The organism is Desulfobacter vibrioformis DSM 8776, assembly GCF_000745975.1.
GTDB classification, from domain to species: domain Bacteria; phylum Desulfobacterota; class Desulfobacteria; order Desulfobacterales; family Desulfobacteraceae; genus Desulfobacter; species Desulfobacter vibrioformis.
The window spans coordinates 1-57,671 of sequence record NZ_KN050796.1; the positions used below are offsets into that span (position 1 = coordinate 1).

Annotated in this window: 48 protein-coding genes, 2 tRNA genes and 1 riboswitch (1 of these 51 running past the window's edge); of the genes, 19 read left to right on the top strand and 31 right to left on the bottom strand. The window is 49.4% G+C overall.

From position 1 onward, the window contains the following. Positions 1–73 precede the first annotated feature (73 nt). The 22 genes from Q366_RS19210 to Q366_RS22110 all read right to left on the bottom strand — a co-directional run bounded on the left by Q366_RS19210 (position 74) and on the right by Q366_RS22110 (position 21,750). On the bottom strand, positions 74–544 hold the full coding sequence (locus Q366_RS19210; RefSeq protein ID WP_245620033.1) for a helix-turn-helix domain-containing protein: 471 nt from the start codon (positions 542–544) through the stop codon (positions 74–76). Between the two features lie 422 nt (positions 545–966). Continuing rightward, a tRNA-Cys gene (locus Q366_RS19215) sits at positions 967–1,041 on the bottom strand. 4 nt (positions 1,042–1,045) lie between these two features. Further along, positions 1,046–1,120: transfer RNA gene (locus Q366_RS19220), tRNA-Gly, on the bottom strand. Between the two features lie 97 nt (positions 1,121–1,217). Beyond that, positions 1,218–1,862, bottom strand: coding sequence for a fructose-6-phosphate aldolase (gene fsa / locus Q366_RS19225; RefSeq protein ID WP_035242462.1), 645 nt, complete (start codon positions 1,860–1,862; stop codon positions 1,218–1,220). Beyond that, complete coding sequence (gene folK / locus Q366_RS19230) at positions 1,846–2,391, bottom strand: 2-amino-4-hydroxy-6-hydroxymethyldihydropteridine diphosphokinase (protein WP_035242464.1); 546 nt, start codon at positions 2,389–2,391, stop codon at positions 1,846–1,848. The genes fsa and folK overlap by 17 nt, the downstream gene beginning before the upstream one ends. Then, a complete protein-coding gene (locus tag Q366_RS19235) occupies positions 2,378–2,821 on the bottom strand; it encodes a hypothetical protein (protein WP_035242466.1) in 444 nt (147 codons plus the stop codon). The genes folK and Q366_RS19235 overlap by 14 nt, the downstream gene beginning before the upstream one ends. Further along, positions 2,818–4,197 (bottom strand): argininosuccinate lyase, encoded by a 1,380-nt coding sequence (gene argH, locus Q366_RS19240; RefSeq protein ID WP_035242468.1) that lies wholly within the window; start codon positions 4,195–4,197, stop codon positions 2,818–2,820. The genes Q366_RS19235 and argH overlap by 4 nt, the downstream gene beginning before the upstream one ends. A 33-nt stretch (positions 4,198–4,230) precedes the next feature. Beyond that, positions 4,231–5,151, bottom strand: coding sequence for an ornithine carbamoyltransferase (argF, locus tag Q366_RS19245; RefSeq protein WP_035242470.1), 921 nt, complete (start codon positions 5,149–5,151; stop codon positions 4,231–4,233). After that, on the bottom strand, positions 5,148–6,344 hold the full coding sequence (locus Q366_RS19250; RefSeq protein WP_035242472.1) for an aspartate aminotransferase family protein: 1,197 nt from the start codon (positions 6,342–6,344) through the stop codon (positions 5,148–5,150). The genes argF and Q366_RS19250 overlap by 4 nt, the downstream gene beginning before the upstream one ends. 14 nt (positions 6,345–6,358) lie before the next feature. Next, positions 6,359–7,246 (bottom strand): acetylglutamate kinase, encoded by an 888-nt coding sequence (gene argB / locus Q366_RS19255; RefSeq protein ID WP_035242474.1) that lies wholly within the window; start codon positions 7,244–7,246, stop codon positions 6,359–6,361. Then, positions 7,243–8,607, bottom strand: coding sequence for an ATP-dependent protease ATPase subunit HslU (hslU, locus tag Q366_RS19260; protein ID WP_035242475.1), 1,365 nt, complete (start codon positions 8,605–8,607; stop codon positions 7,243–7,245). Before hslU ends, argB begins: the two co-directional genes overlap by 4 nt. Next, positions 8,608–9,156: an ATP-dependent protease subunit HslV gene (gene hslV, locus Q366_RS19265; protein WP_035242477.1), complete on the bottom strand. Its 549-nt coding sequence runs from the start codon at positions 9,154–9,156 to the stop codon at positions 8,608–8,610. It abuts the gene before it with no gap. 74 nt (positions 9,157–9,230) lie between these two features. Continuing rightward, positions 9,231–10,127, bottom strand: coding sequence for a site-specific tyrosine recombinase/integron integrase (xerA, locus tag Q366_RS19270; protein WP_035242479.1), 897 nt, complete (start codon positions 10,125–10,127; stop codon positions 9,231–9,233). Further along, entirely contained in the window at positions 10,117–10,713 is a 597-nt protein-coding gene (locus Q366_RS19275) for a uracil-DNA glycosylase (RefSeq protein WP_084691920.1), read from the bottom strand. The genes xerA and Q366_RS19275 overlap by 11 nt, the downstream gene beginning before the upstream one ends. A 4-nt stretch (positions 10,714–10,717) precedes the next feature. Next, the gene (gene coaBC, locus Q366_RS19280; RefSeq protein ID WP_035242483.1) at positions 10,718–11,923 is read right to left on the bottom strand and encodes a bifunctional phosphopantothenoylcysteine decarboxylase/phosphopantothenate--cysteine ligase CoaBC; all 1,206 of its coding nucleotides are present in this window, start codon (positions 11,921–11,923) and stop codon (positions 10,718–10,720) included. After that, the gene (locus Q366_RS19285; protein WP_035242485.1) at positions 11,923–12,423 is read right to left on the bottom strand and encodes a hypothetical protein; all 501 of its coding nucleotides are present in this window, start codon (positions 12,421–12,423) and stop codon (positions 11,923–11,925) included. Before Q366_RS19285 ends, coaBC begins: the two co-directional genes overlap by 1 nt. A 143-nt stretch (positions 12,424–12,566) precedes the next feature. Further along, positions 12,567–13,853 carry a phosphomethylpyrimidine synthase ThiC gene (thiC, locus tag Q366_RS19290; protein ID WP_035242690.1) on the bottom strand — a complete coding sequence of 429 codons (1,287 nt, stop codon included), beginning with the start codon at positions 13,851–13,853 and terminating at the stop codon, positions 12,567–12,569. Positions 13,854–13,934: 81 nt separating this feature from the next. Further along, positions 13,935–14,044: riboswitch (TPP riboswitch) on the bottom strand. Positions 14,045–14,210: 166 nt separating this feature from the next. After that, positions 14,211–18,980: a PilC/PilY family type IV pilus protein gene (locus Q366_RS19295; RefSeq protein ID WP_035242487.1), complete on the bottom strand. Its 4,770-nt coding sequence runs from the start codon at positions 18,978–18,980 to the stop codon at positions 14,211–14,213. A 63-nt stretch (positions 18,981–19,043) separates the two neighbouring features. Further along, the gene (locus Q366_RS19300; RefSeq protein WP_035242489.1) at positions 19,044–19,679 is read right to left on the bottom strand and encodes a pilus assembly PilX family protein; all 636 of its coding nucleotides are present in this window, start codon (positions 19,677–19,679) and stop codon (positions 19,044–19,046) included. Positions 19,680–19,726: 47 nt separating this feature from the next. Continuing rightward, the gene (locus Q366_RS19305; RefSeq protein ID WP_035242491.1) at positions 19,727–20,857 is read right to left on the bottom strand and encodes a prepilin-type N-terminal cleavage/methylation domain-containing protein; all 1,131 of its coding nucleotides are present in this window, start codon (positions 20,855–20,857) and stop codon (positions 19,727–19,729) included. Between the two features lie 7 nt (positions 20,858–20,864). Then, positions 20,865–21,305, bottom strand: coding sequence for a type IV pilus modification PilV family protein (locus tag Q366_RS21670; protein ID WP_342668612.1), 441 nt, complete (start codon positions 21,303–21,305; stop codon positions 20,865–20,867). Continuing rightward, the gene (locus Q366_RS22110; protein ID WP_051958177.1) at positions 21,205–21,750 is read right to left on the bottom strand and encodes a pilus assembly FimT family protein; all 546 of its coding nucleotides are present in this window, start codon (positions 21,748–21,750) and stop codon (positions 21,205–21,207) included. Before Q366_RS22110 ends, Q366_RS21670 begins: the two co-directional genes overlap by 101 nt. A 366-nt stretch (positions 21,751–22,116) precedes the next feature. Between Q366_RS22110 and Q366_RS19320 the strand changes: the two genes are divergently transcribed. From Q366_RS19320 to Q366_RS19340, 5 genes are all read left to right on the top strand, one after another. Next, a complete protein-coding gene (locus Q366_RS19320; protein WP_035242494.1) occupies positions 22,117–22,455 on the top strand; it encodes a helix-turn-helix transcriptional regulator in 339 nt (112 codons plus the stop codon). Beyond that, entirely contained in the window at positions 22,449–23,768 is a 1,320-nt protein-coding gene (locus Q366_RS19325) for a type II toxin-antitoxin system HipA family toxin (protein ID WP_035242496.1), read from the top strand. Before Q366_RS19320 ends, Q366_RS19325 begins: the two co-directional genes overlap by 7 nt. Positions 23,769–23,902: 134 nt before the next feature. Next, positions 23,903–25,714: an oligoendopeptidase F gene (pepF, locus tag Q366_RS19330; RefSeq protein WP_051958178.1), complete on the top strand. Its 1,812-nt coding sequence runs from the start codon at positions 23,903–23,905 to the stop codon at positions 25,712–25,714. Next, positions 25,699–26,463, top strand: coding sequence for a tRNA (N6-threonylcarbamoyladenosine(37)-N6)-methyltransferase TrmO (tsaA, locus tag Q366_RS19335; protein WP_051958179.1), 765 nt, complete (start codon positions 25,699–25,701; stop codon positions 26,461–26,463). The genes pepF and tsaA overlap by 16 nt, the downstream gene beginning before the upstream one ends. 51 nt (positions 26,464–26,514) lie before the next feature. Continuing rightward, positions 26,515–27,345: a DUF4405 domain-containing protein gene (locus tag Q366_RS19340; protein ID WP_035242498.1), complete on the top strand. Its 831-nt coding sequence runs from the start codon at positions 26,515–26,517 to the stop codon at positions 27,343–27,345. A 5-nt stretch (positions 27,346–27,350) separates the two neighbouring features. Here Q366_RS19340 and Q366_RS19345 read toward each other — a convergent pair whose 3' ends face one another. The 6 genes from Q366_RS19345 to Q366_RS19365 all read right to left on the bottom strand — a co-directional run bounded on the left by Q366_RS19345 (position 27,351) and on the right by Q366_RS19365 (position 35,340). After that, entirely contained in the window at positions 27,351–27,590 is a 240-nt protein-coding gene (locus tag Q366_RS19345) for a hypothetical protein (protein ID WP_156968253.1), read from the bottom strand. A gap of 25 nt (positions 27,591–27,615) precedes the next feature. Beyond that, positions 27,616–28,458, bottom strand: coding sequence for an FRG domain-containing protein (locus Q366_RS19350; protein WP_035242501.1), 843 nt, complete (start codon positions 28,456–28,458; stop codon positions 27,616–27,618). Between the two features lie 225 nt (positions 28,459–28,683). Beyond that, positions 28,684–32,541, bottom strand: coding sequence for a hybrid sensor histidine kinase/response regulator (locus Q366_RS19355; RefSeq protein ID WP_035242503.1), 3,858 nt, complete (start codon positions 32,539–32,541; stop codon positions 28,684–28,686). Then, positions 32,542–33,258, bottom strand: a complete 717-nt coding sequence (locus Q366_RS19360; RefSeq protein ID WP_035242697.1) for an aspartate/glutamate racemase family protein — start codon at positions 33,256–33,258, stop codon at positions 32,542–32,544. 110 nt (positions 33,259–33,368) lie between these two features. Further along, on the bottom strand, positions 33,369–33,494 hold the full coding sequence (locus Q366_RS22245; protein ID WP_281175513.1) for a hypothetical protein: 126 nt from the start codon (positions 33,492–33,494) through the stop codon (positions 33,369–33,371). Between the two features lie 40 nt (positions 33,495–33,534). After that, positions 33,535–35,340: a hypothetical protein gene (locus Q366_RS19365; protein WP_035242505.1), complete on the bottom strand. Its 1,806-nt coding sequence runs from the start codon at positions 35,338–35,340 to the stop codon at positions 33,535–33,537. Positions 35,341–35,958: 618 nt separating this feature from the next. On the opposite strand from Q366_RS19365, the gene Q366_RS19370 reads away from it, so the two are divergent. Further along, positions 35,959–36,873 carry a response regulator gene (locus tag Q366_RS19370; protein ID WP_035242507.1) on the top strand — a complete coding sequence of 305 codons (915 nt, stop codon included), beginning with the start codon at positions 35,959–35,961 and terminating at the stop codon, positions 36,871–36,873. A 17-nt stretch (positions 36,874–36,890) separates the two neighbouring features. Next, on the top strand, positions 36,891–38,384 hold the full coding sequence (locus Q366_RS19375; protein WP_245620034.1) for an SLC13 family permease: 1,494 nt from the start codon (positions 36,891–36,893) through the stop codon (positions 38,382–38,384). A 205-nt stretch (positions 38,385–38,589) separates the two neighbouring features. Here the strand turns inward: Q366_RS19375 and Q366_RS20605 are convergent, their stop codons facing one another. Both Q366_RS20605 and Q366_RS19385 read right to left on the bottom strand, forming a co-directional pair. After that, the gene (locus tag Q366_RS20605; protein WP_051958181.1) at positions 38,590–39,303 is read right to left on the bottom strand and encodes a Crp/Fnr family transcriptional regulator; all 714 of its coding nucleotides are present in this window, start codon (positions 39,301–39,303) and stop codon (positions 38,590–38,592) included. A gap of 191 nt (positions 39,304–39,494) precedes the next feature. After that, on the bottom strand, positions 39,495–41,309 hold the full coding sequence (locus tag Q366_RS19385; protein ID WP_035242511.1) for an acyl-CoA dehydrogenase: 1,815 nt from the start codon (positions 41,307–41,309) through the stop codon (positions 39,495–39,497). 258 nt (positions 41,310–41,567) lie between these two features. Here Q366_RS19385 and Q366_RS19390 point away from each other — a divergent pair, with 258 nt between their 5' ends. The 10 genes from Q366_RS19390 to Q366_RS19435 all read left to right on the top strand — a co-directional run bounded on the left by Q366_RS19390 (position 41,568) and on the right by Q366_RS19435 (position 51,052). Then, positions 41,568–42,038, top strand: coding sequence for a 2-thiouracil desulfurase family protein (locus Q366_RS19390; protein WP_035242513.1), 471 nt, complete (start codon positions 41,568–41,570; stop codon positions 42,036–42,038). 47 nt (positions 42,039–42,085) lie between these two features. Further along, positions 42,086–42,799 (top strand): type 1 glutamine amidotransferase, encoded by a 714-nt coding sequence (locus Q366_RS19395; RefSeq protein ID WP_035242515.1) that lies wholly within the window; start codon positions 42,086–42,088, stop codon positions 42,797–42,799. 2 nt (positions 42,800–42,801) lie between these two features. Next, the gene (locus tag Q366_RS19400) at positions 42,802–43,005 is read left to right on the top strand and encodes a DUF6485 family protein (RefSeq protein WP_035242517.1); all 204 of its coding nucleotides are present in this window, start codon (positions 42,802–42,804) and stop codon (positions 43,003–43,005) included. Between the two features lie 76 nt (positions 43,006–43,081). Then, positions 43,082–43,717: a flavodoxin family protein gene (locus Q366_RS19405; protein ID WP_035242519.1), complete on the top strand. Its 636-nt coding sequence runs from the start codon at positions 43,082–43,084 to the stop codon at positions 43,715–43,717. Between the two features lie 7 nt (positions 43,718–43,724). Further along, on the top strand, positions 43,725–45,182 hold the full coding sequence (locus Q366_RS19410; protein WP_245620035.1) for a HAMP domain-containing sensor histidine kinase: 1,458 nt from the start codon (positions 43,725–43,727) through the stop codon (positions 45,180–45,182). A 31-nt stretch (positions 45,183–45,213) separates the two neighbouring features. Next, positions 45,214–45,936, top strand: a complete 723-nt coding sequence (locus Q366_RS19415) for a hypothetical protein (RefSeq protein ID WP_035242521.1) — start codon at positions 45,214–45,216, stop codon at positions 45,934–45,936. Further along, the gene (locus Q366_RS19420; RefSeq protein WP_035242523.1) at positions 45,933–47,306 is read left to right on the top strand and encodes a sigma-54-dependent transcriptional regulator; all 1,374 of its coding nucleotides are present in this window, start codon (positions 45,933–45,935) and stop codon (positions 47,304–47,306) included. Before Q366_RS19415 ends, Q366_RS19420 begins: the two co-directional genes overlap by 4 nt. Positions 47,307–47,724: 418 nt before the next feature. Further along, positions 47,725–48,603 carry a hypothetical protein gene (locus Q366_RS19425; protein ID WP_035242525.1) on the top strand — a complete coding sequence of 293 codons (879 nt, stop codon included), beginning with the start codon at positions 47,725–47,727 and terminating at the stop codon, positions 48,601–48,603. Between the two features lie 16 nt (positions 48,604–48,619). Continuing rightward, a complete protein-coding gene (locus Q366_RS19430) occupies positions 48,620–48,985 on the top strand; it encodes a response regulator (RefSeq protein WP_035242527.1) in 366 nt (121 codons plus the stop codon). 105 nt (positions 48,986–49,090) lie between these two features. Then, the gene (locus tag Q366_RS19435) at positions 49,091–51,052 is read left to right on the top strand and encodes an ATP-binding protein (protein ID WP_035242529.1); all 1,962 of its coding nucleotides are present in this window, start codon (positions 49,091–49,093) and stop codon (positions 51,050–51,052) included. Here the strand turns inward: Q366_RS19435 and Q366_RS19440 are convergent. Further along, positions 51,049–51,948: a GGDEF domain-containing response regulator gene (locus Q366_RS19440; protein ID WP_035242704.1), complete on the bottom strand. Its 900-nt coding sequence runs from the start codon at positions 51,946–51,948 to the stop codon at positions 51,049–51,051. The genes Q366_RS19435 and Q366_RS19440 overlap by 4 nt on opposite strands. A 146-nt stretch (positions 51,949–52,094) precedes the next feature. Here Q366_RS19440 and lepA point away from each other — a divergent pair, with 146 nt between their 5' ends. Beyond that, a complete protein-coding gene (gene lepA / locus Q366_RS19445) occupies positions 52,095–53,897 on the top strand; it encodes a translation elongation factor 4 (RefSeq protein WP_035242531.1) in 1,803 nt (600 codons plus the stop codon). Positions 53,898–54,040: 143 nt separating this feature from the next. After that, positions 54,041–57,671, top strand: the 5' portion of a protein-coding gene (locus tag Q366_RS19450; RefSeq protein ID WP_035242533.1) for a DEAD/DEAH box helicase. The gene runs 572 nt beyond the window's last position; 3,631 of the gene's 4,203 nt are visible here — the first part of the coding sequence; it begins with the start codon at positions 54,041–54,043; its stop codon lies beyond the right edge, outside the window.

A 57,671-nucleotide genomic window follows, 5' to 3' on the forward strand; every position in this document is an offset into this window, starting at 1 on the left:
AGACATTCTCAAACTTTTTCGATTTTATAACGATTTAAAAGTTGCTTAAAATTAAGATGGTTATGAAGTCAAATTAGTTTTCTGGAATACTATATAATCTATCTATGGTATAATCCGACAAATTGCCGACATTTTGTTCATCCACAGCATGACATTCCCGGGGGGGCTCCAGGTTGTCACTTTCTGGTAACTCCGGCTCAGCTTCAGGCTCCGTTTCCTGGGCCGCTTCCGGCTGGTCCGGCTGGTCCGGCTTGGGCGTTTCATCCGGTTTTTGTTGAGGGTTTGTTTTACCAGCCCGTAATTCCCTGAATTTAATGATTACAGGATGGGCAAGAAAATAATAGGCGGTCTGCATCCAGCCGTTAATTTCTTCTCTCACAGTGTTGATCAGCCCTGCTTCCTGGAGGATCTTGAGGTGTCTTTCAATGGTTCGATGGCATACATTTGTCCGGTTGGCTAAGGTTTCCATATTAACGAATGTATGGTCCTTTCCAACCGCGCATCTGACCATCGCCTTAAAAGTTTTTTCGATTCCTGCAGTCATTTTCCCACCATCTTTTCTTTCGATTTTCCCAAACCACAAATCAAGGTCATTCGCATAACCATGCGAAATTGTGAGATTATTCAACGTTCTCCTTCCTAACCGAAAAAACAAAATACTTCACCGATCGCTTGACAAAACTCTTTTTTTGAGTTAACTTCTAAGTTGAGATTATTCAATTTAGAAGTTCAAGCTTCTACAGAAGGACCTCATCGGTGCCAGCCGATGAGGTTTTTTTGTTTTTAGCGGTTACCTTTTTTAAAAAATAAGTTTCTTCTCCATAAAAAAAATTTTATACTGGAGTGTATTTAAAAAAGGATTTAAGACAGGTGATCTGGTATCTTTTTCCAGACTGCCACTTAAGGAGAGCCCAAATAAAAAAGGGCTCAGAAGAAAAGATTCTTCTAAGCCCTTAAAATTCGGGTTGGAGGCGGCTTCCGGATTTGAACCGGAGAATAACGGCTTTGCAGGCCGTCGCCTTACCACTTGGCCAAGCCGCCTTGGTGGAGCGGGAAACGGGAGTCGAACCCGCGACTTCGACCTTGGCAAGGTCGCACTCTACCACTGAGTTATTCCCGCTCAGCAACAAGAATTGTTTATAGATGGATGGCCTTCTTTTGTCAATGAAATTTTAATAAAAATTTCATTTTTTTCTGCATTGACAGCCAGGCCCAGGCTATTTATTCTTTTTGCTCCAGTCTGACAGGAAGGACTCAATGCCCTTGTCGGTCATATGATGTGCCGCCAGTTTCTTAAGCACGCCATAGGGGATGGTGGCAATGTCCGCACCTATCAGGGCAGACTGCAGAACATGGAGTTGGCTTCTCACCGATGCCACAATGATCTGGGTATCAAAATCATAGTTGGTGTAAATCTGCACAATTTCTTCGATGAGCCCCATGCCTTCCTGGGCCAGGTCATCAAGGCGGCCGACAAAGGGAGAAACATAGGTTGCACCGGCTTTGGCAGCCATCAGGGCCTGGAGCGCGGAAAATACCAAAGTTACATTGGTTTTAATGCCTTCGGCAGATAAGGTTTTAACCGCCTTAAGCCCTTCCACGGTCATAGGGATTTTCACGGCAATATTATCGGCAATTTTGACAAGCTCCCGGGCCTCCGTTACCATGCCCTCATACTCCAGGCTGATCACCTCTGCGGAAACAGGACCATCAACAATTTTGCAGATTTGTGCAATAATGTCTTTGAACTCACCCTCTTCTTTGGCAATCAGGGAGGGGTTGGTGGTCACACCATCCACCATGCCCATATCATTGGCATCCTTGATCTGTTCAATATTGGCTGTATCAATAAAAAATTTCACGGGTCTCCTCTTTGGCCAGGGCAATCACTGCCTGGCTTTCATTTGTTTTCATTTGTTCGAACAGTTCACCCACGGTCAGGCCGTTTACCGGATGAACCAGATTTTTATCTATGTCGCAAAGGGGTTTTAATACAAAGGCGCGTTCATGCATTCTGGGATGGGGAAGCACAAGCGTGGCTGTGTCCATCACCCTTTGGCCGTAAAAAATAATATCCAGATCAATCCTGCGCGGACCAAATCTGAAGGGTTTGCCGTCCGGATTTTGCTCTTTTTCAATGGCTTGCAGTACGCCCAAAAGCTTTTCCGGAGAATAGGCTGTGTTAATTTTGATGGCGGCATTCACAAACCAGTCCTGATCCGTATAATTTTGGGGCGCTGTCTTATAAAATTTTGACAGGGCTTCTATGAAAATCCCTTCTGTTCCCCCAAGACGGCTGATGGCCAGCCCAAGGTTGGCAATCTTATTTCCCACATTGGCGCCGATGCTTAAAAATACAGGTGTCAGGGGTAAGGAATCAGGGGAATTCAATATAAAGGGTATCCGACATCTTGCTTTTCATATTGTCATGCCCCAGGGTTTGAACCCTGAAATAATAATGAAGGTCCTGGTCAAGGGTGTATATAAAGCTTTGCCGGGGCATGGGAATCACACCCATGGATTTGAACATAAAGGGGCATCCTTCGCAGCCATCCAGGGGTTTGGTTGCCATGAACACCTCAAACCCTTCAACCATTGCCCCTTGTTCCCGATTCTGCAAAGATGTACAGCGCCATGACAGGGTCAGGTCACGATCCTTGAGCGTGTATTTCAGGCTTGTGGGGGCAGCAGGAATATCATCGTCCTTAGCCGGAGGTACGGGCGGCCCTTTTTTACCGCATCCCGGGGCCATAAAAAGGATGCCTGCGCCTAAAAAGGCAAAAAAAAGACATATGAGTACGCGCTGACCGATCCGGTTCAAATCCCAAGCTCCTTTTTTGCCGCATCCACGGCCGCGGATACGTTGTCAAATCCGGTTCCACCATAGGAGTTGCGCCGGGCGACCATGGCATCCAAACTGATGAATTTATAAACATCCTTTTCAATAAGATTGCTGAAGGAACGCATCTCTTCCAAAGTTAAATCATCCAGTTCTTTTTTTTCTTCCAGGGCAAAGGCCACGGCTTTTCCCGCAATGCCATGGGCTGTTCTGAAGGCAACGCCCTTGTTGACCAGATAATCGGCAAAATCCGTTGCATTCAAAAAACCTGTCATGCAGGCCGTGCGCATCCGGTCCTTATGCACCTCAATATGTGCCAGCATGCGGGTGTACACCTCAAGGCAGATTTTTAAGGTGTCTATGGTATCGAACAAAGGCTCCTTGTCTTCCTGCATGTCCTTGTTATATGCCATGGGCAAGGATTTCATGGTGGTTAAAATGGCCATGAGATTGCCTACCACGCGCCCTGTTTTACCCCTGACAAGTTCGCACACATCCGGATTTTTCTTCTGGGGCATGATGGAAGAGCCTGTGGTAAAGGCATCGGAAATAGTGATAAACGCAAATTCCGATGTGGACCATAAAATCAACTCCTCGGACAACCGGGACAGATGAATCATGCAGATGGACGCATGGGAAATAAATTCCATGACAAAATCACGATCTGACACAGAGTCCATGGAGTTGTCCGATACCCGGGAAAAGCCCAGGACCTGACAGGTATATTCCCGGTCAATGGGAAAGGAAGTACCGGCCAGGGCTGCCGTGCCCAGGGGCATCACATCCAGGCGTTTCAGGGAATCCTCCAGTCGTTCCACATCCCGCTTGAACATCTGAAAGTATGCCAGCATGTGGTGGGCGAACAATACGGGCTGGGCCCGCTGCATATGGGTATATCCGGGCATCACTGTTTTTCTGTTGGCATCGGCAAGGGTCACCAGGGCCGCCTGAAAATCTTTAAGCATTTGGATAAGGTTTAAGGTCTCTTCCTTGAGATAAATGCGTACATCCAGAGCCACCTGATCATTACGGCTTCTGCCCGTATGCAGTTTTCTGGCCACAGGTCCACAAACCTGGCCTAAATTTTCCTCCACATGCATGTGGATGTCTTCCAGAGCGTCGGTGAATACCATTTCATCATTATCAATTCTGGATTTTACCGTATCCAGCCCCTCCACCAGGGTTTCAGCATCTTCTGATGAGATAATCCCCTGTTTTGCCATCATTTCAAGGTGGGCCTGGCTACCTTTTATGTCGCTCTCATAGAGGCGTTTATCCACGTTTATGGACGCATTAAAAGACTCCACCAGTTTATCCGTGGATTCGGCAAACCGGCCCCCCCATAATTTTTCACTCATTATTTTTTTCCCTATGTAGTTCCCCGCTTGGGCCTAATCTCGCCCTAAAATCAAGCGCTCCAGAATGGCTTTGTGCATGTGCCGCTTGTTTTCCGCCTGATCCCAGAACGCCGCGTTTTGCGCTTCAAGTACAGATTCGGCAATCTCCTCACCCCTGTGGGCGGGCAGACAGTGAAGCACCAGACAATCATCCTTGGCGCTTTTGAGCAGCTCCTCATTGACCTGGAATCCTTTGAACGCCTTAAGCCGGCCTTCAAGCTGATCTTCCTCACCCATGCTGGCCCAGACATCGGTATACACAACATCGGCGCCTTTAATAGCCTCTTTGGGATCATTGGTGAACACAATATTCTCTTTTGTGTCTGCCCCGGCCGCAGCAATGATCTCAGGATTGATATGGTGGTTGTCCGGACAGGCCACGATCAGGTCCAGCCCCAGCACGGATGCGGCATTGACCCAGGAATTGGCCACATTATTACCGTCTCCCACCCAGGCGATTCTGACATCCTCATACCCGCCTTTATGTTCAATCACGGTCATGATGTCGCTTAAAATCTGGCACGGGTGAAACGCGTCTGTCAGGGCGTTGATCACCGGGATCGTGGCGCTTTGGGCAAACGCTTCCACCAGATCGTGGTCAAAGGTTCTCATGGCCAGGCAGTCAATATACCGGGATAAAACCCGGGCCGTATCCTTTGCCGGCTCATTTCTGGATATCTGGGTATCCTGGGTGCTCATATATATGGAATGTCCGCCCAGCTGAATCATGGCCGTTTCAAATGCGATGCGGGTCCGGGTGGATTTCTTATCAAAAATAAGGCCCAGGGTTTTGCCGGCCAGAAGGGAATCGAAGATGCCCTTTTTGTGGCGCGCCTTCAGGCTTAGCGCCCTTTCAAACAGGGTTGTAAAATCCTGGGGTTCAAGGTCCAGTAAACACAGTAAATCCTTTTTCAATGATCGTCTCCTGCAAGCAGGCTGTCCAGTTCGGCAACCAGCTGATTAATTTCGACGGTCCCTATAATCAAGGGCGGTGCAAATCTAAGAACTTTATCTTGAATCGCATTAATAATAAAGCCTTTTTTGAAACATTCAGACACGTAATCTGTGGCTGTTTTGCCCTTGGAAATATCAAGCTCCATGCCGATAAGCAGCCCTTTACCCCTGACATCCACCACTTTCTTATGCTTTTCTTTTAACCCATTGAGCTGGGCCAGAAAATAAGCGCTTTTTTCACGAACAGATGCCAAAAACCCTTGTTCAGATATCAAACGAACCACCTCAAGGGCTGCGGCCGTGGCAAGGGGGGTGCCGCCAAAGGTTGAGCCGTGGCTGCCAACTTCAAATCCCAGGGCAGCTTCTTCGCTGGCCAGCATGGCGCCGATGGGAACCCCATTGGCCAGGGCCTTGGCAAGGGTCATGATGTCAGGTACAACATCATAGGATTCATGGGCGAATAATGTACCGCAACGGCCCATGCCGGTCTGGATTTCATCAAAAATCAGCAGGGTGCCGGTGTCCGTGCAAAGCTGCCTTACAGCCTTGATATATTCGGGATCAGCAGGGATGACCCCGCCCTCACCCTGGACAGGTTCCATCATCACCGCACACACCGTACCATCCATGACAGCTTTCAGGGCCTCAATATCATTGAAGGGCACATGGATAAAACCGTCCAGCAGGGGGAAAAACCCCTTTTTGATTTTATCCTGGCCCGTGGCAGACAGCGTGGCCATGGTCCGTCCGTGAAAGCTTTGCTGCATGGTGACAATCTTGAACCTGCCGGCTTCCCCTTTTGCCTGGAAAAACCGCCGGGCAAGTTTGATGGCAGCCTCGTTGGCCTCTGCACCTGAATTGGCAAAAAACACGCGGTCGGCAAAGGATTTTTCAGTCAGAACCTTTGCAAGCTCTGCCTGGGGCCTTGTGTAAAACAGATTGGACACATGCACCAAAGTGCCTGCCTGGGCAGAGATGGCTGCGGTGATATCCGGATGGCAATGCCCCAGGTTGCATACGGCAATGCCGGCCAGAAAATCGGTATATACATTGCCCTGATCATCATAAAGTTGGGTGCCCCGTCCTTTGACAAAGGGCCGCCCCTGGCGCGCATAGGTCTTAAACACATGATCCTGGGTCAGTTGAATTGTCATTTTATATTTCCTTCTTATTTAGAATCTCCGGCAAAGAGCTGGGTGCCGATCCCTGAGTCGGTAAACAGCTCAAGCAAAACAGCATGGGCAATTTTTCCGTTAATGATATGGGCTTTTTGAACGCCGGCGTTCAAGGCGGAAAGCCCGCATTCCACCTTTGGAATCATGCCCCCTGAAATCCGGTTGTCCCGGATCATCTCCCGGGCCTGGTGCTCATTCACTGAGGAGATCAGTGTCTTGTCACTGTCCAGCACCCCATCCACGTCCGTGACAAGGATAAGGCGCTCGGCATTCAGGGCACAAGCAATTTTTGCCGCCACCACATCTGCATTAATATTGTATGTTTCCCCTTTGGTGCCCACCCCCACCGGCGCAATAATAGGGATAAAGCCCCGGGCGCTCAGGGTGTGAATGATCTCGGGATTTACCCTGGACACATCCCCCACCATGCCCGGATCAATGATCTCAGGCGGTTTGGTTTCATCTTCCTGGTGATAAATGGTCATTTTTTCGGCCAGAATCAATCCTGCATCCTTGCCCGTAAGTCCCACGGCCCGTCCGCCCTCCATGTTGATCCGGGACACCACATCCTTATTCACCTTGCCGCCTAAAACCATTTCCACCACATCCATGGTGGCATCGTCCGTGTACCGCATTCCTTTGATAAAGGTGGATGTGATCCCCATGGCTTTGAGTACCTCATTGATCTGGGGACCGCCGCCATGGACCACCACCGGATTGACCCCGATAGTCTTAAGTAAGATGATATCCTTGGAAAAATTGGTTTTCAGATCCTCATCCACCATGGCGTGTCCGCCATACTTGATCACCACTGTTTTTCCGGAAAATTTCTGTATATAGGGCAATGCCTCTATCAATATGTCTGCAACCGTATTTTTCATAAAATATACCTGCTTAAATCCTGGTTTCTGGCAATATCAATTAACTCTTTTTCAACGAAAGCGGCATCAATGGAGATGAACGGATTTTCAATATCCGGGGCATCAAATAAAATATCTTCAAGCAGGCGCTCCATGAGCGTATGCAGTCGCCTTGCCCCGATATTTTCCATGGATGAGTTCACTTCAACGGCAATCTGGGCAATTTTATCCACAGCGTCCTGGGTAAAACTTACATGAACCCCTTCGGTGCGCAACAGGGCAATGTACTGCAGTACCAGGGCATTTTTAGGCTCTGTGAGGATCCGGGAAAATTCCGATGCGCCCAAAGAGGAGAGTTCCACCCGGATGGGAAACCGTCCCTGAAGTTCCGGAATAAGGTCCGAGGGTTTGGACACATGAAAGGCACCCGAAGCAATAAACAGGATATGATCTGTTTTCACGGTGCCGTATTTGGTGGGCACGGAACTGCCTTCCACAATGGGCAAAAGATCCCTTTGAACTCCTTCCTTGGACACTTCCGGCCCGTGGCTCTTGTCTTTTCCCGCAATCTTGTCGATCTCGTCGATGAAAATGATGCCGGACTGCTCCACCAAGGTAATGGCATCGTTTTTCACCTCATCCATGTCCACCAGATGGGCCGCCTCCTCCTGGGCAATCAGGGCAAGGGCATCCTTAACCTTGACATTGCGGCTCTTGGTGTTTCTGGGCATGAAATTGCCAAGCATGTCCTTCATATTGATACCCATCTCCTCCATGCCGGCATTTGAAAAAATTTCCACCATGGGAAAATTTTTTTCCTGGACATCAATATCTATTTTACGGTCGTCAAGCTTGCCTTGATCAAGCATTTTGCCAAGCTTTTCCCGGGTATGTTCCGTCGGCTTATCACCAGGTTTTGGGGACGCATCATCCCCGGTATCAGACCCGAATGCCGGACTGCTTTTGGGGGACGGCAAAAGGATATCAAGCACCCGCTCCCGGGCGATTTTTGCCGCTTTTCCCTGAACCGCCTCCTGTTGACGGCCTTTGAGTATGTTGACGGTGAGTTCCACCAGATCCCGGATCATGGATTCCACATCCCGGCCCACATACCCCACCTCGGTAAATTTGGATGCCTCCACCTTGTAAAAAGGGGAATCTGTCAGATTGGCAAGGCGGCGGGCGATTTCGGTTTTGCCAACCCCTGTGGGACCGATGAGTATAATATTTTTAGGTGCAATCTCATCCTGGAGTTCCGGTTCCAGCTGTCGTCTCCGCCAACGGTTTCTCAAGGCCACAGCCACTGATTTTTTGGCAGCATGCTGGCCTATAATGTACTTATCCAGTTCCGTTACAATCTGATGGGGTTTTAGATCCTTCATTCAATTATTTCCAATGGTTTCTATTGTTACATGGTGATTGGTATATATACAGATATCTGCGGCAATTTTCATGGCTTTTTCCACAATCTGAACCGGCGAAAGATCCGTATTTTCAATTAAGGCCACAGCTGCAGCCTGGGCAGCAGTGCTGCCGGATCCGATGCTGATGACGCCTTCATCCGGTTCAATCACGTCCCCGTTGCCTGACAGAAGATACAGGTTTTCTTTATCCGCTGCAATCATCATGGCTTCAAGACGGCGAAGATATTTATCCGTACGCCACTCCCTGGCAAGTTCCACACAGGCCCGGGTCAGGCTTCCGCTGTACTGATCCAGTTTTTCCTCAAGCTTTTCAGCCAGGGTCAGGGCATCGGCCGTGGCCCCTGCAAAGCCTGTAATAATCCGGTCGTTATAAATTCGTCTGACCTTCCGGGCTTTATGTTTTGTTACGACATTGCCTAGGGTGACCTGTCCGTCACCCGCAACCACGACCATGTCCCCGGTTCTAATGGCAAGGATTGTGGTGCCGTGAAATTGTTCATTATTCATATATCATTATCTCCTGATTCTGTTCGCCGTTAAACCGGCCAACAGTCTGGTTTTTTGTTGATTTTATAAACCGGTTACCTTCGGGGATGGGCTTTGTCGTACACGGCCATCAGACGGTCCATGCTCACATGGGTATACACCTGGGTGGTGGACAGGCTGGCATGACCTAAAATTTCCTGGATACCCCGAAGATCGGCACCGGAATCCAGCATATGAGTGGCAAAGGAATGACGCAGGGTGTGGGGTGAAATTTTCAAACCTAAACCGCATTCCATGACCACCTTATCAAGAATGCGCCTGATGGAGCGTCTGCCAAGCCTTTGAAGGTCTTTGTTTAAGAATACCGCTGGGAAGTTTTCCTTGAGATCAGCCCGGTAGGTTTGGACGGCATCAAGGGCGCGCCTGCCCACGGGCATGATGCGTTCTTTGTTTCCCTTGCCTAAAACCCGGATCAGCCCGGCATGAAAATCAATATCCTGGATATTTAGCATGTGAAGCTCGCCGATTCGCATGCCTGTGGAATAAAAGGTCTCAAACATGGCAAGATTTCGTCTGTCCATCCAGGTATCACTTTTCATGGTGTCCAGCAGCCTGAAAATATCATCAATACTCATGGCCTTGGGAAGGGTTTGCTCAAGTTTCGGAAAGGGGATGGTATCGGCAGGATTCAACCCGACCAGCCCGGACCTGGTCAGGTAATCAAAAAAAGATTTCAAGGCGGACAAACGCCGCGAAAGGGTTTTTTTACTTTTTTTCAGGGCGGTCTGGGCTGCAAGATATCTGCGCACGATCATCTTGTCCACCTGTTGAGCCCTTTTTTCAAAAGCCTGTTGCCAGTTTTCATCCGTGCAGCTACAGGTGTCCAGGTAAAAAAGGATAAAGCTTTTTATATCCGTAAAATAGGCCCGAAGCGTATGGGCGGAATACCCTTTTTCAGCTTCCAGGGTGACCAGATAGTCATCAAGAATCATGGCGGTCCAGTCCTGTACAGGCCATGACCTGTTTGAGATCGTCCCAGGCCTCGCGTTTCAGGGCAGGGTTTTGCACAAGCACCGAAGGGTGGTGGGTGGCCATGACCTGTACCCCGTGGCACTGAAAAAAATGCCCCCGGATTTTTGCCAGGGGATCATCCGTGCCTTTCATCATCCGGCAGGCCTTTTCTCCCAACGCCACCACGGCCAAAGGTTTGTGCGCCAGTATGTGGCGGTCAAGCAAATCGTTGTCTGCAGCATTGCAGATATACACATTAGACGGTGTAAGATGCATGGCTGAAAGCATTTTGACCAAAAGGCTGCCAGGCTGCCCCTTAAAAAAGGTTCCCTCACTGTCCACCAGAACGATGCGCGCATCTTCAGGCCCCTGGGCAGCAAAGGGCTGTGGCGGCCATGCCGGGGTGCCCCATGTTTCAAGGATCTGAAAGGCGTCCCGGCCCAGGGCCATGGATTGATTGCCCAGACTTTTTTGAAACTTCAGAAACTGGCCCAGGGAATTGAGGGCCTGGACAACCCCATGGCTCCAGTCAGAATTTTGAACTGTATTACCGTCAAAAACATCCATGGGTTTAGGAGATCGCCTGGACAACCGCATCCAAAATGGCGTGGGCCACCTTTTCCTTTGACATCAAAGGCAGATCCGTAACCAGGCCGTCCCGGGTGAACAGTTTGACTTTATTGGTATCAGCCTTGAAGCCTGAACCGCTTTTGCCCACAATATTGGCGGCAATCATGTCCAGGTGTTTTTTTTCCATCTTGCCCTTGGCATAGGTTTCAAGGTCACGGGTCTCCGCAGCAAAGCCGACCAGGTACTGATTTGTCCTTTTTTTGAGCCCAATGGCCTTTAAAATATCTTTGTTCTGGGTCAGTTCAAGGGTCATGTGTCCCTGATCCTGCTCCCCGTTCTTTTTGATTTTATGGGCCTGGACAGACACAGGTTTGAAATCCCCCACAGCCGCCACTTTAATGATGATATCCGCCTGGCCCAAAGATCCAAGCATGGCATCATACATCTGGTCGCAGGATTCCACGGATACGCGCTCCACACCAACAGGGGCATCAAGGCTGACAGGACCGGACACAAGGATAACCCTGGCACCTCTTTTTTCCGCAGCCCCGGCAATGGCATATCCCATTTTGCCAGAGGAGTGGTTGCTTAAAAAACGCACCGGATCAATGGCTTCAACCGTGGGGCCGGCAGAGACTAAAATGGTTTTTCCCTTTAGATCCTTTTTGTAAAAAAGCGCACAGGCCCGGTCAAAAATAAACCAGGGTTCAGGCAGGCGGCCGGCACCTGCGGTTTTACACGCAAGCACCCCTGAATCCGGATCCAGGATATGAATGCCGGACTCTTCCAGCAAATCCAGGTTTTTTTGCACCCTTATATTCTGGTACATATCCGTATTCATGGACGGACAGATCAAAACAGGGCAGGTCATGGCCAGCATGGTAGTGGTCAATGCATCGTCGGCAATACCGTGGGCCAGCTTGCCAATGAAGTTGGCTGTTGCCGGTGCGATGACGGCAAGATCCGACTTTGACGCCACTTCAATGTGGGCAACCCCGGAACCGGATCCTTCCCACAAATCCAGGAGCACCGGGTTTTCCGAGAGTACCTCAAAGGTGGCAGGTCCCACAAACCGGGTGGCGGCCCGGGTCATGGCCACCACCACATCAGCTCCGGCCTTTTTAAAAAGCCGGAGCAGTTCAACGCATTTATACGCAGCAATACCGCCGGTCACACCTAAAAAAACGTGTTTACCATTCAATGTCATCAAAAGGTCCCATCGTTTGTGGGATTTTGGGAGACGCCGCGCAGGGTAGGGGCGATGCCGATTTCAACATAGGTATAAATCGGTTCTTCACGGATTGAAATCACGGCACAGCGGGTGGCCTTTTGAAATACCATGATGGTGGTTTCCGGGGCTTTAATCCTGGAAATGACCTCCCAGTTGTCCTTTTCCATGTTCATGGAAAAAAAATTATAAAGGGAGTTGGACTCCACCCGCCCCTTGAGGCTAAGGATTCCGGATCTGAATCCGGGTGTTGAAACGATAACCGTGCGGTCTTTGATAATTTTCAGTTCTTCGGGAATCAGTACATCCTCAAAATCATGGTAAACAGCAACAGGTCTATTCTCGACCTCCGGCTGGGGGGACTGGACCTGTTCCGAGGCCGGTGCCCTCTGAAAAAGCCCGCACCCTGAAACAGATATCAAGGCTGTAAATATCAGTGACCCCCAAAAAAATGCTGGCAGGCAATGACGAGGTTTCATTTCGTTTTCTCCAAATTATTCGTTACCGCAAATGTTATTTCTTCTAAAACGAATCCCCTTAAATGTCAATTCAATGTCATTAACTTTAGTACTGACGCATGAACACAAAACAGTTATGCACCTTGCCAGGATGTTGCACGCCGCTATTTCAGCAACTCCCCCACACGTTTAACCGCGCAAAAATCACCGCACATGGTACAAACCTCTTTTTCCCCGGGCTGGGATGAATTGCGGTAAAGTCTTGCCTTTTCCGGGTCCAGGGCGCAGTCGAACTGTCCCTCCCAGTCCAGGGTACCCCGGGCTTTGCTCATTTTATGGTCGATAATTGCGGCACCTTTAAGACCCTTGGCCAGATCTCCGGCATGGGCCGCGATCCGGGATGCCATAATACCTTGTTTAACATCGTCTGCAGTGGGCAGTCGCAGATGCTCAGCCGGGGTGACATAGCACAAAAAGTCAGCACCATGCATGGCGGCCAGGGCACCGCCTATGGCTGACGTGATATGGTCGTAGCCGGGGGCAATGTCGGTAACCAGGGGGCCAAGCACATAAAACGGAGCATTGTGGCAAAGCTTTTTTTGCAGTTTCATGTTCATTTCCACTTCATGCAGCGGCACATGGCCAGGTCCCTCAATCATGACCTGTACATTTTTTTTCCAGGCCTGCCGGGTCAGTTCCCCAAGGGTGATCAGCTCCTCAATCTGGGGGGCGTCTGTTGAGTCCTGGATGGCACCCGGCCTGAGTCCGTCCCCCAGGCTGATGCAGACATCATGGGCCTGGCAGATATCCAGAAGCCGGTCAAAGTGTTCATAAAAGGGATTTTCATTGCCGGTTTTTTCCATCCATTCAAACAGGATGGCCCCGCCCCGGCTGACAATTCCGCACAGCCGGGGGTTGGTTTTTATGCTTTGGGCACATTTTTTGTTGAGTCCGGCATGGATGGTAATAAAATCAATCCCGTTGGCGGCATGGATCTCAACGGTTTCAAACCAATCCTCCAGGGTTATGTCCTGGGTGGGTTTTCCGGTACGGGTTAAGGTATCATAAATGGGTACCGTACCGATCATCACAGGGATTTGTGCCACCAGACACTTGCGAAACTTTTCAGTGTCGCCGGATACGCTCAGGTCCATGACAGCGTCTGCCTGGTACTCCAGAGCCAGGCGCGCCTTCCGGAGTTCCGCATCAAAACAGCAGACATCTTTGGATACGCCCAGATTGACGTTAATTTTGGTTTTAAGCCCTTTTCCCACGCCTGCGGCTTTCAGGTTTAAATGATTCTTATTGGCAGGGACAGCAATTGAGCCCTGGGCAATGCCTTCCATAAGTTCCTGTTTTGAAATGGGTTCATTGGCGAGCACCTGTTCCATCTGCGGTGTGAGAATGCCTTTCCTGGCCGCATCCATCTGAGTTGTATATGATTGTGACATGTGTATATCTCCTGTTTTATATTGATTTTTATGGGAGGAAAACTGAAACGGCTGGGCCGGGAGATGACAGATGATGCTGTGCCAAAGCTTCAACCACGTTTCCTACGCCGGTACGAACCGGATCAGGTTCCAAGGGTTGAAGTCTTGAACTAACTTCTCTCAGCTTTTACAAAAGCACCCCCGTGATTAACTGAAATGTCCAATACTTGATTCGGAAGATTCTGTCAATGGATTTCCCCCGGCACACAGGGTAATCGCATGAAAAAAAACACGGTTAATCCCTAATAATCCTTATTCTTGGATTCATCACGAAGTATCTCTTTAATTGTTAATTTACAAGGTCTTTGGTTCTCCTGCTTAATTGGAAATTTCTTTCCATGACCTGACAGAGGTGTTTACTTCGGCCCCCATGATGACTGCGTTGTTATATCTGCCGCCGCCAAGGGTCACAATAGAACCGTCAGTGGTCTTCACATAGAGATGTTCATCGTCAACCAAGGGAGATACCCGGACATTTCCCACAACAATATTCTTAATCACGGTCCCTTCCTCGGCGTCCACGATATAGACTTTACCGCTGTTATCATCCTCTCCCTGGCTTTCACAAGGGTCTTCGGTTTCAGCTGTGGAAGTGCCAAAATAAATATTTCCCGCTGCTGAAAATGCAGAGGCATAAATCCTGTGGCCTGCATCAAGTTTCAGGTACCAGTCCAGGCTTACCGTATCTGTCGAACAGATGCCTTTTTCAGCCGTGTCCGTGTATGCGTAGAAATGATACCTGGTATTGTCCGTGTCAATATCCTCATCATAATAGGGACTGTCACCGGTGCCGAAGAAAATGGTAATGTTGTATTGCTGCTCGCCATGGGCATCATAATGGGTCTGCACGGTCACGGCAGGGGAGGCATAAATGGGCTGGTACCGATAGCTTTCCTGGACCGTGTTGTTATCATCATCGGTAAAGTCCGTATTAATGACGCAGTTTGTAAAACCGTAGTAGTAGCCATCGGGATCGTCGGGTATGATCACCTTGTACAGATATCCCTTGTCAGATCCCACATATATCCGGTCAATATATCCGTTACCGTCCGAATCCACAATGGCAGGCTGGCCGCTGGCCACCCCGCCTTTTCCCCTGTTTGTACCGTCCGGGTCATGGTTTAGATAAATGCGTTCGATCAAATGGCCGGTCTCTATATTGACAAGATAGATGGATGGATAAAGCTCCGGGTCGTCTGTTTTTCCCGAAACAAAAAAGGCCACCCACATGGGCTCACCATTCACCTGGATTCTGCCGATCTGTGAGACAGCGGCAGAAGATCTGCTCCTGTACAGCTCCGGGTCTGCAAACTCCCACATAAACGTTGGTTTATCGGGATCAGTGACATTAAGACAGGTAACCGTATCCCCTCCGTTGCCCTGGGCACACAGCAGCACCGTGGTCCATGTATCGTTGATTTTAACATCTGCAATGGTAGGCGAGGCGTCCACATAGGCCTGGTCATCTTCTCCCAGATTATTGTTTTTCAGTCGGGGAACCAGGTTGGCAGGGATAAATGCCCACAACTCCGCTCCTGTGCCGTAATTCGGGGCAACGTCTTCACCTTCTCCTTCCCATAGAAAATAGCCCCGGTTTTCTTCTTCTTCACTGGTGACGGGATTATCACCCCACCTGAATTTTCCGCCGTCAAAGGCATGGAGCATCCCGTCCCTGGATCCCACATATACAACAGTCCGCCGTGTTTCATTATCCTTGACAAATTTGTCAAACGCTTTTTTTTCTTCATCGGTAACCGCACTGCCGTAATACCACCACGGGGTTCCCGGCGGAATCTGGACCGCAGGTACCGAGTGATCCACCGGACCCAGGAGCCATTCCTTGGCAGTGGTGCTGCCGTCCTTATATCCCCTGACCCAGTTGACCAGCCAGTCCCCGTCAGCTTCGGTATATTGGCCATCCCCGTTAAAATCATAGGTATACCCCTTGCCTATAAGATGGGTCTCGTTCAGGCCGAGCGTGGTATTGGTGATATTGTCCGGGGTAAAGGGTTCCAGGGTTCCCTGGGCCACATAATAGAAGTATGACGCCTTAACAGGTACATCTGCACCCGGGGCAGACTTAAAGGTAACACTGATCTGACCTGTAAACCGGTTGATGGTCCCGCTTCCCCCGAGACTGCCGGAAAGCTCATCGATATGTTTATCCGTAAACTTTTCGGTCTGGTCAGTGATTTCAACGGTCAGCGCACATACCGGGCTGTGTTCAAGGGTGCCTGAAAATTCTGTTTTTATGCCGTCTCCTGTCCATAATTCCTCTTCCGCATGCACGGTGATGCAGTGATAATAAATGGTCCTGGCTGCCGGACCTTGCGCCGTCAGCACCTGGCCTGCGTCCCAGAGCTTAACCGCATCGGTATTGCTGGTATCCTTGGGATCATATCGCCGGGACGCCACCAGATGCCCCCTCAAAGACTTATCCGTCCATGAAAGGGCCGGGGTCTCATAGGCCCCGGAATAGACTACGTTGGTCTGGATCACGGGTTCGGCCCGGGCGAAGTAACCGTTGGTTGCCACCGTGCCGTCAAGTTCCACATCAAGTATTTCAGGGATGCAGGTTTCCAGCTCAGAGAACATCTCCGCCTTCCAGCGCAAGGCCCTGCCTGACAGCCCTTTTTCGGAAAAGTCAACCCGGACTTTTCGTTTGGTATACTGGGGGGTTCCGGGAACCCAGGTATCGGAAATGTCTTCCCCTGGTGTATTCTTTTCATTGTCTGTTTCATAAATTTCATCCCACTCTGTTATTTCGATCCAGGTATCCCCGTCATCAATGGAGAGCCAGTAGTTGATTTCCGTGGTCCCGGAGCAGGGCAGATTGTCATAGACCGTCATGGTGACGGCTGTGAAATATGCTTCGTCATCTTCCGGAACAATGGCATTTTCGGATTCAAGGCTGGCAACCCCGCCGGTGCGCCGTTCGATCTGAAAAACCATATCATTATGGTCTGCATCCCCGCCGCCGGTCAGGTCCTCCCACCCCAGGATCCATTTATTGGGGGCATCGGGCGGGGCACCCACAATGACATGGGCGTATTTTTGTCCGTAGGTAACGGGGAGGACATAGTCCCCGGATAGCTGGACATCAAAGATGGTATCCATCCGGTCAATGGCCGTCTGGGTCAGCCAACCGCCGGCTGTGACACAGTCGGATGCCGTATTTGAATCACCCAGCCTGTAAGTCTTGTTAAAGGTATCGCTGCCGCATGCTCCGTAAGTGTCCGGATTCCAATCTTTTTTTGTAAAAAAAACCCCATTGGTATCCGTGGTGTTCCAGCGCTTGTCTGCTGTCAGAAAAAAGACCAGTTCGGTCCCGCCGGCAATGGTGCCGATGGATTTTTTCATGTCCCTGGCTGTGACGCGGCCGTCACCATCCACCACAAATGTGTTAACAGAGCCGTCCGGATTCCTGGTGCCGTCGTCATAACTGGCCAGATCATCCTCGCTGGTGGTGGGAAAGGAGCCGTTGCCGTACTCTGTGTCCAGAATTCCGTTTCCGCCGCCGCAGCAATCCCCGGTTTCATTGTCGTCATAAATTTTTATGAAAAGCGGGTGCTTGTCATTTTCAGGGATATTGTTCCAGCCCTTGAAGTTTCCGTTTCCGTCAACAGCATCTTTCTTGAGGATGTAGCCGAAATCAGAGACATACCCGGCCCCTTCGTACAAAAAGGTGACAATGACTTCCTGGGTAAAGGGAATGACAATATTATCCGGATCAATGGCGTTATTTCCTGTGTCCAGAACCAGTTTGCCGTCAGACACACTGGTGTTGGTCAGGGCAAAATCGCCTGAATCAAACCCGGAACTATAATTCGTGGAGGTGTTTGTTGCGCATCCGGGGATACCGGAGGGCGATGCAGGGGGTTCTGATTCAACAAAGGAGACGCTGATCCGGTGGCCTTCGAGAACATTTGAAAAAGTGTACTGGTCGTTGGTCAGTTTCGCTTCGGAATCATTGTCCACCGTGACCGTTCCCACTGCATATCCGTCGTCGGGGACCACATCAAATGTGATCTCCCCGTTATACGCCACCTGCTTGTCTCCGGACGGGGTAATGGATCCGTGGTCCCCGGCAGTGGCCGTAACCGTATATAATATTTGCGAAAAAGTCGCCTTAATGGTGTGATTGGCAGTTACGGGATCAAAGGTGTAGGTGCGATCAGTCGGCGTGACCAGTGAACTGTCCACCGACACCTGACTTATTTCATACCCGGTATCAGGAATAATGGTAAATTGGGGCTCATCGTTTTCAGTGATTTCAACCTCGCCGATTGGATCTATGGTGCCGTTGTCTCCGGCAGAGGCTTCAATGGTATAGGTGGTTTCGGCGGGTAGGGGATTGATCTCAAAATTCTCGAACTGCACCGTGCAGGGGGTGCCGGCATCGTGGGAGGTCACAAAAAGCCCAACATCCTGCAGGTTTTGGGCAGTGCCCATGGCTTTACTCTCAATGGGGATCCAGTCGGTTCCGTCTGTGGAGTAAAACCCTTCAAACCAGTAGTCATTTCCCTCTTTGGTCTTGACCAGTTTAAGCCAGCAGGGGGGATCGGAACTGCCTGTATTTGTGTATTTGTCCAACATACCGTTATTGTTGTTATCCCATTGAAAGGCATACCCGTTGCCCGGGGTCACAGAGACCATGCAGTAGCCTGAACTTGAGCCATCCTCATCCATGGCGTTTCTCACCATAATGCCGGCCTTGGCCCACTCATCGGTGTTCTCCTGGGAAACTATTTTGACGATGGCGGTGAACTCGCCTTCAACATCTTCAAGATAATATGCGGCATATTGGTCCGAGCCGGTCCAGACATCATTACCGGCTGCGGTAATGGTCATGGCCGAGTCTGAGGTAATTTCTTTGTGGCTGTTTTCGTCGTTTACCGAGTCATGCCACTGCCAGCTGCTGCTGTTAAATGAAACCTGGGCTGCGCCCAAAGGCAGGGTCGCCATCATGAAACAGATAAGGGTGAGTATGGATAAAGCGGCTGGAACAAGGCTCCGGCCAGCCCGTATTTGTCCTTCAGCCTGCTGTCGGCTGCGGGATACCGGAAAAGGCAGATGTATAGTTGTCATTTTCCCCCTCCTTAATATGGCATAATTGTCCTGGTTTTAAATGTGGTTCAGGGCATTATAAATTCAGTTCATATCAATTGATGTCTGTGGCGTGAAATCCGTCATGGTGTTGGCGTCATCGGACTTATAGCTTTTCCCTGAACCGGATCCGGCCTGGGCCGAATAGGCTATGGCGGATCCGCCGTCAAGTACGCTTGACAAGCCTATTTCAATACCGGCGGTGGCGCCGTCGGCCAAAGTGGCAATGGACGTCAGGTAAATGATATTGTCAGTGTCGTCAAAGACATTAGTGTCATCCTCATTATCCCGGGCCATGACCGTATACGTGGCAATACTGCCCATGCTTCGATTCTTGATCCAGATAAAGGATTCCTTATCAGACGAATCCGTTTTATAGTCAACACTTTCCACCCCGGACTGGGAAGCGGACAGCACCACATCCCAGTCAGTGGCCCCGGTGCTTACAAATGCATTTTTCATGGCATTCATCATAATGATTTTGCCGTGTTCAATCCCTGCGTCCGCAGCAAAAAAAGCGCGTTGCCGGTTTTTTTCCGAGGTTGAAATCATGGTTTCAATGGTTGCGGTATTGGTGGCGGCAATCCCGATCACAGTTAGAAGCACAAGGAATATCATGGCGCTGACCAGGGCAAATCCCCCCTGATTCTCTAATGGGCTGTATTTTTTTAATGGATACATAATATCCTCCGGTGTTTTGGGGCCGTATCTTTAGTTTAATCCGGTTCTTACAGATCCAGATTGCGAATTTTCACGGTAAATGACAATACCCTGCGCGAATAATAATCCGGCTGGGTTGCGCCGGCATGGTCTTCCACAGTTGGTCGCTTGCTGGCAATGCCGTTGTGTTCCCGGGCCGTCCGTCCCACAATAGTAACCCGGGCATACCTGATTTTTGCTTTATCAGCACTTGACATCACGCCGCTGACCAGATTGACCTCTTTATACCGGTCCCCAGTGTCTGTAATATTCACGGTATCGTCATTATTATAATCACCGTAGAATGCCACCTGGATATCCTCTATGTTTTCAGCCACCTTAAAGGCGGTACCATTCTTCTCCCGTCGCAGGTAGTTTTCAGTGTCAACAAAATACCTGATCCCGAGAAGGGAGTTGGGATTGAAAAAATTGATGGTGCTGTTTGTCGGATAGGTGTTCAGTACTTTATTCTCAAAGCCATTGTATGGATGATTTTGAACTTTGTCCTCTGTTCCCCCTCCTGTATCCTGGGCCTGGGTGATAAAAACCAAGTCTGACTGGGAACCGTCCGGGGAGGTAATGATCGCCGGATATCCGAAACTGTCATAGTCTATTCCGTTGCATGAACAGCCGAAACGCCAATCAGAAAAGGGTGATACACCTAAATCTTCCTGAATGTCAGCTTCAGCTGAGCCAGCCGGCATTTGAGCTTTGAGAAGAAGCTGGGGCAGTGCATCACAGGCGATGAGGGTGCCGCCTGTGCCGCATCCGCTTGCATCGTCATCCATATAGGTAATGGTGATGCTGTCTGTTCCGGGTAATCTGTTGTCTGGATCATCATCTGCTAAATTGTTTTCAAAAAAAATGGCGTCGATCAGGCTGCCGTCAAAAGCCATGCCCCTGATACCGTATCCTGCCATCCTCAGGTCTTTTTCAATGTAATACTTGGCGATCCTGACGTTCTGCTGCATCCTGGCCACGTCTTCCTGGATAATGTATGACTTGTTGCTGGTGTCAAATACGTAAAGAATTCCTGTCAGGATAATGCCTGAGATGGCCAGAGCGACCAGAATTTCCAGGAGAGTGAATCCGTATGACGCCTTGCAGGTAAAAGGCTTGGTTATGGCCGATCCTGAAGCTGATATAAATTGAGTCGGCATGGTAATCCTATTGCCTCCCGATTATAGTTGCAAAGAAAAGGGAATGGGATTTGTTTCCAGATGACCAGGTGACGGTAACGGTAACGGTTTTAAGGCTGGTGGCAGGGGTGTCGGCCTGGACAGTGGTCACCCACTGGTATATGTCTTCATTGCCCTGTTCGTCTTGAACCTGCGCGTAAGCAACGGATTTATACCCCTCCAGTTTCTTTTCTATCAGTGCGGTGGCCTCTGTGATATGGCTGGCCTGGCTGTTCCCCTTAATGGCGTCAATCTGCATGACGGCAATGGACAACAGCCCCACACTGAGCACCAGCAGGGCCATCAGTGCTTCAATCAGGGTAAAGCCGTCACTGCCATTTGCTGCCGTTCCATTTTTTAATGGAAATAAACCCTGTGGATTCCATGCCCACGGCATAGGTGGTTTTTTTATTGTTTTCCAGATACACATACCCTGCTGATCCTGATCCTGCGGAGTTAAATATTGCATAATTATCGTTAAAGGTAATATCATCATCACTGAAACTGGTGCCGCCGGCACTCGTGGCGTCCTTGGATGCACTGCCGTGGCCAAAGGAGACGCCGCTTTTATCGGGAATAGTCACCTCTTTTTCAATGGTGTTCTGGTCAAGGTCCCAGGAGTTGTCCCCGCCTTTATCCGAACAGATATAATATTTTCCGGCACCCGCATTAAAAACAATGGCCCAGTCTTTGTTCTGCTTTATGGCGTTGAGTTTGGTGTTCTGCATGTCGGAGTACAACCGGCTTGCCGCATCCTTTAACCTGTAGTTGGCCATAAAGCCGATCAGGTCCGGCATGGCTAATCCTGCTGCAATGCCGATGATGGCCACAGCAATGAGCAATTCCAGCATGGTAAAACCGGATTGGGGTTTCATGGGCCGGCGCTTTCCTTTTCCTTAACAGGGCTTCACTATAAACAAATTTAAAAATATTAATGCAAGGATGATGCAAACCATATCATTTTTTGGGGCAATTCATGTAAGGTATTCAGTTTAACACAGATAAAGGTAAAACATCATGATTATTTAACAAATAATTAGGTATAATAATTGAAAAATTCACAAGTGTTGTATGACTATAAGGTGCGAATTTGTGCATCTTAACAGGTAAAAATTAATTTAATGTCATAATATTTGTACTTTATGTGAAGATATTGAATTAAAGGCAAATGCGAGTTATAATGTTACCTAATTAGTATTTTAATTAATAAAAATAGATTAATATACACTATAGGTGACGTTATGGTATTTGAAAAAATGTCTCCGACCGCAATAGTTGAACAATTAGGGGAGAGACTGAAACAAGCAAGGCTGAATGCCGATTTAACCCAGGCTGAACTGGCATCAAGAACCGGTTTAAACAGGAGGACGATTCTTAATGCCGAGAAAGGTAATGTCCAACTGAAAAACCTGGTCGCAATCTTGGTAAGTCTGGGAATGGTAGAGCAAATCAATATGTTTTTACCTGTGCAGGAAATCTCTCCTTTACAACTGGCTAAACTAAAAGGGAAAAAACGGCAACGCGCTTCGAGGACCCCAAAGAAAAAACGTAAAACCAGAGAAGATGAATCATTATGGTAATCGAAGTCGTTAAAGTAAAATATAACGAACATGATGTCGGTGCCGTCAGTTTCAATACTGAAACAGGTGTTGGCGCATTTGAATATGAGTCTCGTTTTATTCAGTCCGGCATTGAGCTTTCACCTGTAAAAATGCCTTTATCTAAAAAGATTTATTCATTTCCGGAAAATACCAACGAAACCTTCAAAGGATTACCTGGAATGATCGCAGATTCATTACCCGATGATTTTGGTAATGCTGTGATGAATGCCTGGATAGCTAGTCAGGGCAAGTCGCCAACAGAGATCACCCCATTGCAGCGTCTTCAATATACTGGAAATCGTGGTATGGGGGCATTAACTTACTCCCCGTCAATCCAACGCAAAAACCTGAATCGGTCACAACATGTTGATATTCAATCTTTAATTTATATTGCCCAGGAAATTTTGGATAAACGGGAGAAATTCCAAGTAACCCTTGGTTCACAAGGTCAGGAAGATAAAGAGGCAATGACGGCACTACTATCAGTGGGTATGAGTGCTGGTGGTGCCAGGGCCAAAGCAGTCCTTGCATTTAATAGAGAGTTTACCCAGGTAAGGTCAGGGCAAACCAATGCACCTAACGGATTTACACATTTCGTAATGAAGTTTGATGGCGTCAGTGAAGCTCATAAAGGCAAAGAAACATTTGGTGATCCATTAGGGTATGGGACAATGGAGTACGTTTATCATCTCATGGCCAAAGCCTGCGGGATAGACATGATGCCCTGCCGATTACTGAATGAAGGAAATAGACGTCATTTCATTACCCAGCGGTTTGACCGGAAAGGCAATCAGAAGATACATGTACAAACCTTAAACGGAATTGCACATGTAGATTACAAGAAGGTCGGCTCGTACTCATATGAAGAATTATTTTCACTTGCAAGGGAGCTGAAATTAGCTCCAGATGATGCAATACAGATATTTAAGAGAATGGTTTTCAATATTATTGCACGTAATCATGACGATCATTCTAAAAATTTTGGATATTTGCTTGATAATCAAGACAAATGGCAACTGGCTCCTGCCTATGATTTAGCATACAGCTACAAGCCGGGAAGCCCTTGGGTAAGCAGTCATTGGATGAAACTCAATGGAAAAAGAGATAACTTTACCCGCGACGATTTTTATAGCTTGAAAAAAATAAGCCCCATATTTACCAAACGAAAAATTGATCATATCATTGAAGAAATCACAGAGCACGTTTCAGAATGGAATAACCTGGCTATTGAACATAGTGTTCCGCAATCATTAATCAAATTAATAAGCAGCAATTTGCGATTAAACATTTAGCAACGCAATCTTAAAAAAGTTTAATCGAAATGGGGAGACATACTACCGATTCCCAGTTCATCCTTGACAAGGCCTGCACAATACCCTAACCAGATATCTGTAATCGGTTTACTCACCAGCCAAAGGAGTTTGTTATGGTTCATCCGCCGGACACCCTGAGAAAAAAGGTCCTTCAAAGTGATTGCTGGGATCTGTCCCCCATGTTTCAAACCATCGAGGCGTGGGAGGCGCTTTTCCGGACACTGGAGAAGAAACTGCCCATTTATGATGATTTCAAGGGCACTCTTGCCCAGGGGCCTGATGCGCTTTTAGCCTGCATTGAATTCGACCACAGCGTCGGGCGGGATATGGAGACTTTGTATACATTTGCCCATCTGAAAAACGATGAGGACAAAACCCAGTCGGATAACGAGGGTCTTTCCCAGCGTGCTTTAAATCTTTACACCCGCATCGGGGAAGCTTCAAGTTTTATTTCGCCGGAAATCGGGGCCATACCAGCTGAGCAGCTGACAGCGCTTTTAGATAAAGACGCCTTTGCGCCATACCGGTTTTACCTGGAACAGATTATCAGAAACATTCCCCACACCAGAGATGCACAAACCGAACAGCTGCTGGCAATGGCCAGCGAAAGCCTGGGTGCCCCCCAAAGAATTTTTTCCCAGCTGGACAATGCAGATCTTACTTTCGGTACGGTAAAAAATCCCGCAGGCGATGTGCTGCCTTTGACCCATGGCAACTTTATCACTTTTCTGGGAAATAAAGACAGAAATTTTCGCAAAACAGTCTTTGATCAATATTACCAGACCTACCATGACCACAGACACACCATGGCTGCTACCTTATCAGCCTCAGTAAAAAAGGATCTGTTCTGGGCAAGGGCCAGGCAGTTTGATTCGGCACGAAAGGCTGCCCTGTTTGCGGACAATGTTCCGGAAGATGTCTACGACAACCTGATTCTCAATGTGAAAAAAGCATTCTCACCCCTTTACCGATACCTTGATTTCAGGAAACAGGCCCTGGGCGTTGACGAACTGCACATGTACGACACCTATGTGCAGCTTGTACCTGATATTGATTTTCACATGGACTATGAACAGGCGGTTGTTACCTGCATTGAGGCCCTTGCGCCCCTGGGCCGGGACTATTGCCGTACCCTGGAGCAGGGCCTGCTTAAGGGCTGGGTGGACAGATACGAAAACAAAGGAAAACGAAGCGGGGCCTACTCTTCGGGATGTTACGATTCCAACCCCTATATCCTGCTCAACTATGATCCGGATTCCATTAACAGCCTGTTCACACTGATTCACGAGGCAGGGCATTCCATGCATACCTTTCTTGCCAACAAAGCCCAGCCCTATCCCACCCACGGCTATACGATTTTTGTGGCCGAGGTGGCCTCAACCCTCAATGAAATACTTCTGGCCCGGCATCTTCTGGAAAAATACAGGGATGACCCAAAAATGAAGGCCTATATACTGAACCGGGAAATTGACAATATCCGGGGCACATTTTTCCGCCAGACCATGTTTGCCGAATTTGAACATATCATCCATACGCGTTCAGGTGAAAACCAGGCCCTCACCATTGAAACGTTCACATCCGTGTATAAAGGGCTTTTATCTGTATATTTCGGCGATAAAATGGTCATTGACGAAGCCCTTACCCTGGAATGCCTGCGCATCCCCCACTTTTATTCGTCCTTTTACGTTTATAAATATGCCACGGGTCTGGCGGCAGCCCTTGGCATTGCCCGGCGGATAACAGACAAGGGCAAACCTGCCGTGGACGATTACCTTGCCTTTCTCAAACTCGGGGGATCCATGTTTCCCATTGATGAACTCCGGGTGGCGGGTGTGGACATGGCTGATATTGCCCCTGTGCAGGCAGCCGCATCCCACTTTGAATCACGGATCAGCGAACTGGAAACCCTGTGGCAGTCCATTTAGACCCCGTCCCCATAGAACCCATTGGGGTGATCCATACTTGTTTCAAGGAAAAATTCGGCATTCCCCGGCAGCCCAACCTTGCGGCCAGGGCTCCGGGGATGCTTGAATTTCTGCCTGAATTTGCAAGGCCCGAGGCTGTAAGAGGACTTGAACAATTTTCCCATATCTGGCTGGTTTTTGTTTTTCACAAAGCTGTGAAAAAGGATGGGAAATGGTCTCCCATGGTACGCCCCCCACGTCTTGGGGGGAATAAAAAGGTGGGCGTATTTGCCTCGCGCTCCCCGTTCCGGCCCAACCCCATCGGCATGTCCTGTGTCCGGTTAGAAGGCATTGAATCTACACCCAAAGGGCCGGTGCTTCACCTGACCGGCGTGGATATCCTGGATCAAACCCCTGTTCTGGACATTAAACCTTATCTGCCCTATTCAGACCGGCTGGACACTGCCCGGGACGGTTTTGCACCGGCGCCGGACAACAAGACTTGCCAGGTCAGTTTTTCGGACACGGCAGGGGCCCAGATCCGGGAAAGGGAAAAGACCATACCCAATCTGCTGACCCTCATTACCCAGGTACTGGAAAATGATCCCCGGCCCGCTTATTGCATTACTCATTTTCCCAATTTGGAAAGAGACTCCCGGACGGATGTGCCGGAAAAAAATCGTGTATACGGTATCCGGCTGTTTGACTTTGATCTCAAATGGCAGGCAGCAGGAAATCAGATCCGGGTGCTTTGTCTGGATCCGGTTTAGGACCGCAGATGAAATAAATAGAATTAAGCGCATCAACAGGAGGAACCCTTTATGAAATTGCGAAAAATAACCTCGTTAACCATGTTTCTGTCTTTTCTGCTGCTGATCGTGACCAGCGTTGTTCTCTATGTTGTTCCCGAGGGACGGGTGGCCTACTGGTCTGACTGGCACTTTATGGGATTAACCAAAACCCTTTGGGGCGATATTCATATCAATCTTGGTGTTCTGTTTCTCATTTCAGGCCTTTTGCATCTGTACTACAACTGGAAACCCATGGTCACCTATATGAAAAACAGGGCCAAACAGCTTAAGATTTTTACCCCGGATTTTAATATGGCCCTTGCTGTCACGCTTATTTTCACTTTTGGAACCCTGCTTCATATTCCGCCCATGAGCACCATTCTTGATTTCAGCGCATCTTTCAAGGATGCAGGCGCCCAAAAATACGGGGAACCCCCTTACGGGCATGCGGAACTCTCCTCTTTGAAACTGTTTGCCAAACGCACCGGTCTTGATATTGAAGTGATCAAACACCAGCTTCAAAAATCAAATATTGCATTTGGTGATGAATCCTGGACCCTGCTTGACATTGCCCGGGCAAACCACTGCACCCCCAAAGATGTATATGCGGCCATGCTGCCGCCTGTGAAAACAACCGACGCCACAATTTTTCCTGACCAGCCCTTTCCCGGCATCGGAAGAATGCGTTTAAAGGATCTATGTACCCAGTACAACCTGGATACCGAAAAAATCATCACCGGCCTTGACGCCAGACAGATTAAGGCTGAGCCGGATCAGACCATCAAGGAAATTGCCGAAGCCAAAGGCATGGAACCCCAGACACTGTTTGAAGTCATTCACGACGTGGTCACATCATTATAAACATATCAACATATAATGTAGAAGACCAGGTCTTGGGCAAAGGTTTCCCCGCCTTCCACCATGATCAGGGTCTGGCCGGACCCTTTATCCGATGGCCTGAAATAGCCTGGCAGGCGGGTTCCCTCAAAGGGGATCTCCACAAACCCCAGGGCCGGGGAAAAAAGAGCACCGCCCTGTGTCATCAGGCGGCGCATTAATAGGGCCAGGGGTAAAAATCGGGGACCATCGGGCAGTATGGAGACCATGTTTTTATCCATTTCAAAGCAAGGATCAGCTCTTTGGACTGTAATGGCGTTTCAGCCAGGATCCCAGCCCGTCTAGTCCGGGAAACAGCACACGCTCCGTGATATTACACAGATCCAGTTTATCCCGGCATTCCCATTTAAGGCCCGCCGGAATAATGATGCGCTGGAAAAGATCGGAATGAAGGTTCAGCCAGTCATCAATTACGCGGCAGGGATTGGGCATGACGGAAAAGAGGGCATACTGGTTCACGATGCGCTCGTCAATGGATGGCGGCTCAAAAAAGAGCAGGAACTCCTCGGACCGGCCCAGGGCATCAAACTGGGTTAAGGTTTCAACATACTGATGAAAGGTTTTTTCCCCGGCGTGGCAATCCGGCCGTTCCTGGCCGATACCGGTGAGCAGCTCCACGGTAAACGCCTGGGCACCTTCTGCGGCCAGTTGTTCTTTAAGTTCGGCCGGCAGCCGGTCATGGACCTGTTCATAATTTATCCGCCAGATCACCCCGTCCAGGTTAAACCGTTCAATGTTGGCCAGGGCAAAATGAAGGGCAATATAGGGAGAATAGGTCCAGTCCATGAGGCGGGTGGGCAGTCCGTGGTGCTGGGCCACGGCCAGAAGGTGCCAGAAGGAATCGGGTTCTTCCCGCCCCTGGGCCCTGGAATATTTGCGGAAATTGCGCAGCAGATGCTTTTCAAGGGACCAGAACGGTCCGCCCAGGCGCATCAGAGAGGTTTCAAGGCGGTAGGATGCATCGGACAGGCCCCGGTAAACAAAGGGTGGCCGGAACCTTTGGATGGCATCATTCCAGGATCCTTTGAACAATTCTTCCTGGAGCATGCCCCAGGAATTAATAGTGATGTCCGGCATATAATCCCCTCCCTCCCCGGGGCAGCCCCGGTGTTTTTGTTTTTTCGTAGGCCATGGCCCAAAGGGTAAATATCATATTTGTTTGAATTGTTCATCCTGTTTGCAGTCAGACAGATGCTATAAAATAAATATTCCCCCGGCTCATCACGGATTAGTATGACAAACACCTGGCCCTGCTTGACCAGGGGTGGTCGTTTTAAGATCAGGAAAATCAGCCCGGCCGTTCTAAGGAGTGCAAGGTTGAACAAGGCCGGAAAGTTGGTCAATCAGACTGGGAAAGCATTTCAAGGTATCCGGAAGGGAAACCATGTCAAAGGTTTTGGCCTGTTTTGACACAGCTTCCCCCCATATCCGCAGGGGGTCGTACCCATAGGCCCGGCCCAGTTCGACGATCTCCCCGGCAAAGGCTTCGACATTGCCGATGATCATGGCGTCACTGAGGTGCTCCCATCTGCCCAGCATCTCGCCCTTGAGTAGAATCAACAATGCCTTCAGTTCTTCAAGGGCCATGGGCGTATAGTCTTTGGGCGGGGGGAAGAGGTGAAGGATTGCCTCTTTTTCATCGGCTTGTGCCATAACAGCGTCCCAGGATGGGGCTTTGGTTTCCCCGGACCCGCTTTTGACATTGGGAATGGACACCAGAAAGCTGCTGCCCTTGCCGGGGGTTGAGTCCACCTCAATGGTGCCGCCCATGGCCTCCACCAGTTTTTGGGATATGGAAAGCCCGATGCCGGTTCCGCCGTAGATGTCAAAGTTCTGGCCCTGCTGCTGGCTGAACCTTTCGAATATCCGCTCCTTCTGGTCCGGGGCAATGCCGATGCCACTGTCCCGGATGACAAAGAAAAGCTCTGAAAACCTGTCCCCTTTTTCAAAACGCCGGTATCCGGCCGTAAGTTTGACAAATCCGGAGGCGGTAAATTTAATGGCATTTCCCGTGATGTTCATCAGGATCTGCCTGAGCCTGACCCTGTCCAGGACGATGCTGGGGGGCACCTCTTTTTCCATGTCTAGGGAAAATTCAAGTCCCTTGACCCGGGCTGTATTGGCATAGATCTGGTGGAGTTCCTTTAACAGTCCCCCAAGATCAAAGGCGGCATATTTAAGGGGGAAATTCCCGGATTCCGCCTTGGACAGATCAAGGATATCGTTGAGCAGGGCCAAAAGTGAATTCCCTGCGGACCGGATGGTGTCCACATATGCTTTAATAGTCTCATCCTGGGCCTCTTTATGGATGATATCGGAAAACCCGATGACCAGGTTCAGCGGGGTCCGGATTTCATGGCTCATATTGGCCAGGAACTCGCCCTTGGCCTTGCTGGCAGCCTCGGCCTTCTCCTTTTCAGCCTCCAGAGCCAGGGTCCGCGCCTTAACCATCTCTTCAAGTTTCTGCTTGTTTTTGACAAGTTCGTTCTCCACCTGGGCCTGCTTTTGAAGCAATTCGGACTTCATCTTATCAATGAGACGGAGCTGCCCAATGACCTGCTTTTCCCGTTCCAGCTCTGCTGCCTGGAGCTTGATTTTCTTTTTTACCTTTTTATGGGCGATCCGCCAGACTCCGATCCAGATCCAGATGACTGCCATACAGTAGCCCACATAGGCCCAGGTCCGTTGCCAGGGCGGTTTATCCACCTGGATTTTGATGGCCTTGCCCTTCTTGTTCCATAACCCGTTGTTGTTGCTGCCGAACAGCCGCAGGGTATAAGTCCCTCCGGGCAGGTTGGTGTACTTGCCGTACCGCCGGGTTCCGGTCCGGTTCCACTGGGTTTCAAACCCTTCAAGAAAGTAGGCATATTCATTGTTTTTTGGACGGGTGAAATTCAGGACTGAAAATTCAAATTCAAAAAAATTCTTCTGCCAGGGCAGATGGATCCGCTGGATGGCTTCCGGGGCCATTCCGGTGGGAAGGGGCCGTCCTTCCTGTTCAAGAGAAATCAGCCTCACCGGCGGGACATAGGGATTTTTTATGATTTGGTCTGGATGGAAACGGTTCACCCCTGAAAGGCCGGAAAACCAGAGGTCTCCCTCCCGGCTTTTCAGGGCACTGGTGGCAAAGACACTGAACCTGTCTCCCTGGAGTCCGTCTTTTTCCGAGTAATGTTCCAGGACCTTTTGATCTTTGGTGTCAAAGAGATACAGCCCCTTATCGGAACTCAGCCAGAGCCGTCCCCTGTCATCTTCCAGTATGGCCCGTATGGCCCTGGAGGGCAGACCCTGGGCCTCTGCCACAGGCGTGAATACCCCGCTTTTCCTGTCAAAAAGATGGAGCCCCCCGTCTTCGGTACTCACCCAGAAGCGGCCCGTTGCATCCTCATGGCAGTCATTGATATTGTTTCCCCGAAGGCCGTTTGTACCTTTCATAAACCGGTGAAAGGTTTCTGTGGCGGGATTGTAACGGTTCAGCCCGTTTTGTGTGGAAATCCAAAGAGTTCCCTCCCGATCTTCAACCAGATGAAACGCCACGTCGTGACTTAGACTTCGGGGGTTGACATGGTCATGGACAAACTGACGGAACCTGCCTGTCTTCATATTGAACCGGAAAAGCCCCTTATCCTGAGTGCCGAACCAGAGCAGGTCCGGATTGAGACGATTCTGAATAAGACCTCTGGGCGCGGCTCCAACGACCAGGGGATTCTGATAGGTCGCCGCCAGGGTCCGGTCCTCCCGGTTATATACATTCAGGGACCCATCACCTGATCCCACCCATAATCGGCCGGCACTGTCCTCGCACACCGAATATACCGAAGAAAGAGCAGGATTTTCTTGTTCAACCGGACCTGCCCTGGAAAAATCATCTGTCCCGGGATTGAAACGGGAGAGCCCGCCCTGGCTCCCGCCGGCAATCCAGATAGTGTTCCGGCTGTCCTGAAAGAGCATGATCACCGAGTTGGACCCCAGGCTGGTGTTGTTCCTGGCATTGTGGCGGTAGATGGCAAACTGGTGGGCAAAGCTGTCCCAGGCATCCACAGGCCCTGTATTTTCCACGGTCCAGACAATGCCCTGGCGGTCCATGAAAAGATCCATGATCTTGTCTCCCCTGGGACTCAGAGGATTATCCGGATCATGGCGCAGGGAGGTGAAGGTCTCTGAACAGGTGTTAAAAATATCCAGCCCCACAGGGGCGGTATAGGAGTGGGAGATCCAGATATTGCCATTGCCGTCGGACATGAGCGCGTAGACATAGTTGCTGGCCAGGCCCCGGACTTTATGGGGATCATGGACAAATTGCCGGGTTTCAAGGGTCCGGGGATCCAGACGAAAGAGTCCGGCTCTGGCAGTGCCGATCCAGAGAAATCCCTTGGGCCCCTGGATGATGCTGTTGATGCACCCGGGTCCGGAACTCTGCGAAGCATCCGGAGACTGCTGCCCCAGAGTCCCCAGGGAAATCCGGGTAACACGCCCTGTTTCTTTGTCCAGGCGATTCAGTCCCCCGGTCTGGGTTCCGGCCCAGACCTTGTTCTCCCGGTCCACAAAAACCGTAAAAATATTCCCGTGGCTCAGGCTGTTGGGATTCCCGGGTTCGGGAAGGTAACGGACAAAGGTTTCTTTAAAGGGATCGTAAAGGTTCAGGCCTTTCTGGGTCCCGGCCCAGATCTTCCCGTCCCGGTCTTCGGCAATGGTCCTTGGGGCCCAGTTGAAAAAATCCGAACTGATGCTGGCGGAATTGCCGGGATCATGCCGGAAATAGATAAATCTGTTCAACCGCTTGTCAAAGCAGTTTAACCCACCTCCCATGGTGGCCACCCAGATCCTGAAACCGGAACTGTCGGCAAACACACAGGGAGCGATGTCGTTGCCAAGGGAATCCGGGCCGGATGAGAACCGCTTCATTTCAGACCCGTCCCACCGGACCACCCCTTCGGGGGTTCCCACCCAGATAAACCCGTCCCGGTCCTGGGTAAGGCCGCAATTATAGGATCCCGTATCAAAGGGATGGGAGAACATGGCCCGGAAGGCCAGACATACGCCCGGGCTGCAGAAAACCAGGCCCAAGACCGGAATCAGAAGCAGCTCAAGACTGCCCAGCCATCCATGGAAGAGAGCCATCCCTTTTTTACGCCGCTGTCCCGTGGAGAATACCGTCATCTATAGGCTTTTTTGCTCCTCCGGTTTGGAATAGGTCAGCCGGCTTTGGGAAAGCCCGTTGCGTATCAGGGACTGGAGCAGGGTGACTGCCGTTGTGGTGGGATCAATTACCGGGGCGGGTTTTCCCTTTTCTTTCAGTATCCGGGCCACTTCCCTGGCCACATCCAGCATGCCGGTGCACCCCAGGACAATGGCCTGGGCCCCATGGGTATCAATGGCCTCCAGGCTCACCGCCACCAGCCGCTCTGTCAGCTTTTTCTTATCATTGAGTTCCTTGACCGGCATCCCGATCACCGGCATGGAGGCGATATTTTCCACCATACCGTAATTCCTGACCAGGGTCTGGTTCATGGCCACCACCTTGTCCAGCACATTGATAATGGAAAATTTTTGGGAGATCATATTGGCCGCCATGATGGCCCCCCCGAATCCCCCGATCACCGGGATATCCACCAACTCCCGGACCACCGGCACCAGAGGCTCGCCAAAGCAGTCGATAAAGATGCCGTCAAACCCCTGGTCCTGGGCCTTGCAGGCGATTTTGACCATATCCGGTCCGGCCAGGAATTCATCATACCGGCTTTCAATGGAGCAGGGGCCTTTTTTCAGGTTCTCGATACTGATACTGCAGTCCGGGGCCTTTACCCTGTCCACCTCTTTTTTAATGCCGGCATTGTACTCATCAGTGACCAGTGGCACAATGATCTTGATCTTCATGGTTCCTCCGTGGCAATCCTTAAAATTTCCGGGATGATCCATTCCGGGTCCTGAATTGGCCCCTGATACGGGCCGTGAACATTATCCTTAAGATTATTTGGTCATGAAAGCTACCATAAAATAACAGGCATTGCCAGAACCATGTAAGGCCCGGGTCCGGGGTTTTTGCGTCCCTGCCTGCCCGGCACCGGAATACCCCCCGCCAGGACATTGTCCTGGCGAGGGGCTATCAGCATCTGCCCGGGATTTCCGGACAATGCCTCTTCTTCTTCATGTTTAAGCTATATTCACGCTTCGGAGCGAACCGTTCACATTGGCAAAGACCTTGTTGTAAAGTGCATCCAGGATCGCTCCCAGCAGGGAGGCTGCCCCTTTTTTACGGTTTGCCGCGATCTGCCGGAGCAGGCCGGGATCCACATCCAGATACCTGAGCTGGATGAATGCCTCGGAATCGGTTAAATGATGCCATGACTCCGGCCAGCCCAAAAAGACTTTTTCCCGGCACGGGGAAAAGTAGAGCATCCGGTCCCCATGGGGCGTGGGAATATAGGGCTGGGTCAGCATGACCATATCCAGTGTGAGTCCAAGGTCCCGGGCAAGTCTCCGGGCAGCTATGGTAGAGGTGATCTCCCCCATGCCCTTGGTTTCAAGTTTCAGCACCTTTTTCCGCCCTGTCAGGGCATCGGGTCCCAAGGCAGAAAAGGGTACGGCAAGATGATAGAGGATGTATTTGAAAGGGGCTTCAATCCGGTGACATGCCGCTTGATCGTTTGTAAGACTCCGGGTGACATGTCCCATCACTTTTTGCCTGAATGCCGGTGAATCAGGCTCCTGCCAAAGTTCACCATAGCGTTTGAACACATAGGTTTCGATTTGGGCAAGGGACTTGTCCAACCGGCTTCCTGGGGTTGCCATGTGGACGGGGACGCCGTATTCTTTGGAAAGGGTCCGGATAAGGGGCACAAAAAACATCTCCACCACCCGGTCCACAATGGCGGCATAGGATAACGCTGCGGCCCGTGCAATCCCTTCCTTTCCGATCTCTTCCAGGGGACGGAGAAGGGAAGTCATTTGCAGCTTATACTGCTCTCCGGGAAGGGTGCAGTAGAGGTCTGATCCAAACGCTTTGGCCGTTACAAATCCGCGCTGGAGTTCTGCCAGGGCCTGGGTTGTGGGACCGGTCTGTTTTTCAAAAAAGGTAACGGACCGGATACGGCATTTATATTCCGCCAGGGCTTGGGTCAGGGGGTGTACCTCCGCGTTGTAACTGCCATATAAAGATCCCTTTCCCATCTGCTGACCCGTGAGCGTGTCAAAATCCATATGCCTGCCGCAATCAAGGGTGAGCCTGGCAATGACTTCATCCGCGCCGATAATGCATACGGCGTTGTGAACAAGCATATTTGTGCCGCACCTGGGTCCCAGGCATGCCGAGAGGTTGGATGAAAACAGGGGAAGCCCGTTTTCAAGCAGATAGGTGTCCCGGATTTCAGGCAGAATCATGCGGATGTTTTCAGGGGTGTTCAGCATCAGATCGCACCGCAGCATCACGGCGTACATAAGGCCCGACCTGCACAAGGTTATGCCCTTATCTTCCTGGATTCGTTTATATGCGTCCTGCAGATCCTGTTTTAAACAACAGGAAAGATCTGTCAGCTCGGACTGGATCTGCCGGATCCAAACCAGGACCCATAAGGCGTTCAACGGTGTTGTTCCCATTGCCGCAAACAGACATAGCACCATCCTTGCTTCTCTGAGAGACTGACCCTGGTGCTGTTTCAAATCTTCATATTTTTTTTGAATCCCATGGATCACAAGATCCGCTTCCTGATACTTTTTCCTGAAATCCGGAAATACCTGCCAGGCGTCGCCGGTACCCAGATCACTTTTTCGCAACAGGACATATTGTGCCTGTCCTCCGTAGAACACCGGTTGGACTCTTCCGTCCGCCACCAGGGGATCGGTGGATTGACCATAAGCTGCGTAGGGGGTCATTTCCACAGTAATCCCTTCCTGCCGACCCCGGCATGTTATTGACCCAATATTTTGAAGGTATTGCTGGATTGTGTACGTCTCTTTCATGTTTTCTCCTTTGCTTGGTGTGATGTGCAAAATGAACGCGTATGGGGTAAAAAAACAAAAGGCTTCCTGCGAACCATTGTACGCAGACAAGCCTGTGTTTTTGCCCCTCGACCAGCATTGGAAGAAAGTTTAGAAAGTGACGGGAATACTCCGGAGATCTTGAGAGACAGGGCAGGGATTCCGGATTTTTCAAGTTTGCTTTGGCCGTTTTTGATACGGCCTGTTCTTTTGCCTCAATCTTGAAACCCTTTTTTTTTCAAGGCTGTATAAAAAATTTTCAAATTGAAAATTTTCCTGACACCGCCACCTGATTTTCTGTTGCGTGTACGTGTGTTTAAAACAAACAAATCCAATATGTTATATATTTTTAGAATTCCTTGCCGCAACGGCATGCAAGTTGCTGTGATCCCATCATTCCCGAATCTTCGTATCCCGGAGATGGCGGGTGTATCCAGCAATTCAGCAACGGAGGTGACAACGCCAGGAAAACCATTGAACAACTAAGAGCATAAACAAATTCGACAACGGCCATACCCTGAACAGACAGAACCTGGGCCGGCACGGCATTACGTTGTGGTTGGCCCGCAATGATTGAACATGTTTTAAGGAGAATGAAACATGACCCAAAAAATAAAAGTGATGTTGGTTGACGACGAAGATCGATTTCGCGAAACCGCATCAATGCTCTTAATAAAAAAAGGATTTGACACCACCATTGCGGGGTCCGGGGAAGAGGCCATCCAAATCCTCCGGACCACCCCCCGCGACGTGGTCGTGCTGGATGTCAAAATGGAGGGGATGGATGGGCATGCGGCCCTTGCGGAAATCAAGAGGATTTCCCCCCAAACCCAGGTCATCATGCTCACGGGACACGGGACCCCGGATTCGGCCGCCGATTCCCGCAAGCTTGCCGCGTTTGATTATCTGGCCAAGCCCTGTGACATCGACATCCTTGCCGCAAAAATCAATGAGGCTTATGCGGTGGTGCATACCGATGCAGCCCGTACGGAAAAAAAGGTCAAGGATATCATGACCCAAGTGGACGACTACACCACGGTCACCGTTGATACCACCATCAGGGAGGCGGTGGGCAAACTCATGGATTCCCTGACTCAGCTGGCATCCGGAAACATGATCCGGGAAGCGGGCCACCGGTCCCTTATCGTGTTTGACAGGGACGGCAATTATGCCGGGTTGCTCCGCATGAAAGACCTGATCCGGGAGGTAAGACCTGAATATCTGTCTGTCCTGGAATCTTCCAAGGCGGACAGTGTGCGGTTTTCCCACGTATTCACCGGGGGATGGGACGGACTTTTCACGATCCAGATGAGGGCACTGGCCGATAAAAAAATCGGTGATCTCACCCTGGACTCCCCTCCCATGATTGATGAAGACGCAAATCTCATGGAAGTGGCGGACCTGCTGTTCAAAACCCAGAGAACCCGCCTGATTGTCACATCAGGCAAAAAAGTCGTGGGTATTCTGAGGGAGCAGGACCTTTTCTTTGAAATCGTAAGCATCGTCACCAGATGACCGGATTGGAGGATCACATGAGTCACGAACTGAATATTGCAAACGTGGAAGAGAAAGGCGGCGGGGAAAAAGGCCCGAAATTTGCCCTTAAATGGATTGCCGTTTCCATTGCCGCAGGTGTTCTGATCTGGCTGCTCCCCACCCCGGCAGACCTGGGTGCGCGGGGCCACGCCTTTTTGGCTCTTTTAACGACAATCGTTCTGTTGTGGACATCCGAGGCCATTCCCATCGGTGTCACCTCCATCGGGGTGGGCTGCGGACTGATCATTTTTAAGATTCAGTCCTCCAAAGCCGCGTGGGAACCGTATGCCAACAGGACCGTTGTTTTTGTTTTTTTTATCATCATGCTCGGGGTCATGCTCGGGCAGACCACCATACCCAACCGCCTGATGGCGTATATTCTCAAAGTCGGGGGCAGAAATGTCAAGCGCCTCAGTTTTACGCTGTGCATGGGCGCCACCTTTCTTGCGGCATGGACCCATGATGCCACCATCACCATTATCCTGCTCTATGCCATGATGCCCATGTTCCTGAAAATGGGGCTGACCCCTGACAAGAGCAACAGCTTTACCAAACATTTCATGTTCATGATCCCCCTGAGTGCGGCCTGTGGCGGCGGTGCGACATTCCTGGGCTCCGGACGGTCCCCGGCTTCGGCGGAACTGCTTTTCAAGATTACCGGTTACAACATCGGTTTCATGGAATACATGTTATACCAGTTCGTACCGTCCATGGCCCTGGGACTTGCCACCTGGATTGCGGTCTGGATCATCTATCCGCCAAAGATCAAGGAACTGCCCACGGAACTGGCTGTCGCAAAAATGCCGCCCATGGAAAAAAAAGAAAAACAGCTCTCCTGGATTCTTGCCGGCACCTTTTTGCTCTGGTTCCTGACAGACATTACAAAGATTCACGTCTCAGCCATTGGCGGCCTGTTTATCGTCGTGTGCATGGTCTTTAACGTGGTGGACTGGAAGCGTTGTCTGGACGAGTATCCCTGGAACCCCATCATGGTTTTCGGCGCGGGATTCTCCCTGGGCGTGGCCATGCTCGATACCGGTGCCGGCAAATGGATCGCGACCCAGATTTTCCCGATCTTCACGAATTCTCCCTGGCCTGTGGTGGCTGCCGGTGCATCTGCCCTGAGCGCCTTGATCACCAGCTTCATGGCCAATGCGGCGGCCACGGCATTGCTGGTGCCTGTGGTGGTGCCCATGGCGAACCTGGCCGGAACGCCTGTGGCGCCCATTGCCATGGCTGTCCCCCTGGCCACGACCTTTGTACTGCTGGTCATTGGCTGTCCTCCCACCCTGATTGCTTACGGCTTCGGGTATTTTACCCAGTGGGAGGCGTTTAAAGTCCTGGTGTTCCGGTCAATCCTCGGCATCCTTGTGCTTTGCCTGTGCATGGCCCTGTGGTATCCGCTGGTCAAGATGCCGGGCAACATCGACAATATGAAGATCCCGGCAAAGCTGACAATGTCGGGATATGAACTCATCCAAAGCAAGTAGCGCATGAATAACACCCCGGTCCCACCCGGGCATTTGCCCGGATGGGGCCGAAACCAAGCCTGGAGCCTTTGCCGCGCGGGGCAAAGATTCCAGGCTTGTCCTTTTCCACCCGCGATACCCCCTTGCCAGTTGCCGGGTGGCACACTTTTTGTGCCCACCCTCGGAGACCATCCATATGAACCTGTGGTAAGAACCAGCCATATGATCAGGCAGGATTCTGGAAGCTACCTATAACCGTTCGGATGTGAAGAGCCTTTTCCAGAAAACGGTCCTTGTCAATAATTCGGATGCAGGCTTGGGGTGTTTCCGGATTTACCACTTCCAACAGATTCAGACTGGCCATCAGCTTGATGGCATGATCAATCTCTTTTGGGCCTATGGCCAGGACATGGGAAAGGGTTTCCAGGGTTTGGTCCAGGGAGATATCAGAACGGTGGTGGTCATTCATCAGGTGGAGAATCCGGGCGGCTGCCTCAAATCCGTCCACCGACTGACCGGTCTGGGGCGTCAGTTCGTTCACCCGCCGGGCTATGGCCACCAGGGTCGTCGTAATCACAGTGGGGGAGGCTTTCATATACGCATCAAATTTGGACTTGGGGATCCGGATCAACCGGACATCCGTCACTGCTGTTGCGGTTGCGGATCGTTTATGGTTGCCCAGGATCAGGGCCATTTCTCCAAAAACATCCTGCCTTTTCAACTGGGTTAGAACTAGTTTTTTATCCTCATCCCGAACTGATATCTCCACCGTCCCCTGCTTTATGATGTAGGCGTCGTATCCGTCTTCACCTTCGGTAAAGATGGTTTGGCCTTTCTGGTACTGACTCAGGGAAAATTCAGGTTTGTTGACCGGTTTAGGTTCACAGGCGGTTGTCTGCTTCAGGTAGGTTGCCAGGGGGGTAAATCCTTTTTCCTGCATGGGGGGCCCTTTGTTTTAAAACGGTTATCAGTATCCCGTCCTACCAGACCCGAAGCCTTCTATCAACTGAAAAATTGTCTTTCTTCCGGTGACGGTTAAAAAAAATAAGGCTGCCTTCCGGGGGCAGGGTGGGGCAGCCTTATTAACGTGATAAACGGTTTGTTAAAAACGGTTTGTTAAAAACGGTTTAATCAACCTGGAAACATATTATCCTCAATGTCCACGGCCACTGAACTTGTGCCAAGCAGTGCCGCAAACCGGCCCATGGTGACGGGCAGTACGGTTTGGGCATAAAACTCAAGACTTTTGATAACGCCCTGGTAAAATGGGATATCTTTCTTTTTAGCCTTTTCAAGGTTTGTGGCAGCGGTCACGGCCCGCCACAGCAGCATCCATGCAAAAATGGTATCGCCGGTGGCATCCTGGAACGGATGGGCATTGGCAAAGGCGGCAAGCACTTTGGGGCTCATGGCGGTGGTGCCCATATGAATGGCCACTTCACCCAGTTTGTTTACCACCTCTTCAACCTGGGTCGCTGCTTTTTCAAGTGCTGGAATCTCCTTGGCCCGGGCAATGGTTGTCTGCATTTCACCGAACAGGTCCATGACGGGTTTGCCCTTGTTCATGCCCAGTTTCCGGCCGAGAAGGTCCATGGCCTGGATGCCGTTGGTCCCTTCGTAGATCAGGGTGATTCTGACGTCACGCAGCAACTGGGCCATGGGATATTCTTCAATGAACCCGTAACCGCCGTAGACCTGCATACCCTGGGAGCAGACCTCAAAAGCCCGGTCAGTGACATATCCCTTGGCAATGGGGGTGAGTACTTCAATAAACCCCTGGTATTTGGCCTTTTCTTCATCGGTTGCCGCATATCTGGACATGTCAATGCAGTAATGGACAAAGTAGAGTAAGGCGCGCATGGCTTCCACATTGGATTTCATCACCATAAGCTGGCGCCGCACATCCGGGTGGCGAAAGATGGCAACGGCCTGGGCCTCAGGGTTCATGATCTCCATCAGATTCCGGCCCTGGATTCTGTTTTTTGCATAATCCAGGGCATACATATAGGCGGCGGTGGCACAGGCAAATCCCTGGACCCCTACGAGCAGCCGGGCTGCATTCATCATCAGGAACATGGCTTTCATGCCCTTGTTTTCTTCGCCTAAAAGGGTGCCCACGCAGTTCCCTTTGGCGCCCAGGGACAAGGAGCAGGTTGAGTTGCCGTGGATGCCCATTTTATGCTCAATACCGGTGCAGACGACATCGTTGAATTCGCCCAGAGAGCCGTCTTCGTTGACCCGGAACTTGGGAACCAGGAATAAGGAGATGCCTTTGGTACCGGCAGGTGCGCCTTCAATGCGGGCCAATACAGGATGGATGATATTTTCCACCAGATCATGTTCGCCGCCGGAGATAAAAATCTTTTCACCCACAATGTTGTAGGTCCCGTCGCCGTTGGGAGTGGCTTTGGTGGTCAGTGCACCCACATCGGATCCGGCATCCGGTTCGGTGAGCAGCATGGTGCCGGTCCATTTGCCGGTATACATGTTTTTAAGATAGGTGTTTTTCTGTTCCTGGGTACCAAATTGTTCAATAAGATGGCCTGCACCCTGGGTGAGGCTGCAGTACATCATGAACGGGTAATTGGCTCCGTTGAAATATTCAGCGGTTGCCGCGGCAACGGTGAAAGGCATACCCTGGCCGCCCCATTGGGGATCTTCGGTGGGGGCGAGCCATTCACCTTCATTGAACAGATCATATACACGCTTGAAAGACGGCGGCGTGGTGACCTTGCCGTTTTCAAGCGTACAGCCCACCTCGTCCCCTTCTTTATTTATGGGCAGAAGCTCCTTGATTGCCAGATTTTTGGCCTCTTTGATAACCATATCAATGGTTTTTTTGTTAAAGTCGGCATAATTGTCGTTCAGTTCTGCCAGGGTCTGGGCCTGGAGCATCTCGTGAACGACAAAATCAATGTCCCGCTGGTCGGAAATTACCTGTGCCATGTGTCCTCCTCACTAGGGATTTGTTAATGAACAAACCTTCATTATAATATTGCAGTTATCTTTGAAATTCGTGTTATTATCCGTATATTAATTGTCTATTGATAGGATTTAATTACAATAAGTTATCAAAAAACGAGTTTTAAAATTTTATTTTGGGCTTCGGGCGGGCCTAAAATGAATTATCATTCATTGCATTAATTTTGTATCTTAGTCAAGAAATTTTTACAAATCAGGGCAATGCTGATATAAGATTTTTCCATGGAACAAATACTGATTTCAGCCTGTCTTCTGGGACAGCCGGTGCGCTATGACGGCAGGTCCTGTCCCTTTGAATGCCCGCGCATAAACCTGTGGCAGGCCCAAGGGCTGCTGGTTCCGGTCTGTCCGGAGATGGACGGCGGCCTTCATGTGCCCCGGCCACCGGCAGAGATCACTTCCGGCGGCGGCCCGGGGGTCTGGGCGGGAACGGCCCGGGTGAAAACCCGGGAGATTGATGTTACTGATTTTTTTATCAAAGGGGCCCAGGCAGCGTTGAACAAAGCAGTCGCCTGTGGTATCAAAACAGCCCTTTTGAAACAGAAAAGCCCGTCCTGCGGAAGTTGCCGGATTTATGACGGCAGTTTCAGCCGGTCTCTTGTAGAGGGCATGGGTGTGACAACCGCGCTTTTAAGGCAGAACGGGATTATGGTGTTTGGTGAGGATCAGATAGACGAATTGCCGTTTTTTTGATACAGGCCCGGGGATAAACGTTTAAAAAACATAAATAAAGGTTAGAGATGCAGGCACATTATTTTCAGCATGTCCCCTTTGAGGGTTTAGGCTCCATTGAGCCATGGCTTAGAAATGCCGGTTACAAAATATCATACACCCGGTTTTATACTTCCGACGATCTTCCCTTAATAGAGGACATTGACTTACTCATTGTCATGGGTGGCCCCATGAGCGTCAATGATGAATCAGCGCATCCCTGGCTGGTACGGGAAAAAGCGTTCATCAAAAACGCGATTAGAACCGGCAAGTCCGTTCTTGGGATTTGTCTGGGGGCACAGCTCATTGCAGATGCCATGGGAGGCACAGTTTTCCCTAACCCGGTCAAAGAAATCGGTTGGTTTCCAGTGCAAGCGGTTGAACCTGAAAATGTTTTGTGTTTTCAGTTCCCCAAAGAAACGCAAGTGTTTCATTGGCATGAAGAAACCTTTAGCCTGCCGGAAGGGGCTGTCCGAATTGCAAAGAGTAAAGGGTGTGAAAATCAAGCCTTTCAAATCGGCAGCAATGTTCTCGGATTGCAATTTCACCTGGAAACCACACCCTCTTCTGCCAAAGCAATTGTCGAAAATTGCCAAGATGAACTGGGTGAAGGTAAATATATACAGACCGGGGAAGAGATCTTGTCCGGGCCTGTGGAACGCTATTCTTCAATAAACGGTTTAATGGGGAAGGTGCTTGGATACCTTGAACAAAACTTTAGAAATGAAGATACGGAGGAATGAATATGGAATGCAACAAAGATAAGAATTTAAGCCGATGCAATTGTACCTATGAGCCCTGCAGCCGGAAAGGCGTCTGCTGTGAATGCATTGCCTATCATCTGAAGGCGCGCCAGCTCCCGGCCTGCTGCTTCCCCGACAATGTTGAAAAAACCTGGGACCGTTCTTTTGAAACCTTTGCGGGGCTTGTTGGCGAGGGCAAGGTCTGACCCCGGTTTGATTTCAGCAGGTTTCTTTACATCGCGGACAATAATCAGATGAACTCAAACAATAAGGAGAAAGCGCATGAAAGTGATTGGATTCAACGGCAGTGCCAGGAAAAAGGGAAATACAGCCGGGTCTTTGAGTACAGTGTTCGCCGAGCTGGAAAAGGCTGGGATTGATACTGAACTGATCCATGTGGGCAAGGAAAAGGTCAGGGGATGCATTGCCTGCTACGGCTGTGTGAAGAACCAGGATGAAGCCTGTACCCTGAAGGATGATCCGGTAAATGAATGGATTCAGAAGATGAAGGCGGCGGATGGCATCCTTCTGGGCTCTCCCGTATATTTTTCCGGGGTTGCCGGGACGATGAAGTCCTTTCTTGACCGGGCTTTTTTCGTCTCTTCGGTAAACGGCGGCCTCTTGCGCCACAAAGTCGGCGCCGCAGTCGCCGCGGTCCGGCGGTCCGGCGGGATACCTACCGTGGATACCCTGAATCATTACATCAACTATTCAGAGATGGTCATGCCCTCCTCAAACTACTGGAATGTGGTCCACGGGATGAACCCCGGGGAAATGGAGCAGGATGGAGAAGGTCAGCAGATCATGGAAATTCTGGGCAGAAACATGGCCTGGCTTATGAAAGTGATCGAGGCCGGAAAAGAACAGTTTCCGGCACCGGAAGCACTGCCGAAGACCATGACCAACTTTATCCGTTGATAAGTGTTTGAACGAAAAGTCATCCATCATGACACCAGGTATTTCAAAAAAACTGTTTCTTCTTCTTTTCTTTTTCATCGTTATATTTTACGGCACACTTTATGGCCTGTTTATCAAGGTCCGGGAAATGTCCGATGCCTCTGCCCGGATTGTCGGCATCAGCAACCAGATTGCGGTGTTGTCCAACGATCTTAAGAACAGTCTTCTTGATATGGACACCAATATCAAGAAATTGAAACTGCTGAAGAAGAATGTTTATTTTGACTATTTTGAAACAGCCCGGAGCAATTACCAAAAGGTGCTTGTAAAGATCATTGTTCTGGATACAGGGCGGGGAACACCTGCAGGATACTGGCGTGATATTGACCAGACTTTTGGTGGCCGTATCCAGTCGGGTGTATCCATGAAACAAGCCGTGAATAAGAATTATACCTGGATTGACGCCGATGTGATGGACCAGTGGATGGCCGCCATTTCCGCGGCCAGAAAGGACAATGAAGACAGAGTTGAGCAGGCACTGCTCCGGATTAACCGCTTAAGCCGCCAGGTGGTGAAAAACTGCATGATCGGGTTCGGTATTTCAATACTGGTGGGCATTATGGGGGTTCTGTTTATTTCCAGATCCATTATTGTTCCCTTGAATAAATTGAAATCCGGGCTTAAGCGGGTCTCTGATGACAATTACACCTATGAGATGGATATTGCTTCCAAAGATGAATTCGGGGAGCTGGCAGCGGCGTTCAATGATATGAACCGTCAGCTTAAAGCTGATGACGAGATCCGTTCGGATTTTATTGCCACCCTAAGCCATGAAATCAGAAGTCCCTTGTCTTCCATCCGTGAATCTGTGAATATGCTGACCGAGGAAGTCCTTGGGCCGGTAAATGATAAACAGAAAAAATTTTTAACCATTGCCGCCAATGAGATTGCCCGGATTACCAGCCTGTTGAATCATCTGCTGGATGCTTCCATTCTGGTTTCAGGGACTCGGGAAGGACAGATTGCGCCTTTTGATCCCAACCAGCTTGTGCAATCTGCCTTTTTAAGTATTACACCCGGGGCAAGGGCCCGGGGCATCCGTACTGAATTTAAGGCCCTTGAACAGGCGCCCATGGTCAAAGGCAATGAAAAGGAAATAATGCAGGTCATCATAAATATTCTGGACAATGCGCTGAAATTTTCACCGGACAACAGCCGGGTGAGTGTCAGTTTGGCCCGGGGGCCGGGAAAGCATTTTCTGACATGCCGTATCAGTGATGAAGGACCGGGCATTCCCGAAGATAAAAAAAATTTGATTTTTAAAAAATACTACCGGGCCAAGGAGGTGCGCAAGCACATGGACGGGGTAGGGCTTGGTTTGAATATTGCCCGGCGGATCGTCCAGGCCAATGGCGGAGACATTTTTGTGGAGAATAACCTGGATAAAGGATGCACCTTTTCCTTTACTTTGCCGGTGTTGCAATAGTTTCAATAGATGAACCGTAAGGATTTTTTGTATGCGTCTTTCATGGATATCTGATTTTTGCCTGAATTTGCTCGTGGGAAGGATGGTCAATCGTTTCTTTCTGTTTTCCGGGGTTCTGGTTTTTATCGGATGTACAGGGGTGTTTTTCAGCGGGTGCAGCATCATATCCCCGCCCGTCTGCCGGGATGCCCTGGTAAAACAGGGCCAGGAGGCATATTTAAACGAAGATTATACCCTCTCCCGTCAGATTTTTTCACAGCTTGCTTTACGGGAAAGTGATGTACGGCTCCAGGCAGCCGGCTTTTATGGAAATGCCTGTCTTGACATGATTCTTGCAGAAAATGCCCCGGACTTTAGAACGGCTGTGGATCAGCTTCGGCGTTTACTGTCACAATTGTCTTTCCGGATTTCAACGGATGTGGGGCAGGGCACAGACGACCGGAAAACCCGGCACAATACATGGTCAGGCATGCATCCCGGTATGCTGGAAAAAGCCCTGGCCCACGGCATGATTTTGCTTGAATTGGAGCGGTCAGGTCTTCTGGAAAAGCTTAATGACCTTTATGCCAGGCAGGAAGTCTATAAACAAGAGCGTCTTAGCATGCAAAAAAGGATTGATTCCCTTGGGCCTAAAATCACAGCCTTAGAAAAGCAGAACATGGACCAGAAGGCACGAATAACCGATCTTTTGCACCAGATAACCGTGCTTGAGAAAATTGATAAGGAACGGCAGGAACAAAGGGAGAATCAGTGACAATCGCGTACAAAATACTCATTGTTGACGATGACCCCAGTATCCTGGAAGTTTTGGATGCAAGGCTGTCTGCATCCAATTTCAAGGTCTTGAAAGCAAGGGATACGGCAGGGGCTGAACAGATACTCAAAACCCAGAAAGGCATAGATCTTCTGGTTTCAGATATAAAAATGCCGGGAAAAAGCGGAATGGAACTGTTCACGGATATCCGTAAGTTTATGCCGGATCTGCCGGTGATTTTTCTGACAGCCTACGGCACCATACCAGATGCTGTGGACGCTATAAAACTGGGCGCTGCCGATTATATTTCCAAGCCCTTTGACGGCCTGGAGCTGATTAAAAAAATCAATGCCATAATGGCCCTGCGCGGCGCAGGTGCAGGTGTTGGAATTGGAACAGAAGCTATGCCCCTGGTTGAAAACGGGTTCTACTGGGGAAAATCCGCTGCCATGAAGCATCTTTACACCATGGTGAAAAAGGTGGCTGTCACCCAGGTTAACGTGCTCATTCTTGGGGAGAGCGGGGTGGGTAAGGAATGTATTGCCGGATGTATTCACAAAAACAGTCCTAGGAAAGAACAGCCTTACATGGTCGTGGACTGCGGGTCAACGCCGGCAGGTATCCTTGAAAGTGAATTGTTCGGCCACCTGAAAGGGGCGTTTACCCATGCCATCAAGGACAAGGTAGGGCTTATCCAGGCTGCGGACTCCGGCACCCTTTTTCTGGATGAGATCGGCAATATCTCCCATGATATGCAATGCCGCCTGTTAAGATTTCTGGAGGATAAAAAAATCCGGCAGGTGGGTGCGGTAAAAGAGGCGTTTGTGGACTGCCGGGTGATTGCAGCGACCAACGCGGATCTTGCCCAGGCCATTGAAGCGGGAAGCTTCCGCCAGGATCTGTACTACCGGCTTAAGGGAATCACCCTGACCATTCCGCCTTTGCGGGAGCGAAAGGAGGATATTTATCCTTTGGCCGGTATTTGTGCTGACCGCTATGCCCAGGCACACGGCATAGACCGGTTGCGTATTTCCGATGCTGCTGTCAAAGTGCTGGAAGAACATCCCTGGCCCGGTAATGTCCGGGAGCTGAAAAACACCATTGAAGCCGGGGCGGTTCTGTGCCGAAACCAGGTGATTGAACCATGGGATCTTCAGGTTGAAAACATCAGGGAAAATGCGGTGCTGACTGCAGACCTGTCAGATTCCCAGGATTTTTCCATTGAACAGAGTGAAAAGGATACCATTATAAGGGCCCTGAAAAAGTCAAGGGGAGTTCAAAAAGATGCAGCTGATCTTCTGGGTATCAGCAAACGGGCCATGCATTATAAAGTCAGAAAATACGATATCGACCCCATAGCCTATAAATAAAGTATAAAAGCGTCATCTTCTGCATCCTGTTTTTTAAACTGCCATTTCCCAAAGTGTGAAGTAGCGGGGCGCAATTCTCGTAACTTTACAGTCATGATCGAATCCGAAAATCGACCCGGCCGCACTAATCCGCGATGAGCCAGGATGGGGCCTTGTGCGAAAATTTTAATGAAAGCATCACTGTTTCCTAATATTTAAGGGGTAGGATGCAAAATTATTAATTTTTACCAAGGGCAGATCCATGGAACAAAATGATAACCGTCGAATTTCTCGGGCAGTCTGGGATCTTGATTGTTCGTTCATTTACAATCAGAGATCCTATGGCTGTTGCATCCGCAATTTCAGTCTGACCGGACTGTTGATTGAAGCCCGTGAGTCTGTATTTCCATAATGATCAACTTTTACGGAGACTTTTTGTATGTTTAATAAATATTTTGGGAATTATATTCTGACCCGAAAAATTCTGACACCCGGGCAGCTAAAACAAGTACTTTCAAAGCAGGCGTCCATCCGGGTGAAGCTGGGAATTCTGGCCATTGAGGCAGGCGTAATGACCTCATTCCAGGTGAACCGGGTCCACAAGCTTCAGACCCTTCAGGATAGACGGTTCGGAGAGATTGCCGTCAGCGAGGGGTTCCTGACGGAGGGCATGCTCTCCGAGCTGCTGGACAGGCAAAAAACCTCCCAGATTACGCTGGGCCAGATATTGGTGGATGAGGGACTGCTGGATTACGGGGAATACGAGAGCCTGCTGGCAGATTATCAAAAGGATGCCGGATTCAGCGACCAGGAAATCCAAATTCTAAAAAGTAATAATACCGACGCCATTGTCAGTCTGTTCATTGATATGGAAAAAACCGGCGTGGTTAAGTTGTTTTCCGAATACATTGAATTGTTTGTCAGAAACATCATCCGGTTTATCGACCGGGATGTGATCATTTCCAAACCTTATCAGGCAGACACCTATTGTTTTAAACATTATGCCGGCCAGCAGATCACAGGGGACCATGCTATTAGCACAGGCATCAGCGCAGATGATCCGGTTTTTACAAAATTTGCCAGTATCTATGCCCAGGAGTCTTTGACCGGTGTGGATGAGATGGCCAGGGATGCCATTGGCGAGTTCATGAACAGCCAGAACGGGCTGTTTGTCTCAAACCTGTACCATAAAAATATAAATTGCGATTTAGCCCCTCAACAATATCAGACAAACAGCACCATTGAAAAACGAAACCAGTTGTTTGTCGCGCCCTGTGAATTGAGCTTTGGTAAAATTGAAATTGTATTTAATATCTAACTTGTGAGGAAAAAGAATGGCCAATATATTAATTGTCGATGATTCAGGCATGTCCAGAAAAAAACTGAAAACCATCCTTGAAAACGGCAGCCATACTGTGGTGGGAGAAGCCCAGGACGGATTGGAAGGGATTGAACAATTTAAAACCCTGGCCCCTGATCTGGTGACCCTGGATGTGACAATGCCCAACATGGACGGTATTTCCTGTTTGGAATCTTTGCTGGCAATAGATGAAGATGCCAGGGTGGTGATGATTTCCGCTTTGGGCAAAGGCGATACCATGCTGGAGGCCTTAAACCTCGGGGCCGCCAATTATATTACCAAGCCTTTTGAAGCTGAACAGGTATTAAACGCCATTTCTGATGCATTAAATATGGATTAAAACAAAGCCCGTGTTTGCATACGGCCCGGACCTGTCCATACCGGGACCGACAGCTGCCCGTGACAAGCGCTGCCGGCCTATAATGCCAGGTTCTGGAGAAAAATCATGAAAGAAACAATCGCCAGTCTTGTGGAGACGGTGCGCGTATTTTCCATCAAAGAGCCGGGAAACGCGATACACCAGCATTTCGAAGACAATCCCGCATCAAACGGTATTGTGGTGATGGATAATGACGGGGTGCCGGCAGGTCTTGTGATGAGAACCCATTTTTACCAGATGATCGGCACCCAGTTCGGGTTTTCCATTTATATGAACCGGCCGGTTGAACTATTGATGAAACGCCAGATCCTTTGCCTTGACATTGAACTGGACCTGGCCCAGTTCGGGTTTCAGACCATGAACCGGCAGGAAGATGATGTCTACGATTATGTGCTGATCATGAAACAGGGGATATTTTGCGGTATCGTCAGCATCAGTAATTTTTTGATGACCATGTCTGAAATGAAGCAACGCCAGATTGAGTTGCTCAATTCCCAGCAGAAAATTCTTGAACAGGCACATATCCAGGAACAGGCCCTGCGCAGGGAAATTGAGATCAAAAACAGATCCATTAAAAAATTGCTGGATAATGCAGACCAGGGATTTTTGTCTTTTCAGCAGGATTTGCGTATCTATGAAGAATACAGCAGCGTTTGCGATGATATCTTTGACCGGAAAATCGCCCACCTGAATTTTGGCTGTTTAATGGAACCCTTTCTGGATGAAAAACAGCATGGGTTATTGATCAATACCCTGAAAAGTTTGTTCCGCCAAAAAAACAAAGCCCGGGCCAAGGTGTTTTTGTCCCTGTTGCCCAGCGAGTTCAGGGCCGGCAATCGGTATATCAATATCCGTTATAAAATTATTGCGTTTGAAGAGAACCGGATTTTAATGGTGATCTTAACGGATATCACGGATAAAAAAGCCCTGGAGAAAAAACAGGACCAGGAAAAAAACAACATAAAATTGGTTCTGTCCGCCATTCAAAGCAGGGCAGAGATCCGTGATGCAGTGGCAGATGCCCGCAGATTTTTTTCCCGGGAGGCAGCCGGTTTACTCGGGCAGGACCGGCCCGTCCAGGAGATGGTCAAGGACCTGTTCCGGGAGGTGCATACCATGAAAGGCGACTTTGCCCTGCGCCAGATGCACGATACCGCATTAAACCTGCACAGTTTGGAAGACCGGTTGTCCGTGATGATGGAATTTCCGGAGGGCCGGAGCGTCAACCGCCTGAAAGCATTTTTGGAAACCATCTGTTTTGACCGGATGGTCAAAAAGGATCTGGACGTGATTCACGATTTTATGGGGGCGACCTTCCTTGAATCCGACAACCGGATCAATATTAATGCCCACCGTATAGAAGCCCTGGTTGATGCGGTTGCAAACCGGTTTTCAGGGGAAGACCGGCAGTTTTTGGTCCATCACATCAATGAATTGACCTGGCCGTCCTTAAACGGGATACTGACCGGTTACAACGACTATATCCAGATTCTGGCCCTGAAACTGGGAAAATCCATCGGGGGATTCACGGTTACAGGGGATAACGTGTATATCGACCGCAGCCGGTATGCAGGGTTTCTTAAAACCATTATCCACATGTTCAGGAATATTGTGGACCACGGCATTGAGAAGCCTGAAGACCGGTCGGAAAAAGGCAAGGATGAAACCGGCCGGATTCAATGTGAAATTCTGAAACAGGATACCTGTTTTACCCTGACCATATCTGACGACGGCAAAGGCATTGACCCGGACCAGATCGCCCGGATTGCCGTTGAAAAAGGCATTTATTCCACCGCCCGGGTTTCAGCCCTGTCCCGGTCCGAAATCATCAATACCATTTTTATGGATTCCTTTTCCACCAAACAACAGGTGAATATGCTTTCGGGCAGAGGCGTTGGCCTTGCCGCCCTCAGGGGCGAAATTGAGGCCCTGGGCGGTTCAATTAAAGTGGATGCGGTTACGGATTACGGCACCTGCTTCACCATTGTCCTGCCGGACACAGCGACCAAAAATTCAAGACAGGATTAACAGGCTACGGTTAACTGATTCCGGCCGTTTTCCTTGGAAAGGTACAATGCTTTATCCGTGCGTTTGATAAATGAGGTCACGTCTTCACCCCTGACAATTTGTGCCGCACCGATACTTATGGTCACAGAGACCTGCACACCGTTTTCCGGTGTGAACACAGCGTTTTGGACATTCTCCCTGATGCGGTTACCCACCAGACAGGCTTGTTTTAACTCTGTTTCCGGTAAAAGCACGGCAAATTCCTCACCGCCGTAACGGTAGGCGGAATCCATACTTCGCAGGCAGGAAGAAATGATCCTGCCCATGCTCATCAGTACCTTATCGCCTTCCATATGCCCCCAGGTATCGTTGTATTTTTTAAAAAAATCGATATCCAGCAGGAGAAGTGACAAGTCCCTGGAGTAGCGCTGGAAACGTTTGATCTCCTGCTTGATCTGATGAAAAAACTGCCGGGAATTGAACAGGCCTGTTAACCCGTCGGTGATGGCCAGCTGCTTCATATCTTCTAACAGCCTATTCCTTTCCTTTTTAAATGCAGCTTCTTTGAGCATCCGTTTGATTCTTAAATCCAGCTCTTCAAAACGGAAGGGCTTGAAGATGAAATCGCTGGCCCCGGCATTAATAGCCTCTTCATAGGAATAATCAGCAGAATACCCGGTCATGACCATGACATCAATGTCGTACTGTTTCCGGATCAGTCGGGTCAGTTCAAGTCCGTCCATTCCCTGCATCATGATATCCGTTAAAACAATATCAGGCTGGAAAGTTTTCAAAATCTCAATGGCCTGGAATGCATTTTCAGCACTTTTAACCTCATAGGTCATCAGTGTTAAAAATTCTTCCACAGATTCCTTAATTGCTATATCATCATCAACAATGAGTATGGCATGGGCCATGAGTTTCTCCGGCATAATCAGGTATAAAAGACAAAATAGAACGCCTTGAATGGCGGCTTTTCTTGACACTGTAAATTACAATTGATAAATGTATAGCCTTATTATATAGATACACCTTTTTTGTCAACGCTTAGTTTGGAGTCTAATTGAAATACGATCCTCGGCATATTAGAAATTTTTCTATTATTGCGCATATTGACCATGGTAAATCCACCTTGTCTGACCGGCTGATCCAGCTATCCGGTATTATAGAAGATCGGGACATGAAAGAGCAGATTCTGGACTCCATGGATATTGAGCGGGAACGGGGAATTACCATAAAATCCCAGACCGTATCCCTTCCCTATACAGCACCGGACGGCAGCAAGTTTCTGCTTAATCTCATTGATACACCGGGGCATGTGGATTTTTCCTACGAGGTATCAAGGGCACTTGCTTCCTGTGAAGGGGCCTTGATACTGGCCGACGCATCCCAGGGGGTAGAGGCCCAGACCCTTGCCAACCTCTACCTGGCCATGGAACATGACCTTGAGATCCTTCCGATCATCAATAAAATTGACCTGCCATCGGCAGAAATTGAGTGGGTTAAAAACCAGATTGATGAAGACCTGGGTCTTGACAGTGAACAGGCACTTCTTGTGTCGGCAAAAAAGGGAACAGGGGTTGATAAAATTTTCCAAGCCGTTGTTGACAGGATACCCGGGCCCACCGTGGAAAACACAGGCGCATTCAAGGCCCTGATATTTGACTCTCACTATGATGCGTTCAGGGGTGTGATCATTCATTTCAGGATCTTTGAGGGAAGTATCCAAAAAGGGGACCGGATACAGTTCATGTCCAATAATGCCATCTACAAGGTTGAAGAGGTGGGACTGTTTCAGATCAAACGTAATCCCCAGCAAAGTCTTGAGGCGGGTCAGGTTGGGTATTTTATTGCAGGGATAAAGCTGATATCCGATGTTAGAATCGGTGATACCGTGACCATGCCGGACAAAAGATGCGATAAAGCACTGGGCGGTTTCAGGGAGCCTACGCCTGTGGTGTTCTCTTCCATGTATCCGGTGGCTGCCGACGATTATGGGGAACTGACCGAGGCCCTGGAAAAACTCAAGCTGAATGATGCCTCCCTGATTTATGAAAAGGATTCATCTTCAGCTCTGGGGTTCGGGTACCGCTGCGGGTTTCTGGGGCTTTTACACCTCGAAGTGGTTCAGGAACGCCTGGAGCGGGAATATGATATTTCACTGATTTTAACCTCACCTTCGGTCCGGTATGAAGTCACCTATGTCTCAGGGGAAGTTAAGATCATTGATAACCCAACCGAATATCCTGATCCCACAGAAATCAGATGTGTCAGGGAACCCATTATCAACGCCTCCATCATTATACCGGATAAATATATGGGCAATGTCATGCAGGTCTGCCATGAATTTCGGGGAGTCAGTACCAATTATCAGTATCTGACCTCCAACCGCATGGAAATGAAATTTATCCTGCCTTTGGCCGAGGTGGTTTATGAATTTTATGACCGGCTTAAAAGTGTGACCCAGGGCTATGGTTCCTTTGATTATGTAATTGCAGGCTACCAGGAAACCAATCTTGTGAAACTGGATTTTCTCATAAACGCGGAACGCGTGGATGCGCTTTCCATGCTGATTCACCGGGACAAGGCAGAGACCAAGGCAAGGGCTGCCTGCAAAAAACTGCGTGAAGAAATCCCAAGGCAACAGTTTAAAATACCCATCCAGGGCGCCATTGGCGGTAAGATTATTGCCAGGGAAACCATTTCCGCCTATCGCAAAGATGTAACAGCCAAATGTTATGGCGGCGATATTTCAAGAAAGCGCAAACTTTTGGAAAAACAGAAAAAAGGCAAAAAAAGAATGAAGATGGTGGGATCTGTGGAGATCCCCCAGTCAGCATTCCTGTCTGTCTTGAAGTCGGATTAAATTGGGGCCAGGATATGGGCGAATAATATACATCGCCCCCACAGGCTTGTCTTTTCAATATTCTAAAAGATCTGCTGATGGCGGTTTAGTCGCGTAGTTTTTTGGGTGCCGCATTTATCATATACAGTATAGGAAAAATTGCCATGATTAAAAACAATAAATCCAAAGGGGAAAAACTGCTGGGTATTTACAGGGAACACCTGTCCCCTACAATGCAGCACATTGTTCAGATACTGGCAATCCATGTGTTTCCAATGAGGCAGAAAGAACTGATCTATTGCCTGGATCAGATGGGAGAAAAAGATTGCAACGGAAAAAGCTTTTCAGGCCAATCCATCCAGGATGTTGTAAAAGAGCTTGAAGGGTTGGAAATGATTCTCAAAGCGCCTGCAGGCGTGTCCTGCAATACGCTCATAAAATCCCATGCCCTGGCAGACGCGGTCCTATCCGGAAAAATTACATCTATAGCCAAGATTGTTTTGAATTTAATGGGGTTTGAAACCGCCACGTTAAAAATGATCGATGGAAAGGCCCAGGGGTTTTACCGGAATCTTCAAATCAGTCTGTTTGTCCATGAGGATCCTGACATGATTTTATCTCTCTGGAGAAACGCACAATATTATATCCCCTTGCAATTCCGTGAAGAACCGCCATTATTAACCCTTCTGAATCAGCCCTTCAATCCTGCGCTGTTTAAAACACTTAGCCATGGAATTCAGGCCCATATCCTGCCCATAATGTTTGCAGAGGCTGATATCCGTTTAGACGACTGCCGGGACTTTTTAGAATATGCAGTTGACTTTTATCGTTCGCAAAAGGGAATGGAAAAACAAAAAACCAGGTTATTGGAGTTTTTACTATTATGCGGACGGTTCAAAGATTTTGATACTGTTTTGATGACTATACCGGAAGAGTGCTACGAGCATATGGTTTTTCAGGGTATGCGCAGTCTTGTTTGCAATGAAGACACCGCATTGCCATGGTTTGACAAAGCGCTTTCCCTTTTAAAAAAACAAACCCGTAAACGCAAAATATTTTTGCCGGGGCTTCCGGGCCTCATGTTTCTTTTTGCCCTGCTCAAGACAAAGGATCCGGGTCAATATCAAATTGCGCTGGCCCACATTGAAGCTGCATTGAGAAAACAAGATATTTATGCAATCCCTATTGATCTGATCGAATATTTATTCAAGATGTTTGAGGCCAAAGAGAGCTTGAGTGAGGCAGAATCAAGCAGGTATGATAAAATTGAAATTAAAAATTTCAAAATCCGGTTTTTCTCTATTCTGATCATGGCATGGAGAAATCATGAGAACGCAAAATGCTATCTAAATGAACTGAAACAGATTCATCAAAAAGCGGCAGATTCGGGTTTTCTCTGGTTAGCTGCGGAATCAGCCATGCTGCTGGCCGACCTTGGCAATGATCCGGACACAAACATTGAATACGCTGAATCTGCACATACCACCTGCGGAACAACAACTCTGGTTCATATGGTTCCCCAAATACCTGTGTGGGAAAAAATTTTAACAGCCCTAACCCACATAAGCCAAAGTAATCAGACCAGCCCGGAGAATAAAACCGGTAATACCGACCAGAGAATGGTCTGGATTCTCTCTTATGTTGAACGGGCAAACAGTGCCGCAATTACCCCCCGGTTACAAAAATTGACGAAAAAGAAAACCTGGACAAAGGGGCGGGCCGTGGCATTAAAAAATCTGCGTGAAAATTTTGAAACCATGGACGGGCTGACGGATCAGGATAAAAAGATCTGCAAGGCGATTAAAGCATATTCTGTCCAGTCCGGATATAGCAGCGGTTATTATAACTATGCCCAGACAGAGTATCGGTTTGACATGGATAAAGCCCTTGAAGCCCTGGTTGGACACCCCTTGATCTATGCAGACCAAGAGATTCAAACCCAGGTGGAACTTATTGAAGGGGAACCTGAACTCAGGCTGAAAAATGAAAAGGGACAGTTGCGGATGACCATGGACGCAACACCCCTGGCCAATGGAAACAACGCCAGCCTGGTTCGTGAAACCCCAACCCGGTTCAAATTGATCAAATTTTCACAACACCACCAGCAAATTGCAGCACTGATCGGAAAAGACGGCCTGAAACTGCCCCAAAAAGCAAAGGAAGATGCGCTTAAAACGGCGGCAGCACTGGCATCCTGTGTCCAGGTCAACTCGGATTTTGCGATTCCCGGCAATTCACATGCCAAATCCGTGATCGCCGATCCAACGCCACATGTTCATATCATGCCGTTTCAAGATGGCATCAGTGTTGAATTCATGGTTCGGCCGTTTACCGACTCCGGTTCATATTTTAAGCCGGGTCAGGGCGGCATCCATGTTTTTGCCCAAAAAGAAGATGAAAAATTAACCGCACAAAGGGATCTGGCAAAAGAGAAAGAATGCCTTGAAGAAATTGTCCGCCTTTGTCCGGCAATGGAATATATCTCTCCTGTGGATGGTCAGTGGCAGGCCGGAGAACCCGAGCAGGCATTGGAGCTGCTTTGTGACCTGAAAAATTGTGAAGATAAGGCAATACTGGAATGGCCCAAGGGAGAAAAACTGAAAATCGCTTCCCGGGCGTCCTTTGACAATCTGAATCTGAAAATTCAAAAAGACCGGGAATGGTTCAAGGCCAGCGGCTGCCTGAAACTTGACAATGACCTGGTCCTTGATTTGACACAGCTCATGGAACTGCTCTCAAAATCCACAGGACGGTTTCTTCCCCTGGATGAGAATACATTTGTCACGCTGACCAAAAGTTTAAAAAATAGCCTTGACGAACTTAAAGCCTATAGCGCTCCGCATGGCAACGGTGTCCGCATTCCGCCCCTGGCCGTTCCTGCCATGGAAGACCTGATTGACCTGGCAGGACATCTGGAATCAGATAAGGCCTGGAAAGATCATTGTAAAAAATTAAAGCAGAGCATTTCTCCAAAGCTTCCAGGCACCCTTCAGGCAAGCTTAAGGGATTATCAGAAAACAGGGTTTGAGTGGCTGGCCCAGTTAATCCACTGGGAGGTCGGCGGATGTCTGGCCGATGACATGGGGATTGGCAAAACGGTTCAGGCCCTGTCCGCAATTCTACTGGTTGCAGACCAGGGGCCTGTCCTTGTGGTTGCTCCCCTTTCTGTCATGTCCAACTGGGAGGACGAATGCCAACGGTTTGCCCCCACACTTCATCCCAAAATATTCGGTCCCGGAGACCGGGATTTATTTCTTGGCACCCTTGGGCCCTTTGACCTGGTGATTTCAAGCTACGGCCTGTTGCAGACCGAGGCGGACAGGCTTGCCGGAATCGATTGGCAGACCATTGTACTTGACGAGGCCCAGGCCATTAAAAATATGAAAACCAAGCGTTCCAAAGCAGCCATGAAGCTTAACGCAAGGTTCCGGCTGATCACCACGGGAACGCCTGTGGAGAACCATCTGGATGAACTATGGACTCTTTTCAATTTTATCAATCCAGGTCTTTTAGGCAGTTTCAAAAGGTTTCGGGAACAATTTGTCCTGCCCATTGAGCGGGATAATGACAAAGAGGCTTTAAGGCGTCTTAGAAGACTTGTACGTCCTTTTATCCTGAGGCGGCTGAAAACCGATGTGCTGACGGAACTGCCTGAAAAAACAGAAATTAATTTGTATGTGGAGATGAATCCGGAGGAAGCCGCCCTTTACGAAGCCCAGCGGTTAAAATCCCTTGAAAATATTGAAACCTCCAGTGACACAGCAGGTGCCAGACATTTGAGAATACTGGCAGAAT

What these genes read in the sequence shown, in the direction of transcription:
- Q366_RS19275 (WP_084691920.1), bottom strand. Translation starts at nt 10,713, where the DNA reads ATGGATGTTTTTGACGGTAATACAGTTCAAAATTCTGACTGGAGCCAT.
- Q366_RS19360 (WP_035242697.1), bottom strand. Translation starts at nt 33,258, where the DNA reads ATGAAGATCAAGATCATTGTGCCACTGGTCACTGATGAGTACAATGCC.
- hslU (WP_035242475.1), bottom strand. Translation starts at nt 8,607, where the DNA reads ATGAAGGATCTAAAACCCCATCAGATTGTAACGGAACTGGATAAGTAC.
- Q366_RS20605 (WP_051958181.1), bottom strand. Translation starts at nt 39,303, where the DNA reads ATGCAGGAAAAAGGATTTACCCCCCTGGCAACCTACCTGAAGCAGACA.
- Q366_RS19250 (WP_035242472.1), bottom strand. Translation starts at nt 6,344, where the DNA reads ATGACAATTCAACTGACCCAGGATCATGTGTTTAAGACCTATGCGCGC.
- Q366_RS19295 (WP_035242487.1), bottom strand. Translation starts at nt 18,980, where the DNA reads ATGACAACTATACATCTGCCTTTTCCGGTATCCCGCAGCCGACAGCAG.
- Q366_RS19375 (WP_245620034.1), top strand. Translation starts at nt 36,891, where the DNA reads ATGAGTCACGAACTGAATATTGCAAACGTGGAAGAGAAAGGCGGCGGG.
- Q366_RS19355 (WP_035242503.1), bottom strand. Translation starts at nt 32,541, where the DNA reads ATGACGGTATTCTCCACGGGACAGCGGCGTAAAAAAGGGATGGCTCTC.
- Q366_RS22245 (WP_281175513.1), bottom strand. Translation starts at nt 33,494, where the DNA reads ATGCTGATAGCCCCTCGCCAGGACAATGTCCTGGCGGGGGGTATTCCG.
- Q366_RS19300 (WP_035242489.1), bottom strand. Translation starts at nt 19,679, where the DNA reads ATGTATCCATTAAAAAAATACAGCCCATTAGAGAATCAGGGGGGATTT.
- Q366_RS19365 (WP_035242505.1), bottom strand. Translation starts at nt 35,340, where the DNA reads ATGAAAGAGACGTACACAATCCAGCAATACCTTCAAAATATTGGGTCA.
- hslV (WP_035242477.1), bottom strand. Translation starts at nt 9,156, where the DNA reads ATGAATAATGAACAATTTCACGGCACCACAATCCTTGCCATTAGAACC.
- Q366_RS19400 (WP_035242517.1), top strand. Translation starts at nt 42,802, where the DNA reads ATGGAATGCAACAAAGATAAGAATTTAAGCCGATGCAATTGTACCTAT.
- pepF (WP_051958178.1), top strand. Translation starts at nt 23,903, where the DNA reads ATGGTTCATCCGCCGGACACCCTGAGAAAAAAGGTCCTTCAAAGTGAT.
- Q366_RS19395 (WP_035242515.1), top strand. Translation starts at nt 42,086, where the DNA reads ATGCAGGCACATTATTTTCAGCATGTCCCCTTTGAGGGTTTAGGCTCC.
- Q366_RS19415 (WP_035242521.1), top strand. Translation starts at nt 45,214, where the DNA reads ATGCGTCTTTCATGGATATCTGATTTTTGCCTGAATTTGCTCGTGGGA.
- Q366_RS19385 (WP_035242511.1), bottom strand. Translation starts at nt 41,309, where the DNA reads ATGGCACAGGTAATTTCCGACCAGCGGGACATTGATTTTGTCGTTCAC.
- Q366_RS19430 (WP_035242527.1), top strand. Translation starts at nt 48,620, where the DNA reads ATGGCCAATATATTAATTGTCGATGATTCAGGCATGTCCAGAAAAAAA.
- Q366_RS19345 (WP_156968253.1), bottom strand. Translation starts at nt 27,590, where the DNA reads ATGGTCTCCATACTGCCCGATGGTCCCCGATTTTTACCCCTGGCCCTA.
- argB (WP_035242474.1), bottom strand. Translation starts at nt 7,246, where the DNA reads ATGAAAAATACGGTTGCAGACATATTGATAGAGGCATTGCCCTATATA.
- Q366_RS19285 (WP_035242485.1), bottom strand. Translation starts at nt 12,423, where the DNA reads ATGAAACCTCGTCATTGCCTGCCAGCATTTTTTTGGGGGTCACTGATA.
- Q366_RS19305 (WP_035242491.1), bottom strand. Translation starts at nt 20,857, where the DNA reads ATGCCGACTCAATTTATATCAGCTTCAGGATCGGCCATAACCAAGCCT.
- Q366_RS19325 (WP_035242496.1), top strand. Translation starts at nt 22,449, where the DNA reads ATGGTAATCGAAGTCGTTAAAGTAAAATATAACGAACATGATGTCGGT.
- Q366_RS22110 (WP_051958177.1), bottom strand. Translation starts at nt 21,750, where the DNA reads ATGAAACCCCAATCCGGTTTTACCATGCTGGAATTGCTCATTGCTGTG.
- coaBC (WP_035242483.1), bottom strand. Translation starts at nt 11,923, where the DNA reads ATGACATTGAATGGTAAACACGTTTTTTTAGGTGTGACCGGCGGTATT.
- thiC (WP_035242690.1), bottom strand. Translation starts at nt 13,853, where the DNA reads ATGTCACAATCATATACAACTCAGATGGATGCGGCCAGGAAAGGCATT.
- Q366_RS19210 (WP_245620033.1), bottom strand. Translation starts at nt 544, where the DNA reads ATGACTGCAGGAATCGAAAAAACTTTTAAGGCGATGGTCAGATGCGCG.
- Q366_RS19350 (WP_035242501.1), bottom strand. Translation starts at nt 28,458, where the DNA reads ATGCCGGACATCACTATTAATTCCTGGGGCATGCTCCAGGAAGAATTG.
- Q366_RS19370 (WP_035242507.1), top strand. Translation starts at nt 35,959, where the DNA reads ATGACCCAAAAAATAAAAGTGATGTTGGTTGACGACGAAGATCGATTT.
- Q366_RS21670 (WP_342668612.1), bottom strand. Translation starts at nt 21,305, where the DNA reads ATGTGTATCTGGAAAACAATAAAAAAACCACCTATGCCGTGGGCATGG.
- argH (WP_035242468.1), bottom strand. Translation starts at nt 4,197, where the DNA reads ATGAGTGAAAAATTATGGGGGGGCCGGTTTGCCGAATCCACGGATAAA.
- Q366_RS19340 (WP_035242498.1), top strand. Translation starts at nt 26,515, where the DNA reads ATGAAATTGCGAAAAATAACCTCGTTAACCATGTTTCTGTCTTTTCTG.
- Q366_RS19440 (WP_035242704.1), bottom strand. Translation starts at nt 51,948, where the DNA reads ATGGCCCATGCCATACTCATTGTTGATGATGATATAGCAATTAAGGAA.
- xerA (WP_035242479.1), bottom strand. Translation starts at nt 10,127, where the DNA reads ATGATTCTTGATGACTATCTGGTCACCCTGGAAGCTGAAAAAGGGTAT.
- Q366_RS19390 (WP_035242513.1), top strand. Translation starts at nt 41,568, where the DNA reads ATGGAACAAATACTGATTTCAGCCTGTCTTCTGGGACAGCCGGTGCGC.
- Q366_RS19320 (WP_035242494.1), top strand. Translation starts at nt 22,117, where the DNA reads ATGGTATTTGAAAAAATGTCTCCGACCGCAATAGTTGAACAATTAGGG.
- Q366_RS19405 (WP_035242519.1), top strand. Translation starts at nt 43,082, where the DNA reads ATGAAAGTGATTGGATTCAACGGCAGTGCCAGGAAAAAGGGAAATACA.
- Q366_RS19425 (WP_035242525.1), top strand. Translation starts at nt 47,725, where the DNA reads ATGTTTAATAAATATTTTGGGAATTATATTCTGACCCGAAAAATTCTG.
- Q366_RS19435 (WP_035242529.1), top strand. Translation starts at nt 49,091, where the DNA reads ATGAAAGAAACAATCGCCAGTCTTGTGGAGACGGTGCGCGTATTTTCC.